The sequence below is a fragment of the Candidatus Didemnitutus sp. genome, from assembly GCA_019634575.1.
In the GTDB taxonomy this organism is placed as follows: Bacteria; Verrucomicrobiota; Verrucomicrobiia; order Opitutales; family Opitutaceae; genus Didemnitutus.
In genome coordinates this window covers 3,446,657-3,504,327 of sequence record JAHCAY010000001.1, presented here as the reverse complement: position 1 = coordinate 3,504,327, position 57,671 = coordinate 3,446,657, and the positions used below count along the sequence as shown (strand labels likewise).

Annotated in this window: 46 protein-coding genes and 1 riboswitch (2 of these 47 running past the window's edge); of the genes, 16 read left to right on the top strand and 30 right to left on the bottom strand. The window is 66.6% G+C overall.

What is annotated here, in order from left to right; genetic code table 11:
• Nucleotides 1–763, top strand: partial view of a thioredoxin family protein gene (locus KF715_14605; protein ID MBX3737924.1) — the 3' portion only. It extends 392 nt beyond the left edge of the window; the window shows 763 of its 1,155 coding nt (coding positions 393–1,155); its start codon lies off the left edge, out of view; its stop codon occupies nt 761–763.
• A gap of 29 nt (nt 764–792) precedes the next feature.
• Here the strand turns inward: KF715_14605 and KF715_14600 are convergent, their stop codons facing one another.
• The 5 genes from KF715_14600 to KF715_14580 form a co-directional block, all read right to left on the bottom strand.
• On the bottom strand, nt 793–1,095 hold the full coding sequence (locus KF715_14600) for a hypothetical protein (protein MBX3737923.1): 303 nt from the start codon (nt 1,093–1,095) through the stop codon (nt 793–795).
• A gap of 213 nt (nt 1,096–1,308) precedes the next feature.
• Nucleotides 1,309–1,896 carry a membrane integrity-associated transporter subunit PqiC gene (locus KF715_14595; GenBank protein ID MBX3737922.1) on the bottom strand — a complete coding sequence of 196 codons (588 nt, stop codon included), beginning with the start codon at nt 1,894–1,896 and terminating at the stop codon, nt 1,309–1,311.
• Nucleotides 1,897–1,951: 55 nt separating this feature from the next.
• Nucleotides 1,952–2,971, bottom strand: coding sequence for an MCE family protein (locus KF715_14590; protein MBX3737921.1), 1,020 nt, complete (start codon nt 2,969–2,971; stop codon nt 1,952–1,954).
• The gene (locus KF715_14585) at nt 2,968–3,780 is read right to left on the bottom strand and encodes an ATP-binding cassette domain-containing protein (GenBank protein MBX3737920.1); all 813 of its coding nucleotides are present in this window, start codon (nt 3,778–3,780) and stop codon (nt 2,968–2,970) included. Before KF715_14585 ends, KF715_14590 begins: the two co-directional genes overlap by 4 nt.
• Before the next feature lies 1 nt (nt 3,781).
• Nucleotides 3,782–4,927 carry an ABC transporter permease gene (locus KF715_14580; protein MBX3737919.1) on the bottom strand — a complete coding sequence of 382 codons (1,146 nt, stop codon included), beginning with the start codon at nt 4,925–4,927 and terminating at the stop codon, nt 3,782–3,784.
• 146 nt (nt 4,928–5,073) lie between these two features.
• Here KF715_14580 and KF715_14575 point away from each other — a divergent pair, with 146 nt between their 5' ends.
• Both KF715_14575 and KF715_14570 read left to right on the top strand, forming a co-directional pair.
• Nucleotides 5,074–5,979, top strand: a complete 906-nt coding sequence (locus KF715_14575) for a nuclear transport factor 2 family protein (protein MBX3737918.1) — start codon at nt 5,074–5,076, stop codon at nt 5,977–5,979.
• Between the two features lie 58 nt (nt 5,980–6,037).
• Nucleotides 6,038–6,685, top strand: coding sequence for an HAD family hydrolase (locus tag KF715_14570; GenBank protein ID MBX3737917.1), 648 nt, complete (start codon nt 6,038–6,040; stop codon nt 6,683–6,685).
• A gap of 212 nt (nt 6,686–6,897) precedes the next feature.
• On the opposite strand, the gene KF715_14565 is transcribed toward KF715_14570, so the two are convergent.
• The 4 genes from KF715_14565 to KF715_14550 form a co-directional block, all read right to left on the bottom strand.
• Complete coding sequence (locus KF715_14565; GenBank protein ID MBX3737916.1) at nt 6,898–7,350, bottom strand: DUF2721 domain-containing protein; 453 nt, start codon at nt 7,348–7,350, stop codon at nt 6,898–6,900.
• Nucleotides 7,351–7,482: 132 nt separating this feature from the next.
• Complete coding sequence (locus tag KF715_14560) at nt 7,483–7,938, bottom strand: DUF2721 domain-containing protein (GenBank protein MBX3737915.1); 456 nt, start codon at nt 7,936–7,938, stop codon at nt 7,483–7,485.
• A gap of 40 nt (nt 7,939–7,978) precedes the next feature.
• The gene (locus tag KF715_14555; GenBank protein MBX3737914.1) at nt 7,979–8,341 is read right to left on the bottom strand and encodes a DUF1304 domain-containing protein; all 363 of its coding nucleotides are present in this window, start codon (nt 8,339–8,341) and stop codon (nt 7,979–7,981) included.
• Nucleotides 8,342–8,438: 97 nt separating this feature from the next.
• Nucleotides 8,439–8,990, bottom strand: coding sequence for a MaoC family dehydratase (locus KF715_14550; GenBank protein MBX3737913.1), 552 nt, complete (start codon nt 8,988–8,990; stop codon nt 8,439–8,441).
• On the opposite strand from KF715_14550, the gene KF715_14545 reads away from it, so the two are divergent.
• Nucleotides 8,989–9,546 (top strand): DUF2059 domain-containing protein, encoded by a 558-nt coding sequence (locus KF715_14545; protein ID MBX3737912.1) that lies wholly within the window; start codon nt 8,989–8,991, stop codon nt 9,544–9,546. The genes KF715_14550 and KF715_14545 overlap by 2 nt on opposite strands.
• A gap of 24 nt (nt 9,547–9,570) precedes the next feature.
• Here the strand turns inward: KF715_14545 and KF715_14540 are convergent, their stop codons facing one another.
• Entirely contained in the window at nt 9,571–10,119 is a 549-nt protein-coding gene (locus KF715_14540; protein ID MBX3737911.1) for a hypothetical protein, read from the bottom strand.
• Nucleotides 10,120–10,319: 200 nt separating this feature from the next.
• Between KF715_14540 and KF715_14535 the strand changes: the two genes are divergently transcribed.
• From KF715_14535 to KF715_14520, 4 genes are all read left to right on the top strand, one after another.
• Nucleotides 10,320–11,081: a hypothetical protein gene (locus KF715_14535; GenBank protein ID MBX3737910.1), complete on the top strand. Its 762-nt coding sequence runs from the start codon at nt 10,320–10,322 to the stop codon at nt 11,079–11,081.
• Nucleotides 11,082–11,140: 59 nt separating this feature from the next.
• A complete protein-coding gene (locus tag KF715_14530; GenBank protein ID MBX3737909.1) occupies nt 11,141–13,489 on the top strand; it encodes an ATP-dependent RecD-like DNA helicase in 2,349 nt (782 codons plus the stop codon).
• 183 nt (nt 13,490–13,672) lie between these two features.
• Nucleotides 13,673–14,164: a cytochrome P460 family protein gene (locus tag KF715_14525; GenBank protein MBX3737908.1), complete on the top strand. Its 492-nt coding sequence runs from the start codon at nt 13,673–13,675 to the stop codon at nt 14,162–14,164.
• Nucleotides 14,165–14,204: 40 nt separating this feature from the next.
• Complete coding sequence (locus tag KF715_14520; GenBank protein ID MBX3737907.1) at nt 14,205–15,143, top strand: ChaN family lipoprotein; 939 nt, start codon at nt 14,205–14,207, stop codon at nt 15,141–15,143.
• A 96-nt stretch (nt 15,144–15,239) separates the two neighbouring features.
• Here the strand turns inward: KF715_14520 and KF715_14515 are convergent, their stop codons facing one another.
• The 10 genes from KF715_14515 to KF715_14470 form a co-directional block, all read right to left on the bottom strand.
• Nucleotides 15,240–16,547, bottom strand: coding sequence for a TlpA family protein disulfide reductase (locus KF715_14515; GenBank protein ID MBX3737906.1), 1,308 nt, complete (start codon nt 16,545–16,547; stop codon nt 15,240–15,242).
• A gap of 288 nt (nt 16,548–16,835) precedes the next feature.
• Nucleotides 16,836–17,933, bottom strand: coding sequence for a TlpA family protein disulfide reductase (locus KF715_14510; protein MBX3737905.1), 1,098 nt, complete (start codon nt 17,931–17,933; stop codon nt 16,836–16,838).
• A gap of 41 nt (nt 17,934–17,974) precedes the next feature.
• Nucleotides 17,975–21,064, bottom strand: a complete 3,090-nt coding sequence (locus KF715_14505; GenBank protein ID MBX3737904.1) for a TonB-dependent receptor — start codon at nt 21,062–21,064, stop codon at nt 17,975–17,977.
• A 97-nt stretch (nt 21,065–21,161) separates the two neighbouring features.
• Complete coding sequence (locus KF715_14500; protein ID MBX3737903.1) at nt 21,162–22,214, bottom strand: FecR domain-containing protein; 1,053 nt, start codon at nt 22,212–22,214, stop codon at nt 21,162–21,164.
• A complete protein-coding gene (locus KF715_14495; protein MBX3737902.1) occupies nt 22,211–22,753 on the bottom strand; it encodes a sigma-70 family RNA polymerase sigma factor in 543 nt (180 codons plus the stop codon). The genes KF715_14500 and KF715_14495 overlap by 4 nt, the downstream gene beginning before the upstream one ends.
• Before the next feature lie 212 nt (nt 22,754–22,965).
• A complete protein-coding gene (locus KF715_14490) occupies nt 22,966–23,280 on the bottom strand; it encodes a response regulator transcription factor (protein MBX3737901.1) in 315 nt (104 codons plus the stop codon).
• 766 nt (nt 23,281–24,046) lie between these two features.
• Complete coding sequence (locus KF715_14485) at nt 24,047–25,012, bottom strand: TlpA family protein disulfide reductase (GenBank protein MBX3737900.1); 966 nt, start codon at nt 25,010–25,012, stop codon at nt 24,047–24,049.
• 59 nt (nt 25,013–25,071) lie between these two features.
• Nucleotides 25,072–28,257, bottom strand: a complete 3,186-nt coding sequence (locus KF715_14480; protein ID MBX3737899.1) for a TonB-dependent receptor — start codon at nt 28,255–28,257, stop codon at nt 25,072–25,074.
• A 93-nt stretch (nt 28,258–28,350) separates the two neighbouring features.
• Nucleotides 28,351–29,385 (bottom strand): FecR domain-containing protein, encoded by a 1,035-nt coding sequence (locus KF715_14475; GenBank protein ID MBX3737898.1) that lies wholly within the window; start codon nt 29,383–29,385, stop codon nt 28,351–28,353.
• Nucleotides 29,382–29,912 carry an RNA polymerase sigma factor gene (locus KF715_14470; protein ID MBX3737897.1) on the bottom strand — a complete coding sequence of 177 codons (531 nt, stop codon included), beginning with the start codon at nt 29,910–29,912 and terminating at the stop codon, nt 29,382–29,384. The genes KF715_14475 and KF715_14470 overlap by 4 nt, the downstream gene beginning before the upstream one ends.
• A gap of 333 nt (nt 29,913–30,245) precedes the next feature.
• Between KF715_14470 and KF715_14465 the strand changes: the two genes are divergently transcribed.
• Complete coding sequence (locus KF715_14465) at nt 30,246–30,539, top strand: hypothetical protein (GenBank protein ID MBX3737896.1); 294 nt, start codon at nt 30,246–30,248, stop codon at nt 30,537–30,539.
• Here the strand turns inward: KF715_14465 and KF715_14460 are convergent.
• The 6 genes from KF715_14460 to KF715_14435 form a co-directional block, all read right to left on the bottom strand.
• On the bottom strand, nt 30,521–31,411 hold the full coding sequence (locus tag KF715_14460) for a hypothetical protein (GenBank protein MBX3737895.1): 891 nt from the start codon (nt 31,409–31,411) through the stop codon (nt 30,521–30,523). The two genes, KF715_14465 and KF715_14460, sit on opposite strands and share 19 nt — an antisense overlap.
• 234 nt (nt 31,412–31,645) lie before the next feature.
• The gene (locus KF715_14455; GenBank protein MBX3737894.1) at nt 31,646–35,173 is read right to left on the bottom strand and encodes a TonB-dependent receptor; all 3,528 of its coding nucleotides are present in this window, start codon (nt 35,171–35,173) and stop codon (nt 31,646–31,648) included.
• A 79-nt stretch (nt 35,174–35,252) separates the two neighbouring features.
• The gene (locus tag KF715_14450; GenBank protein MBX3737893.1) at nt 35,253–36,284 is read right to left on the bottom strand and encodes a FecR domain-containing protein; all 1,032 of its coding nucleotides are present in this window, start codon (nt 36,282–36,284) and stop codon (nt 35,253–35,255) included.
• Nucleotides 36,281–36,820, bottom strand: coding sequence for an RNA polymerase sigma factor (locus KF715_14445; protein ID MBX3737892.1), 540 nt, complete (start codon nt 36,818–36,820; stop codon nt 36,281–36,283). The genes KF715_14450 and KF715_14445 overlap by 4 nt, the downstream gene beginning before the upstream one ends.
• 367 nt (nt 36,821–37,187) lie before the next feature.
• Nucleotides 37,188–38,684: an altronate dehydratase gene (locus tag KF715_14440; GenBank protein ID MBX3737891.1), complete on the bottom strand. Its 1,497-nt coding sequence runs from the start codon at nt 38,682–38,684 to the stop codon at nt 37,188–37,190.
• Between the two features lie 10 nt (nt 38,685–38,694).
• On the bottom strand, nt 38,695–40,227 hold the full coding sequence (locus KF715_14435) for a tagaturonate reductase (GenBank protein ID MBX3737890.1): 1,533 nt from the start codon (nt 40,225–40,227) through the stop codon (nt 38,695–38,697).
• Nucleotides 40,228–40,564: 337 nt separating this feature from the next.
• Here KF715_14435 and KF715_14430 point away from each other — a divergent pair, with 337 nt between their 5' ends.
• Both KF715_14430 and KF715_14425 read left to right on the top strand, forming a co-directional pair.
• On the top strand, nt 40,565–42,985 hold the full coding sequence (locus tag KF715_14430) for a TonB-dependent receptor (GenBank protein MBX3737889.1): 2,421 nt from the start codon (nt 40,565–40,567) through the stop codon (nt 42,983–42,985).
• 258 nt (nt 42,986–43,243) lie between these two features.
• Entirely contained in the window at nt 43,244–44,188 is a 945-nt protein-coding gene (locus tag KF715_14425; GenBank protein ID MBX3737888.1) for an S-adenosyl-l-methionine hydroxide adenosyltransferase family protein, read from the top strand.
• A 146-nt stretch (nt 44,189–44,334) separates the two neighbouring features.
• Here the strand turns inward: KF715_14425 and KF715_14420 are convergent, their stop codons facing one another.
• On the bottom strand, nt 44,335–45,672 hold the full coding sequence (locus tag KF715_14420; protein MBX3737887.1) for an NCS2 family permease: 1,338 nt from the start codon (nt 45,670–45,672) through the stop codon (nt 44,335–44,337).
• Nucleotides 45,673–45,845: 173 nt separating this feature from the next.
• On the opposite strand from KF715_14420, the gene KF715_14415 reads away from it, so the two are divergent.
• On the top strand, nt 45,846–46,775 hold the full coding sequence (locus KF715_14415; protein MBX3737886.1) for a 5'-methylthioadenosine/S-adenosylhomocysteine nucleosidase: 930 nt from the start codon (nt 45,846–45,848) through the stop codon (nt 46,773–46,775).
• Between the two features lie 120 nt (nt 46,776–46,895).
• On the opposite strand, the gene KF715_14410 is transcribed toward KF715_14415, so the two are convergent.
• Both KF715_14410 and KF715_14405 read right to left on the bottom strand, forming a co-directional pair.
• Nucleotides 46,896–47,708, bottom strand: a complete 813-nt coding sequence (locus tag KF715_14410) for a hypothetical protein (protein ID MBX3737885.1) — start codon at nt 47,706–47,708, stop codon at nt 46,896–46,898.
• A 95-nt stretch (nt 47,709–47,803) separates the two neighbouring features.
• The gene (locus KF715_14405) at nt 47,804–49,909 is read right to left on the bottom strand and encodes a S9 family peptidase (protein MBX3737884.1); all 2,106 of its coding nucleotides are present in this window, start codon (nt 49,907–49,909) and stop codon (nt 47,804–47,806) included.
• Between the two features lie 163 nt (nt 49,910–50,072).
• Here KF715_14405 and KF715_14400 point away from each other — a divergent pair, with 163 nt between their 5' ends.
• The gene (locus KF715_14400; protein MBX3737883.1) at nt 50,073–50,405 is read left to right on the top strand and encodes a DUF4286 family protein; all 333 of its coding nucleotides are present in this window, start codon (nt 50,073–50,075) and stop codon (nt 50,403–50,405) included.
• A 70-nt stretch (nt 50,406–50,475) separates the two neighbouring features.
• Here the strand turns inward: KF715_14400 and KF715_14395 are convergent, their stop codons facing one another.
• Nucleotides 50,476–52,605, bottom strand: coding sequence for a TonB-dependent receptor (locus tag KF715_14395; GenBank protein MBX3737882.1), 2,130 nt, complete (start codon nt 52,603–52,605; stop codon nt 50,476–50,478).
• 66 nt (nt 52,606–52,671) lie between these two features.
• Nucleotides 52,672–52,784, bottom strand: a riboswitch (TPP riboswitch).
• Between the two features lie 240 nt (nt 52,785–53,024).
• On the opposite strand from KF715_14395, the gene KF715_14390 reads away from it, so the two are divergent.
• The 3 genes in view from KF715_14390 to KF715_14380 are tightly spaced (at most 12 nt apart) and all read left to right on the top strand, a layout consistent with a single transcriptional unit that may run on beyond the window.
• Nucleotides 53,025–53,528, top strand: a complete 504-nt coding sequence (locus tag KF715_14390; protein ID MBX3737881.1) for a MarR family transcriptional regulator — start codon at nt 53,025–53,027, stop codon at nt 53,526–53,528.
• Between the two features lie 11 nt (nt 53,529–53,539).
• Complete coding sequence (locus tag KF715_14385; protein MBX3737880.1) at nt 53,540–54,640, top strand: efflux RND transporter periplasmic adaptor subunit; 1,101 nt, start codon at nt 53,540–53,542, stop codon at nt 54,638–54,640.
• A gap of 12 nt (nt 54,641–54,652) precedes the next feature.
• Nucleotides 54,653–57,671: the 5' portion of an efflux RND transporter permease subunit gene (locus KF715_14380; GenBank protein MBX3737879.1), read on the top strand. The gene runs 83 nt beyond the window's last position; only the first 3,019 of its 3,102 coding nucleotides appear in the window; its start codon is at nt 54,653–54,655; its stop codon lies beyond the right edge, outside the window.

Here is a 57,671-nt window from a genome sequence, read left to right as displayed (position 1 = left end):
GGAGTTCAACGCCGGCTTGGCGGGCAAAAGCGCCCTCGCCCGCGCGCGTGAGGCAATCGTCAACGCCCCGAACGAGCACGATCGCGTGCAAGCGCGCTATCGGCTCGGCGATGAACTCGCCCGCGCCGGGCAGCCGGCGGCCGCACTTGCCGAGTATCTCTGGTGCTACGACGAGGGCATGGTGTCGGTGCCGTCGTTCGCCGGCGTGCGGCTGAGTTATCTGCTCACGTCGATCGCGAACCTTGGTGAGCAACATCCGGCCGCGCGCGGCGCGTTGCTGGAACGGCGTGACGCCGCACTTGCCCGCGCGCAGCAATCAAATGCCCCGCTGAAGAGTTTAATGGAGCTGGTCGCGCTCAACCGAGTTCTGGGAAGCTCCGCCGAAAGTCTAAAGTTCCACGACTCGTTACCAGCTGGCAACCCGCGGAAGGCGCAATTGGCCTCGTTACTCTTCGAGCCACTCCTCGCGGAACGCCGCTACCGCGACCTCGTTGCCGGCATGTCATTTGCCGAAGCATCCAAACGACTGGAGGGCTACGCCAATTTACCGTCCAACGGCAGCACCGAGATCGCACGCCTGAATCGTCTGCTCGCGCAGAAGACGTTCGGCAACTTCATCGAGGCTTTCGCCGGCGCGGGCGACCTCGAGCATGCGAGAATGCTGCTCGATCGTGCCGTCGCATTCGACGGTTCAGCGGAGGCGAAGCAACTCTATCGCGAACGGCTCTCCCGCGCGGGACATCCCGAGCTCTTGCCTGAGTGAGGAGCGCGAGCATCGCTCGCGCGCTCATTCTACTTCAGCAATCGCTGGCTCGCTGCGCTCTCGTGCACCCAGAAACGGTGCACCGTCAGCGGGCCGAGCCGCAGATCGTAGCCCCACTCCGTGTCGACGATCGTCGGCGCGCCGAACGCGCCGGTTTCCTTGATGCGGCTCCAGGTCTCGTTGGCGAGGCAGCGGGCGTTGTGAAACGCCGCTTCCACGTCGCGATAGGAACCGCAATTCGTCGAGCGCTGCGTCGGCGTGCTATCCGGTCCGGTTTCCAGGGAAAACTGGATCACCGTGAACGTGGAGGGGGTGTCTCCGGACAGGGCCATGCCCGGACAGATAGCCAGCCGCATGCCAGCGGCCAGCACAAAGTGAGGCATGCGCCGCCGCTCACGCTAGAGCAAGCGGCGGAGGGGAGACTCCCTGTGTATCCTCTTCCACGTCGCGGTGGGCAGCGAGCTTGCTCGCGCCGTTTCCCGCTCCGCAGGCCGGTTGGGCACGAGCAAGCTCGCTGCCTACGGGGCGCGGATCGAAGAAAGGTGCTACGGCTTCGGCACGCTCGCGACGACTTCGTCCGCCAGCGCGGCCACCGCCTGGCTGAGACCGCGCGCCAGCTGGCCGTAGTCGTTGCCCCATGCGGTCGCCGGCGCCGTGAACTCGCGGCGCACCACGAGCTCGGGCTTGTCGCCCACGCGCAGCAGCTCGATCACCGCCACGAAGCGCACGCCTTGGGCCGAGCCCTCCGCGTTGAGCACGCGGACGGTGAGGTCGTAGTCGCGCGGCAATTGCGCCGGGAACGGATACGCCAGCACGTTGGCGCGCGCCGCGAGGTGCTCGCGCAGCACGCGCGCGACGCCGGCATCGAGCGGCTCGGCCCAGAACGCATCGGGCGCGTAGCTGACTTCGTTTTCCCCGCTGCGCAGGGCAATCGCCTTGTGCTTCAGGTAGGCCGGCACCTCGACCGGGCGCAGCCCGAGCTTCACCGCCCCGGCCGGCGGCGCTTCGGCGGCGGGATGAGCCTCGAGCACGAAGTAGCGCGCGCTTTCCGGGCGCGCCTCGGGGAGGACGTTGCAGCCGGCGAGGCCGGCGACGCATCCCACGACAAACCAGACGGTGCGGAAATTTTTCATCGGAGATTCGCTCTTGAGGTGGTCGCCGCGTGCGCCGCGCCAGGGCTGGAAGATGTCATGGCTGTTCGCGCTTCTGCGCTCCCGCACGATTGCGGCCGACGAGCAGTGCGTTCGGGTTGCGTTCGAGGAGTTCCGCCAGGCGCTGAATCGCGCCGGCGGCATCGGAAACCTGCTGCAGCGTGCGCGTGACGTCCTCGCCGAGGTAGCCCTGCGACTGGACGAAACGGCGCGTGGTCAGCGCGGCGGCATCGATCTGCTTCAGCGCCGCCTGCGCGTCGGCGAGGGTCTGCTTCAGCTCGCCGCTCACCGGCTGGACCTGCGCATCGAGCTTCGCGATCAGCGCCTGTGTTTCGACGATGGTGCGGTTGAGGTTCACCATGACCGCCTTCGCCTCGGGCGAGCCGGCGAACTTTTCCACGGAGTCCGCCGCGCGGCCCACGCGCTCGGTCAGCGCCTTCACGTCGAGGTCGGCGATCTTCTGGTTCGTCGTGGCGAGGAGCGTTTTCAGCTCCTTGCTCAGGCCGGCGAAGTCGACGCGTTTGATGTCGGCGACGATCTCGACGATACTGCTCTGCACCTCGGCGATGGGCGACTTGATGGCGGGGATGGCGGGATACGGCTCCACCGCGTTGCGCTTCGGCGCGGGATACTCGCGCGGGTCCTCGAAGCTCAACTCGACGAACAGCAGGCCGGTGATGCCCTGGAGGTTCAGCTTCGCGCGCATGCCGCGCTCGATGAGATTCTGGAGCTCGACGGGATTCGTGAGTTCGATGGTGTTGCCGTCGCGGTCGGTGAGGACGTTGCGGTCGATCTCGCAGATCGTCTGGACGAGCGCGAGGCGCGTGGCGGAGTCGTAGCGGACGTTGATCGCGGCGACGCGGCCGATGCGCACGCCGTTGACCTTCACCGCCGCGCCGGGATCGAGGCCGCTGACGGATTCGTCGAAATACACGACGAAGCGCGTGGGCTTGGAGAAGAAGTTCGTCCCGCCGAACGAGACGAACGCCAGCAGGCCGAGCAACACGGCCCCCAGGACGAACATGCCCACGGCGGCGGGACTGAAGCGGGATTTCACGGGGTTGGGACTCCTTTTTGCCCGGCGGGCTCCATGCGTCTATTCAAAAACTCCCTCACGCGCGGATCCTCGCTGCGGTCGCGCAGCTCCCGCGGGTCGCCCTCGGCGATCACGCCCTTCGTCTCGCGGTCGAGCAGGACCACGCGATCGGCGATGCCGTAGATGCTCGCGAGCTCGTGCGACACGACGACGATGGTCGTGCCGAGCGTGTCGCGCAGCTGGAGGATAAGCTCGTCGAGCTTCAGCGACGTGATCGGATCGAGGCCGGCCGACGGCTCGTCGAAGAACACGATCTCCGGGTCGAGCGCCAGCGCACGCGCGAGTCCGGCGCGTTTCTTCATGCCGCCCGAGAGCTCCGACGGATAATAGTCCTCGTAGCCCGCGAGGCCGACCTGGGCGAGTTTCAGTCCGACGATGCCCGCGCGCTCGCGGCGCGAGAGGTCGGTGTAGAGTTCGAGCGGCAGCGCGACGTTTTCGCCGACGGTCATCGAGCTCCACAGCGCACCGCCCTGATAGAGCACACCGAAGGAGCGCAGGAACGCCTTGCGCTCGCCCGGCCCCGCATGCGTGAAGTCGCGCCCGAAGTAGCGCACGCTGCCCTGCGGCGGCTGCTGCAAGCCCACCAGATTGCGCAACAGCGTGCTCTTGCCGCAACCCGAGCCGCCGATGATGAAGAACACCTCGCCCTTCTTCACCGCGAACGAGACGCTCTCGAGGATCACGCGCTCGTCGTAGCGCGCCTGCAGGCCCTCGACCTCGATGGCGAATTTTCCGGTGACGGGCGCGGAGGGTTTGACGGCGTCGCTCATGTCACCAGCCGAGAATGTTGAAGATCACCGCGAACACCGTGTCCAAGACGATGATGAGCAGGATGCCCGTCACGACCGCGCGCGTCGCCGCCGCGCCGACGCCCGCCGCGCTGCGCTCCGCCTGCAGGCCGCGCAAGCACCCGGATAAACCGATGAGGATGCCGAACACGCCCGCCTTGATCAGGCCGACGAACAGGTCCGACAGGTCGACGATCGTCTTCGTCTCCGCCCAATAGAGACTCGCCGGGATGTCGAGGATGCCCGCCGAAATCACGAGTCCGCCAAGGATGCCGAGCACGTTCGAGTAGAGCGCGAGCAACGGCATCATCAGGAACAGCGCCGCCATGCGCGGCATGACGAGGAAATCCACCGGCGACACGCCGAGCGTCTCGAGCGCGTCGATCTCCTCGTTCGCCTTCATGTTGCCCAGCGTCGCCGCGAACGCCGCACCCGTGCGGCCCGCGAGCACGATCGCGGCCATGAGCGGCCCCATTTCGCGGATCACCGCCACGCCCACCATGTCCGCCACATAGATGTCCGCGCCGAACTGCCGCAGCTGCACCGCGCCCTGATACGCGAGGATGATGCCCACGAGGAAGCTGATCAGCCCCACGATCGGCAGCGCCATCGCCCCGCACTGCTGCATCTCGTGGATGCAATCGCGCCAGCGGAACTGCGCCTGTCCGCGGAAAAACCGCGCGATGCTGAACACGCATTCGCCCACCAGCCGCGAGATGTCGCGCAGCTCGCGCACGAGGCCGGTCGCGAAATTTCCCACCGCGGTGAACAGGTCCGGCAGCGCCGCATCCTCGTGCTTCGGCGCCTTCGGCTGGCCCAGCTGCAACACGAGCTGGTCGACGCCGTGCGGCAGGTCGACTGTCTCGAACTGCGCGTGGATCGCCTCCGCGCCGCGTTTCGCCTGCCCGACGAACAGCGGCAGCGCGCTGTCCCAATCCGTCACGCCCCGCCCCTCCACGCGGATTTTCTTCGGCGGCTCCTTCGTGCCCGTCGCCTCCATCGCCTCCTCCGCGAGATCGTGCCAATCCGGCCGGTCCGCCGTGATCTGCCAGCCGCCACCCACGACGACCGTCAACACGCCGTCCGCCAAGTGAGCTTCGGCTCGGGCGGTGGCGGCGGCATCGGGCATCCGCCCACTTTCGCCCGGGCAGCCCGCGGCCACCAGAACTTTTTCTCCGGACCGGTTGATCGGCGCCGCGGCCCGATTCGTCGCGACGGCGTCCGCACTGGGCTTTTCGCGCTCGCCCCACCGAAGAAATCCCCACCCTCGCTCCGATGAAATCGCTGCATGCCCTCGCCTTCGCGTCGCTCACTGCCGCCGTCCTGGCCGCCGAACCGGCGCCGCTGCACGATGCCGTGACCCGCTTCCACACCGCCGCCGCGGAAAACCTCCCGGCCGCCTACCGCGCCGCCTTCGCCGACGACGGCATCCTGATGTTTCTCCACGCCCGCGGCCGCGCGGAGCTCGACGACGCGCTCGCCCACCGCATCTCGCCGACGGCCAAATTCACCGCCACCAGCACCGAAGAAATCGAGGCCGCGTCGCACGACGTCGGTTTCGTCCGCGGCGACTACCGGCTGGAGTTCACCCGCAAATCCACCGGCGAACACATCCGCACCGACGGCCGTTTCGTCGAGCTCTGGCGGAAAAGCGCGGACGGCGAGTGGCAGCTCTTCCTCACCAACTGGGCTGGCGTCCAGCCCGCCGCACCGACGCCGTCCGACGCAGCGACGTTTCCCGCCGTTGCCGCCACCCGCGCCGTCCTGACCGGGTCGCTGCAGCACGCCGAGAACCATTTCCTCGCGGCGGCGAAACAGGGCATCGCGAGCGCGTTCCTCGCCCACATCGCGCCCGACGCCCTGATCATGTTTCTCGACGCCGAGGGTCAGCGCCGGATCGAGGAAGCCGTGGCGACCAAAATCCCGCGCGACGCCAGGACCTTCGGCGAAGCCGAAATTCTCGTCGAATCCGCCGCCCACGACCTCGGCTGGGCGTGGGGCCCGTATCGCTTCGCCGCGACGGTCGACGCCAAGCCCTTCGAATCGCACGGCAAGTTCGTGACGGTCTGGAAGCGCTCGCCCAGCGACGGCGCGTGGCGCATCGCGCTCGACCACGGCACCCAGGATCCGGAACCGGCGCCGCCCGCACCGGCCGCGACCGACGCGACGAAGAAAAGCTAACACTCGCGCAGTTTTCCGGCTGGCGGCCGCGATGCGACGAGCGTTGCCTGAAACGCTCATGCGCCTGCGCACCGTCCTCTTCGACCTCGACGGCACCATCGTCGACCAATTTCACGCGATCCACCGCTGCCACTCCTTCGCCATGCAGCAGCTCGGGCTGCCCGCCCCGACCTTCGACCAGGTCAAACGCGCCATCGGCCGCGGACTCGACGACGCCATCCGCGATCTCGCCGGCGAGGCCAACGTGGCGCGCATCCTGCCCATCTACCTCGAACACTGGCACGCCACGAGCCTGCAGGACGCCGCGATCTTCCCCGGCACGCTCGAACTGCTCTGCGCGCTGCGGGCCCGCGGCGTGAAATGCGCCGCCCTCACGAACAAACGCGGCGACGCGTCGCGCGAAGTCTGCGCGCACCTGAAAATCACGCCCCAGCTCGACGGCATCTTCGGCGCCGGCGACACGCCCTGGCTGAAACCGCAGCGCGAATTCGTCGACCACGCCCTGCACGCCCTCGGCGCGACGACGGCCGAAACGGCGCTGGTCGGCGATTCCATCTACGACGTCGCGACCGCGTTGAACGCCGGGCTCGCCTTCTACGGTGTCACCACCGGCACGCACGACGCGCCCGCGCTGCGCGCCGCCGGCGCGACCGAAATTTTCCCCGACCTCCCGTCCACCGCGCCGGCGGTCCTCGCCCGCTGCTGAGATTTCGTCCTTCGGGCAATTTTGCGTAATACGCAAAATTACCCCGCCGCAAACCCGCAGCCCCACGCCCGCCGCCGCGCTCCCACAACCGCGCGTCCGCCTCGCCCGCGGCCGAGCCACGCGGCCCCGCCCGGCCGTTCATTACGTAATACGTAATGTCGCCGCTCACGCCGCCGCTCACGCGCTCCGCCGGCGCGGTCGCGAGGAATGCCTTACTTGCCTTGCCGCGACCAAGTGACTTCCGATTCCAACGCGTGCAGCGACAGCACCATTTCGCGCGCGAAATAGATCAACGAGCCGAACAGGAGCACGATCGCACCGAAGAAGAACGCGAACACCAGCACCTCGCCGCCGATCTTCAGCACCGCCGTGGCGAAAATCATCATGATGAGCAGGCACGCCGAGAGCATGCTCAACACCGTCCACATCACGGACGAGCGGATCAGCCGGGTGCGGACCGTGAGCACCGTGAGCTGCTCCTCGATGCGCGCGCTCGTCTGCTCGGGATGCTCGCGCAATTCGCGGGCCAGCGCCCGGGTGCGATCCACGATGCGTCCCATGCGATTCGACAGCGTCAGCAGCAACATGCCCGCGCCCGAAATCAGGATCACGGGAGTGACCGAAGCCTGGATGACGGGCAACATGCTCGGAGGAATAGCGTCCATGGCTCGACGCTAGGTCCGCCACCGGGCGGCGCAATGCCCGGCTTCGTCACGAATGCGCGCCCGTTGCCAGAGCCAGCGCATGTCCTGCCGTCGGCGCCCCGGAACACGCGTCGGACCGCGCGCCGCCCCCGCTCACTGCCGCGGCAGTCCCTTCGCCCGGTCGATCTGCAAACGCAGCGCATGCAGCGCGGAGAAGATGTCGCGCAGGAATTCCGCCAGCGACGCGATGAGCAGCACGATGCTCAGCCCGAACAGGAACAGCACCACCTCGCGCACCCGCCACTCGAGCAGCGCGCCGCAGAACAGCGTCACGATCAGGAAGCACGATGACAACATGCTGAATCCCGCCGCCGTCACCGCACGCCGGATCATGATCGAGCGCGCCCACATGATCTCGAGTTGATCCTCCAAGTGCTGGCGGGTCTCGCCGCCAGCCTCGGGAATCGCCTCCGCCAGCTGCCGCGTGCGATCCACGATGCGTCCCATGCGGTTGGTCAGCACGATCATCAACGCACCCATGCCCGACAGCAAAATCACCGGCGTGATCGCGAGCTGGATGATCGGCAGGAGCGACGAGAGCGATTCCATGCCGGCGAGATTGCCCGCCGCCCCGCGCGTCGCAATCCGCTTATCGCGCGCCGAACGTCATCGCCATCGCCAGCGCACCCGGCAGCGCCTGCACGAAGAGAATCTTCCGGCTCGCCGTCGCCGCGCCGAACACGCCCGCCACCACGACGCAGCCGAGGAAGAACACACGCACCGCGAAACCGAGTTCGCCCGCCGCCGCCATGCCCCAGACGAGACCCGCCGCGAGGAAGCCGTTGTAGAGCCCCTGATTCATCGCGAGCTTCCGGCTCGCCGCGGCGAACTCCGGCGTCAGCCCGAACACGCGCCGCCCGTAAGGCGTGTTCCAGAGGAAAATTTCCAACACGAGGAAGTAGACGTGCAGCAGCGCAACGAGCGCCGTGAGGAGCGTGGCGGCGAGGGACATGGCCGCACGGTGCCGCGTGGGCCGCCGTTCGCCAAGCGCCGAAACCGCTCGCGTCCCCACGACGCGCTCGACGCGGGCGCTCCGCCTCGCCCCCCGTCTACTCCGCACGCCGCCGCTGAATCACCAGCTGCGACGTCATGTGCTGCACGGTTTTCCCGTCCTGATTGTAGGTCCGGCTGCGCAACGTCAGCCGCCCATGCGTGGGGCGTCCGGGCATTTCGCTCTTCGCCACCACTTCCTGCGCGACACGCAAGCGGTCGCCGGGCCGCACCGGCCGAGGGAAACGCAACTCCTCGACCACGTGCCCGATCACGCCGCCCGCGACCTGCATCTCGCCCTGCACCATCAGGCGCATGCTCACCGCCGCCGTGTGCCAGCCGCTCGCCACCTGCTCGCCGAAGAGCGAATCCTTCGCCGCCACCGGATCGGTGTGGAACGGCTGCGGATCATACTGCCGCGCGAACGCGACGATCTCCGCGGCGGTCATTTCGTATTCCGCGGTGCCGAATTTCTGTCCGGGTTGCAGGTCTTCCCACGTGAGCATGCGCCGCAGCGTGCGCGTTTCGCGCGGGTTGTCCAACGCCGCGTTGAATTTCGCCGCCGCTGTGCTTTGCTCGCGACTGCGCCGGGCCAGCGCGCTCACCATCATGAAAAAAATCCTGTTCCTCCTCGCGTTCGCCGTCGCAGCCGGCGCTCGCGCCCAAACTCCCGCTCCGGCGCCCGCGCCCGACGCCGCCAAGCTCGCGCTCGCGCGCGAAGTCATCGCCGCCATGCAGGCCGACAAACTCATCGACCGCATGACCGGCCAGATGAAGCAAATGGCCACGCAGATGGCCGGCGCTTCCGCCAACCTGTCACCCGAGAAACGCGCCCGCGCCGAGGCGCTGCAGGGGAAAATCATGGCGTTGAGCGTCGACATGACCAAGTCGCTGCTCACGAAAATGGACACGATCTACGCCGACGTTTTCACCGACGCCGAGCTGAAAGCCATGAAGGCGTTCTACACCTCGCCCGAAGGCGCCAGCGCCCAACTCAAGCAGGCCGAAATCGCCAAGCGCCTGATGCCGGCCGTGCAGGAGATGCAACGCGGCCTGATGCCGAAGATCCAACAGATCATCGCCGACGCGCAGGCCGAGGAAGCGAAAGCCGACGCGGCCGCTGCCGCCGCCGCGGCCGCCGCCAAGCCCGCCGAGCCGGCGAAGTGATTCGCTCCGCCCGCGCCCACCGCGCTACCGCCCGCCGCCTTTCGCGGCGGGCTTTTTCTTTTCCGGATACGGCACCAATCCCATCTGCCGCAACCGCGCCTGCACGCAGGCCTCCGGATCGCGTTTCGCGCGCCGCACCGCCGCGCGCACATCGGCGCGGAGCTCCGGATGCCGCTTCGCCGCGAACCACAGCGCGTTCAGGCTCCACACGCGGACCGTCGCTTTCGGATCATCCAACTGCTCGCGCAAAAAACTCGTCACCTCCGCCGGAGCCAGCTCGATCAACTCCGGTTTCTCCGCCCAGAGCTGGCAGAGAATCAGCCGACCGAGGTGCGAGCGCACGCCGTCCAAACCATCGACGACGATCGTCCACGCTTCCAGCGGCGGCAGCCCGCCGTCGCTCAACCAGCGCCGCAACAGCCAGGCGCCCGTCCACTCGAGCGCGGGCGAGCCGCTCACGATCGCCTCCGCCACAGTCTGCGCGTAACGTGCATGCGTGCAGTTCCGCTCATGCCACTGCCGCAACTGCGGCACGGAAATCCTCGGTTCGGTTTCGAGCTCGTCGAGCAGCATGCTCTTTTTTCAATCAACCGCCCGACCGGAGCGAGCCTGCTTGTGGATCAAATCGCATTGCCTTTTGCAGCATCTCCCATGCGTGACGGCCTCGAACTCAATCTCTTCGATGAAGAAATCTACTCTGGCCTCACGGGGTCCGCGTCTCTTGACGCCCGAAGGAAAATCCCTTCGCTCCCCTCCTTCATTTTCCAACTTTCATGAAAGTCACCATGCTCCCGCGCCTCCTCGCCCTTCTCGTCGCCTTCGCGGTCACCAGCTCGCTCCACGCCAGCTTGGTGACTTTTAGAGACAACAATATGACCGTGCACCGCGGTCATGTTGATACTTCTACCGGACAAAACGTGGACGCCAACGAAACGCTGCAGTTTCGGGGCAGCGATGATACCATGACGTTCACCGACCTCGATGCGCAGGGCAACACCACGGTCGCCGCGCTCAGCGGTCAGGTCACGGTGAAGCTCGCCAACGGCCAGTCGGTCACGATCGATGCGGGCACGGGCGTCGTGATCAGCTCCACCGGCTTCGCCTCCGCGCCCACCAGCCTTTCGTCCTTGGTGAAAAGCAACCCAGCCCTCGCCACCAACCTGGTCGCGGCCGTTACCGATGTCGCCAAGCTCTCCGGCAACACTCCCGCCGCTCTCACCCAGCTGGCCCTCGTGGTCAAGGTCGTCGCCACCGCCGTGCCGGAGCAAGCCACCACCATCGTGCGGAATGCGGTCTCGGGCCTCGGCTCCGCCGGCACCGTCACAGGTGAGACCCTGAATCAGGCTGTCGGCGCCGTTGTCCAAGCCACGGCCCAAGGTTCGGGCGCCACCGTGGCCGCGCTCACCGCTGCGGCCACCACCGTCCCGGGTGTTACCGTGACGCCGACCACCAATACTCAAGTCCTCAACGAAATTCTCGATCCCCTGACGCCCGTCGAGACTCCCGTGATTAACGTGCCGGCCAGCCCGAACTGAGCGCCTAGCCGAACTCTTTCGACCACCACAGGCCGGGCCATCGAGGTCCGGCCTTTCGTTTGACCGCATCCCCCGCGCTCCGCGCTTTTCTTTCCAGTCCACGTCGCCAACCTCTTGCTCTCGTGGCGGCCCCCTCCTCCAACTCCCTTGTCGGCGTTCTCGAGCGCATCATCTTCTTCAACGAGGAGAACCACTACACCATCGCCGAACTGCGCCCCGACACCGCCGAGCGCGCCGAGGATCGCGTCACCATCGTCGGCACGCTCCCCGGCGTGCAGTGCGGCGAGACGCTCCAGCTGACCGGCGAGTGGGTGAAACACGCGCAGCACGGCGCGCAATTCAAGATCGCCGCGCACAAGAGCGAGCTGCCGTCGTCCGTCTACGGCATCCGCAAATACCTCGGCAGCGGCCTCGTCCCCGGCATCGGCAAGGTCTACGCCAACAAGATCGTCGACGCGTTCGGCACCGACACGTTCCGCGTGCTCAGCGAGGAATCCGGCAAGCTCCGCAAAGTCCCCGGCATCGGCAAGGTCCGCGCCACCGCGATCAAGGCCGCGTGGGACGAGCAGAAAACCCTCCGCGAAGTCCACATCTACCTCCAAACCTACGGCGTCACGACTTCGCAGTGCGTGAAGATCGTGAACAAGTTCGGCGCCGCCGCGCAGCAGATCATCCGCGAGGAACCCTACCGCATCGCGCGCGAGATCGACGGCATCGGCTTCAAGACCGCCGACCGCCTCGCCATCAATCTCGGCTTCGCCAACGACGCCGCGCCGCGCCTCGACGCCGGCCTCATCTACGCACTCGAGACATTGCAGGAAGACGGCCACACCGCCTACCCGCGCGAGGAGCTCGTCACCTACACCGCCACGCTGCTCGAGACGTCCGCCGAGCGCGTCGAGGCGCGCATCGACGCCTTGATCGCGCAGAAAGCCATCGTCGCGCACGGCGCCGGCAAAGCGGCCTTCATTCAGCTCCCCGCCAACTCACGCGCGGAACAGAAAATCGCCGACGTCGTGCGTCGCCTCGGCGCGCACGCCAGCGGCCTGCCGCCGATCAAGGTCGACGCCGCCGTCACGTGGGCGCAGGAGAAGGCCGGCTTCGAGTTCCACGGCCTGCAAGCCGCCGCGATCAAAAACGCGCTCACGCACAAGTTCACCATTCTCACCGGCGGACCGGGCACGGGCAAAACCACGATCTTGCGCGCGCTCGTGGACATCCTGAAGGCCAAGAAAGTCCGCGTGACCCTCGCCGCGCCCACCGGCCGCGCCGCGCAGCGCCTCGCCGAGACGACCGGCGGCTTCGCCTCGACGATCCATCGCCTGCTGAAGTTCGAGAACGGCGCGTTCACGGTGAACGAGTCGCATCCGCTCGCGACCGATTTCCTCATCGTCGACGAAGCCTCGATGCTCGACGTGCGCCTCGCTGCCGCGCTGCTGCAAGCCGTGCCGATCCGCGCGCACCTGCTCCTGGTCGGCGACATCGACCAGCTCCCGAGCGTCGGCGCCGGCAACGTGCTGAAGGATCTCATAGCCGTCAGTGCTCAGCTCTCAGCCCTCGGCTCTCAGCTTCCGGTGACTCGTCTCTCCTTCGTCTATCGGCAGGGCAAAGAAAGTGCCATAGTCACCACCGCGCACGCCATCAACGAAGGCCACGCGCATCCGCCGCCCGTGCACACCGAGGTCGAAAAGGCGCAGGCGTGGAGCGACCTGAACTTCATCGCCGCCACCGACGCCGAGGATTGCCTCGCGAAGGTCATCGAGCTCACCACGCGCTTCATCCCGGCGCATTTCAAGTGGTTCAATCCGATCACCGACGTGCAGGTGCTCGCGCCGATGCACAAGGGCACGGCCGGCGTCGCCAACCTCAACACCCGCCTCCAAGCCGCGCTCCGACCCTGGAAGGTGGGCGCCGACGTCCCCGGCGGCGCCGAGGTAGCCCGCGACCTCCGGGCGCGGGAGAACGAGCCCGCCCGCGGCATCCGCACAATCAACGGCACCTTCGAAGTCGGCGACAAACTCATCCAGCTGCGCAACAACTACGACAAGGGCCTCTTCAACGGCGACATCGGCACCATCGTCAGCACCGATCTCACCAAGGGCACGCTCATCGCCGACTTCGACGGCGAGCAGCACGTCTTCGAGCGCGGCGAGATGAACGAGGTCGCGCTCGCCTACGCCATCAGCATCCACAAGTCGCAGGGCAGCGAGTATCCCGTCGTGATCGTGCCGCTGCTCAAGGCGCATTTCATGATGCTCCAGCGCAACCTCGTCTATACGGCGATCACGCGCGGCCGGAAAAAGGTCTTCGTCGTCGGCGAACCCGCCGCCTACTCGATGGCCGTGCGTAACGCCGAGTCGAAGCAGCGGTGCACCCACCTCCGGGAAAAGATCGTCGCCGACCGCTGACCCGCCCGGCCCCGCCGCCGCATTGACCCACGCAGACGCACCCACCGGCGGGAGCGGATCGCCACTCCGCTCCGACCTGCTCCGCGCAGCGACGTGCGATTCGTCGCACGCTTGGTGCCGAGCGGCCCGCAGGTCGTCGCAAATCGCTCGACGCGTCACGCCGGCGCGGAATTCTCGCGCGCCATGACCCCACGCCGCCTCCGTCCCGCGCTCCTCGCGCTCGTGCTCCTTCCCTTCGCCGCGCTCGCTCACGCCGCCGATCCCGCGCCGGCCCACGCCCCGTTCCCCGAGGATTTTCTGCAATGGAAACAGGTGAAGGCACCGGACTTCACGAAGGTCCCCGCCGGCCAGAAGCCCACCCAAGCCGGCTTCGTCTACGCCAATCCCGCCGCCCTCGAAGGCCTGCGCACCGGCAGCTATCCGGAAGGCGCCGTCCTCGTCTTCGACATCTTCAAGGTCGTCACGCAACCCGACGGCTCCCTCGCCTGCGGCGAACGCGCCTCGACCAGCACGATGGTTCGCGACGCCCGCTTCGCCGAGACCGGCGGCTGGCAATTCGAGGACTACGACATCGCCTCGCACGCCGCGCTGGAAATGAACGCGGCCCAGGCCTGCTACGCGTGCCACACGAAGGTCGCTCCGCGTCAGTTCGTCTTCACGCGGCTGAAGTCCTGATCCGGCTCGTCTCGGGCCGCGGGATCGATTGACTCCGGCGATGCGCCTCGCACGCCTCGCCATGCTTACCGCCGTCGCCACCGCTTCCGTCTTCGCCAACCCCGCCGAGTTCTGGCTCGACCTCGTCACCGGCGAGGAGGCCGGCAACGCAGAGGTGTTCGCCGATCTGGCGAAAGCCGACGTCGTCTACGTCGGCGAATCGCACACCATCGACCGTCACCACGCCGTCCAGCTCAGCGTGCTACAGGAACTCCACGCCCGCGGCCGCGCGCTCACGCTGTGCATGGAGCAGCTCGAAGTGCGCGATCAGCCGACGATCGACCGCTTCAACGCCGGCGCGCTCACCTTCGCCCAACTCGCCACCGAACTCGCGTGGGAGAAGAAGTGGAAAAACTACGCCGACTACCGCGCGCTCTGCGAATTCGCGCAGCAAAACTCCATCCCCGTCCGCGCGCTCAACGCCCCGCCGGACGTCATCCGCGCCGTCAGCCGCGGCGGTGGCCTCGCGAAGCTCCCACCCGAGCAGCGTGCCACACTGCCCGCCGACATCGAACTCAACGACGCGCCCTACGAGCGCCTGCTCAATCTCCAGCTTGCCGTGCACATGGCCATGGACCCCGCGAAACTGCGCCCGGTCTTCGAAGCGCAAGTGGCGCGCGACGAGACCATGGCCGCCAACATCGCCGCCGCCCGCGCGCTCATCGGCCCGGACGGCACGCCGCGCGCCGCGGTGGTCGTCGCGGGCACCGGCCACGTGCGCTTCGGCCTCGGCACGCCGGATCGCGTCCGCCGGCGCCTGCCGGGCATCGTCGACCGCATCGTGCTCTCGACCGAGAGCGGCCAGCTCAAACTCACCGCCGCCGACAAAGCCGCGATGCGCGACATCGAAATCTCGCACGCCGACCTCCGCGCCCTCGCCCGCCCGCCCGGCGATTACCTGCGCGTGCTGCCGCTCGCCGCGGCCACGCCCACGCCGTAGCGCTTCGCGCATGATCGCGCGGGGGGGCGATGCTCGAGCAAGCGCTCCACCGCACCGCGCGCTGGTCGCCGAAAGTGTTCGTCCGCGCCGCGCGATCTACTCGCCCTTCTCGGCGGCGAGTTCCTTCGGAACCTCCACCTGGTGGCCGGTCAATTTCGCGAGCAGCTCCCAGATCGTCCGGCCGGTCGCGTATTGGGTCACCATGAATCCTTCCTGATTGATGACCCACACGCGCGGAATCGAATCCACGCCGAAGCGCTGCCCGATTTCGTTTTTGCGGCCCTTGCCGTCGTAATACTGCGGCCACGTCATCCCCAGCTTCTTCGTCGCCTCGATGAACTGCTCGCGCGTGCGATCCGCCGGGTTGCGCTGAGCGCCCTCCTTCGGCGCCTGGTCGAACGAGATCCCGACCATTTCCACGCCGAACGGCTGGAAGGCCGCGTAGGCCGCCTTCGTGTTCGGCAACTCCTGCAAACACGGTCCACACCACGTCGCCCAAAAATCGACGATGACCACCTTGCCGCGCAGCTTCGCGAGATCGAACTCGCGGCCGTCGACCGCCACGAACCTGAGGTCCACGGGCTTTCGGCTCGCCGCGATCGCGGTCAACTTGCCGCGCGCCATCTCCGCCAAGGCCGGGTTGGATGACGCCGCGAGCTGGTTCAAATAGACATCCGCCTGCTGCGGACGCTGCTGCACCAGGACCTCGACATACTGGCTTTCGTTGGCCACGGCGGCGGGGGACTCCGGCTCACGACGAGCGGCCTCGTCGATCGCCTGCCGCCAGCGAGCGAGCGCCGCATCCGTCTGCTCGGGAAACTGCTCGATCAGGAACGTCGCATACTGGTGCTCCAGCATCACGACCATCGCTGAAGTCGGTGCCCGGCGTGCGAAGCGATCCAAGGCCTCCCGCCACGGCGTCGGCACGAATTTTCCCGTGCGCTCCGCCTCCTTGTAGACGGCGACGCGGGCAAGCACGACCTGCATCATCGCAAATTCCTCCACCTGCTCGGCCGGCACTCCGGGCGTGTCCAGAATCTGCCGCTCACAGTCTTTGCGCAGGGCATTCCACGCCAGCTGATCCGCCGCGGCGGTCGGCCCCTCGAAGCGACGTTCGCTGAGCGCAATTTTCTGCATCGCTTCCCAGCGACGGGCATCGTTCGGGGCGTGCGCGATGAACTCGGCCGCAGCCACGGCGATAGCCGAGTTGGTCTGCTGACGCGCGGCCTCGCGTGCCGCCCGCTGTTCCTCCGTCTGCTGCGGCAGGCTCGTCCACGCGAACTGAGTCGCCTCGACGCTTTTGAATTTCGTGTAGGCGGCGTCAGCCGCCGAAGGGTCATCACCCCGCGCCACGCCAGAGAGGAGGACGACGGCGCACGCGATCGCTAGGCTATATTTTTTCATAGAAATCTCGTTCGGAGCGGAACGCGCAGATTGAGCACCCGCGTCGCAAGAATCTAAAAACGCAGTTCGATCCAGTCACAGAGGGCAGAAGAGGGACACAGAGGTCGCAGAGAGTGAGTTCAAAATACCGCACGCGGTCTGATTCGCTCGCGGACGGGAGAGCCAAATCGGTTCGGGGTTTTCGGTCCCAAACTCTGTGTCTCTCCGGTCTGCCTCTGCGTTCTCTGTGTCGTGCTCGGGAATTTGGAAAATTGGTTTCTTCCGCGCCTCCGCGCAGCCGGAATACGGTTAGTTCGCCGATTTGCGGCGGGCCGCCTCTTGGTATTTCGCGAGGTCCGCGTCCACCTGGTCCAAGAGCTGTTTTCCGACTCCATTCGGAAGGTCGTGCAGGTAGTCGCGGAACTTCGCCTGATATTCCACCGCCTGAGCGGCATCGCCGAGACGCCAGGCACCTTGGGCCAACGCCGAGAACACATTGCCTTTGGCGTCAGCCTTAAGGTTTTCGAGCGCGTAGGCGTAGTATTCCGTCGGAAGATCATCGGTCTGCAGCAACACGCTGAGGTAGCCCTGCACGGTGGTGCGCTGCAAAAGATCGGACGGATCCCGCTGTGCCTTCTCCACCGCGGCCTGCGCCTCGGCGAAAGCCTGCTTCGCATCGAATTTCACCAGAGAGCGAAAACGCAACGCGGGCATCTTGGCCGCGAAGGTCGGGTATTCCGCCCAGACGTCCATCGCCTTGCGCCAGTCCTTCGCCTCCATCGCCGCGCTGAACTTCTCCATCACCTTCAGCATGGTTTCCTGGTTGCCCGGATCGCCGGCGAAGTCGGCCGCGGATTTCGCGTAATCGAATTTCCCCGCCAGCAGTTCCTTCACGACGCGGTCGAGCTCGAACGGCATCCCGCTGCTGATCCACGCGATTTTTCCGGCTCCATCGACCACGATCGACGTCGGAATCCCCGCCGCTTTGGTCGGGTTGAACCAATTCTTGAGCAGGTGGTCGTCGGCGGTGTCGCGGCAGATCGGGTAATCGGCGTCCTTGCCCATTTGCGCGATCACCTTGTCCACGGCGCGGTCCGCCTCCGGACCCGGCAGCCGCTCGAAGAGATCGACTCCGATCACGGTCAGCTTGCCCTGGTATTCGTGCGCGAGCTTGGTGAGGTGCGGCATCGCGGCGCGGCAGGGCGAGCACCAGGTGGCCCAGAATTCGATGATGTAGATCTGGCCCGGTTCGAGACGGGTGATCGGACCGTGTTTCACCCAGCGCCCGGCTTTGAACTCAGGCGCGGGCCGGCCGATTTTGAACGCCGCCTCCTCGGCGGAAACAGAAGAGACGACGGCGAGAAGCAGCGCGCTCAACACGAGCGAGCGCAGAGTGAAGAGTTTCATGGGTAAGTCTTACGAGGTTGCGACGGCGAGAGCGGCTTCGCTCAGAATTGCCGCGTGATGTTGATCGCGTAGTGCTGTTGACGTTGCTCGATCGTGCCGAAGCGGAACGTGCCGGCCGCAAGCGGAGGGTCCTGGTCGAAGACGTTGAAGACGGTGAATCGCACGCGCGTGTCCTTGAGCAGCGCGCGAGCCCACCGATGCGGGAGAGCGGAGGAGCGCCCGAAATCGTAGCCGAACTGCAGATCCCAGCGGATGCTGGAGCCGATGACCGTGGTGCTCGTCAGGCTCTCGTTGAACGAACTGTTGTAGGTGGCCAGCGTGCCGACCTCCATCGCGCCGGTGCTCCAGAAGAGCGAGCCGGACAGCTGCCACGGGAGATTGCTCGTGCCGGTTTGCGAGGGCGTGATGGGCCCGTTCGGTCCGCGGACACGCATTTCGTTTTTGTCCGTCCGCGCGACGTCCACGCGTGCGTCGAGGCGGCCCTTCGCGGTCGGCAGGTTGTAGCGCAAACCGGCGTCCCAACCAGCGTGTTTGGACTCGCTCACGTTCATCCAGCTCTGCACCCACTCGACGATCCGTCCGGGTGTGCCGCCGGAGGAAGGCGCGCGAATCATGAACTCGGGGTAGAGCGTCGCGATTTCCGTGAAACTAAAGATGCTGTTCATCTGCACAATCCGACTGGAGTAGTCGGTCTGCCAGCGGGTGCCTTGGACCGACAGGCCCGGGACACCGGGCACATCCACGGTGAGCGAGAAGGTGTTACTCTTGAAAACCTCCGGATCGATATTCGGATTGCCGCTGATGGTGGAAGTGAACGGCAGTGTGATCGGCTCGTTGTTGCGCAACGGATCCGTGAAATCCGCGGGGATGCGCGTCAGATTCGTGCGAGACTGGACGCGCCGCTCGCTGAAGAGCGGCGGCACCCGATACCCTTCGGAGCGAGTCACGCGCAGTGAAAGCCAGGAGATCGGCTGAGCGAGCACGCTGAACGTCGGATTGGTCGTCGAAGCGAAATCGGAATAGCGGTCGTGGCGCGCGGCAATGGACACATCCAGGCGGTTGAGGAGCGGGAGATCCTGCTGGGGCGAAACCACCGGAGCCCTGACTTCGGCCGCAAAACCATACGAACGCCGGCTCGCGGCGGGCACGAGCGCGCTCGTGCTTTCCAATTCGTCGTGCATCGCTTCCGCAGTGAGGGCCATTCGCACGTCGCCCGCCGGCAGCTTCCAGACCTTGCCATCCGCACTGGCGGAGAGGAGGAGGTTCTTCGGTCGCTCTTGCGTGATGGCCTGCGGTCCGGCCACCGCGCTGAACACATCCTGCAGCGCGACGGTGCGACTCGTGCTGTCATACAACAGCGTCGGCGGATTGCTGGCGTTGAGCAGCGACTGGACCCGCGCCTGCTCGAGCACGCCGGTGCCGTTGTCCGGCACGGACTGCGATTTGTCCAAGGTCGCGCTCACGTCGTAGCGCCAGTCGCTCCCCAGCTCTCCGCGGAAGCCGATGGTTCCGCTGAACGCTTTGCGCGTCACCTTGAAGGCGGACAGGTTGTCGAAAAATGTTTTGTGCAGGATGATGGGGACACCGAAGGGATTGCCCGGGTAGTTCGCCGGCAGGGTCAAACCGAAGGCGAAGCCCACGTTAAAACCGGTCGGGCCCGTATCGTTGAAGTAGATGCCTTCGGTGTTGTAGGGATCGCCGTAGCCCTCGTTCTTGCTCTCGACGTAGCGGCCTTGGGCGTAAACGGAGAAGGCCTTGTTGAAGGTATACTCGCCGCCGAAGAGCACCGAATTCTGCTCGAAACGCGGGCTCGCGTAGATGGAAGCCGCGTCGAAGCGCTCGCCCCAAGCGGTCGCGTCGTCCGTGGAAAACGGATCCCATGCCGCGCCGCCGGCCGCCGCATAGGCTTTGGCGTAATCGGTCGCGGCCAGGCCGGTGCCGGAGGAATTCGCCGGAATCGGCGCCATCGGCGTGGCCAAGCCCGGAAGATTCAAGCCGCTCTCCGTTTCGATCCAGCCCGGCACGACGCGGATGGAGTCGCTGCGGTTATCCGCTCCGCCGAACGCGCGGCGATCATTCGTGTTGATCGTCGCCGTGTCTCGCGCGGCCAGAGGCGTGCTCCGTTCATGCGACAACGTCACGCGCGCATTCCAGTTCGCGCGCGCGACGCTCTGGGTCAGCGAATAACTCTGAACCGAGGCGTCCGTCTTGAACGTGTTGTCATAGTTGATCTGAATTTCCGTTCCGTTGTAGTCCTTCCGCGTGATGATGTTGATCACGCCGGCGACCGCATCGGCGCCGTAGATCGCACTCGCGCCGTCCAGCATCACCTCGATCCGGTCCACGGCAGAGAGCGGGATGCCGCCGATGTCGTAACGGTCGTTGATCGTGACCTGGCTGCCTTTGGTCACGCGTCGGCCGTCCACCAGGATCAGCGTGCTCGCGCCCTGAAAGCCGCGCAGGTTCGCGGACACCGCATAGTCGCCCGCCAGCGGGCTGGGTGAGCCGGCGTTGTTGCCCATGCCGTTGCTGGAACTGCTGACCTGCGGAATCGCGCGGAACACATCGCCCAAATTCGCCGCTCCGGTCCGCTGGATCGCCCGGCGATCGAGCGTGAAGACCGGCTGCATCGTCTGCTCGCCGACCAGCGTGCGAATCCGTGAGCCCGTGACCTTGAAAGCGTCCAGCTGGACAGTCCCGTCCTTGACCGTCGTGTTGGCGTTGCCGGCTGCACCGTTCGCCGCCGCCGCGTCAGCGGGACGGCTTAGGGCGTTTTTTGATTCTGCGGCGATTTCCTTCCGCACGGCGAGGGCGCCGGTGGACTTGTCTTGGGCGACGACGAGCGCCGTGCCTTCGAGCATTTGCTCCAGCGCGGCGCGAGGAGTGAACTCACCCTTGATCGCGAGCGTCTTCACGCCGGCGACGTCGGAGGGAGAGAAGAGCAGCTGCTCGCCGGACTGGGCGGCGAACTGCTTCAGCGCCCTCGCGGCATCGTCCGCGGGCACGTTGAAATTTTTCTTCGCCGCCTCGGCCGCGAAGCCGAGTAGAGCGAGACAGAGACTGAGCAAAAGCAGGACAGGCGTCCGCAGGTAACGCGCGGCGCCGACGCGAGGATGCGAGGGTGAGGTCATAGTGTGTGCCCGACGCGCGGAAGGGGCGGCACGCCGGTCACCAAGGGCAGACGGACGAATCTGAAAAACTCTCTAGAAAATTTCCCGTGCCGCCGTGTCATCGCGCGGCGCGGAGCTCGATTCCCTGCCCGGTGCGCTCGCTGGCCACACCGAAATTCTCCTCCAACAGACGCACGAACGGCTCGTAGGCGTCCGCGCGGAATGTGCCGCTGAAGTGTTTCGCGTTCAGGGCAGGATCAGCGATCACGAGCTTCGTGCGGTTGTAGCGATTGAATTCCGCCACGACGTCCGCAAGCGGCAGATCCTCGAACTCCAGCCGGCGCTCCTGCCAGGCGAGTGCACGGTGCATCTCGATGGCGCCGACTTCGCTGATGGCGACGACGGGCGGCGCGTCCTTCTCGGGTTCGGTCAACAGCTTCACGCGCACGCTCTCGCCCTCCACAAGCAGCGGCGGGCCGGATTGGTCGGCGACGGCGGGGAGCAGCGAGGCACCTTTGACGGTGTCGTTTACCTGCACCTTGCCCTCGGTGACGAGCACGTCGACGGCATCCTCGCGCAGGCGGACGTTGAACGCGGTGCCGACGGCGCGCACGGCGACGTGGTTGGCGGCGACGATGAACGGCCGGGCGGGATTCTTCGCGACGTCGAAATGCGCCTCGCCGCGCAACAGCTCGACGCGGCGCTCGTGGTCCGAGTAGTGGACCTTGATCGCGCTGTCGGTGTTGAGCTGCACGACCGAGCCGTCCGGCAAATCGAGCTTCTGAAACGCCCCCACGTCGGTCTCGGCGGTCGGACGCGCCGCGTTGAAGCCCGCCCACCCCGCCCATGCGAGCGCGATGGTCGCGGCGGCGGCGAGCGGCACCCACACGCGCGACGCGCGGCGGCGGGCCGGCGAACGCGAGCGCGGCGCGAGCAACTCGGGCTCGGGCGTGGCGGCGGCCGTCGGCCGCAGCGCGGCGGTGCGGTTGAAGTCTCGCCAGACGGCGTCGAGCTCCGCGAAAGCCTCGGCGTGCTTCGGCGACAGTTGCAGCCAGCGCATGAACTCGGCGGTCTCGCTCTCGGTCATGCCGCGGTCGCGCAGGCTCAGCCAGACGGCGGCGGTCGCTTCGATTTCCTCGGGGTCGTGTGGGTGGGGCAGCTCGGCATTCATGCGGTGCCTCCGTGGGTCACTCCGTGTTGTTTCAGAAAGTCGCGCAGGCGCAGCACGCCGATGGCGATCTGCGCATTCACCGTGTGCTCGGAGATGCCGAGCTGGGACGCGATCTCGCGATGCGAGAGCCCGTAGATTTTGCGCAGCGTCAGCACTTGGCGGCAGCGGGTGGGCAGCGCCGCGATGGCTTGGGCGAGCAGTTGGAGTTCCTGGTCATGGGCAACGGCCTCGGGGATGCCGGGCCTCTCTTCCAAGACGGACAGCGATTCGAGTTCTGCTATTCCGTCGATCGTGGCGATTTTTCGCCGGCGAAAATAGTCGAAGGCGGCATTGCGCGCCGTGGTGAAGAGGAAGGCCTTCGGCGCGCGCACCTCGCCGTGCTCGCGGGCCTGGAGCAGGCGCGCGTAGGTTTCCTGAACGAGGTCTTCGATGTCGGGGTGGCCTGGAAACTTGCCTCGCAGGTAAGAGCGCAACGACGCCTCGTGCGGCTGCACCTCACGGGCAAACCATCGGGCGGTCTCGGGATCGTGCGGGGGCATGGCGACGCCCATGGCATCGGCCCGTCCGCCGCGGGAGTCGAGCGGGTTTGCGGATTTTTGCTGCGCAGGGAAAATCTTCCCGGGAGCCGCTAGTAGTTTTGTGTGGCGCGCGCGTCTTAGCGCGAGGCGGCGCCGCGCGCCGTCGGCTGAGGTTTAGGAGAAGCACGGGGCGGCGCGTCACTCGCCGGACACTTCAACCTAAACTTCCGAACTTAAACGGACGCTTGGCGCTTCATCGCCAGCAGTCGCGCACGGGAGGGCACGCCATGCTTGTGCAGGATCGACGCGACCTGGTTCTTGATCGTGGCCTCGGCGCGATTGAGCTCGCTGGCGATCTCCTTGTTGGAAAGGCCGGTAAGGAGCAGGTCTCTCACGCGCAGTTCGGCGGGCGTCAAATCGGGCACCAGTGTCGCTAGCGGGCGGGAGGCGGAGACGACCGGAGACGTTTCCTGACGGACCGGCAGCAGGCAACTGGCGCCGACGAGCAGGCTGAGGGGCACAAAACGGGACGAGCGGGAAGCTACCATGGCGAAGGCAAGGATTCGCGCAGCGGAAGGCGGCGCTATTACTTAGACGAACGAAGCGGCCAAATCCCCGAAGGAAATCGTCCAGGCCGCAACCTGACCCTTCAGAGGCCGAGCAGGCGCTTCACCTCGGCTTTGAGCAAGGGGCTGCGGGCGTCGGTGGAGACGCCCCGGCCGTCCCGATCGAGCAGGAACATGGCCGGAACGACATTGAGGCCGTAGCGGGCCGATATCTCATTCTTTCAGAATTTCCCGTCTAAATGCTGCGATCACGGCCGACGCTCTTTCTGCCCAAAATCGAGGAACTCTCCGATGGCTACCTTTCCGGTCGCGGGACAGCGATCACATCGAAGCCTCTGCGTGAATGCGTCATAACCTCAGGTGCGCACCTCACCAATTCCCTCGATAGCGTGGTGTGTGTTCCGTGTGAGAGCGAAATCCCGTTCCAAGGGCGCGGATCAGAGGGGTGTTCTCGAGGAATTCGGTCAGCAGGCCACCGATGACGAGGCCACACGGTTCGAGCGTGCGGATATATCCCGGAGTCATCAGCATCTTACCGTCCACGCGCTCCGGGCGTGGGAACCCTGCCTTGGGAGCGGGCGACTTCGGCGTTCGCCGATCTGGCATCGGCAGCTAACGGTGAGCCTTGAGCATCCGCATGCGAAACGCGGAGTCACAACCAGAGCGATGTTCGCAAGCGCGAACACGCCGGCATCATGGCACGACCATCGCAAGTCGGCACACCCAGTGCGGGAATGGGCGTTCAGAATTATTTCCGGAGGGTCGGCACGGATTCCGGAGGCGCGGTCATGTGAACGCCCGCTTTCGCCAGCGCGCCTTCGAGCGGCCGGGAACCTTCGGATTCCGAGAATCCAAGCAAGGCATCCACCACCGTGCCTTCCCCATCGATGATGAATACAGCCGGGATCGCTGGCACATCATAGAGTTTCCTCGCGAGGGCGGTCTCCCCTCGCCCGGAAGGATCGAAGGCCCATGCGATATCCGGATAGTGCGCCTGGTTTTGCTTCATCCAGGAATCGAACTTTTCCTTCTGATCCCAGACGCAGACCCCCAGCACGACGACATTCTGATCCTTGTAGCGCGCCGCCACCTGCTGGTTGAACGGAATCGCGTCCTGACACGGGCCGCACCAAGTGGCCCAGAAATCGAGCACTACGGTCTTTCCCTTGAAATCCGACAGCTTCACGGTGCGACCGTCGGCGGCCAGCACGGTGATTTCCGGCGCCCGTTCGTGCCGGCCGCTCTGCCAGCGATCGCGGAAGAGGCGTTGGCTCGCCTCGCGACGTTCCCGTTCGGCGTGGCTCTTGCGCACGCTTTCGGGGATGTCAGTCGCTTTATCGAACGCAGCGCGCAGGTCGGCCACGGCCGCCTTCCACGCCTGGGCGGCAGGTTCGTCGATCACGGGATGAAGCTTTCCCGCCGCGTCCACCGGACCCCAGTCTTTCACGAATCGCGGGGACTGGGAGAAAACAAACGATTCGACCACGGACCAGCGCCGCGGGTCCTCCGGGTGCTTGGTGTAGAAATTCATCGCAAACTCGCCCACACGCCGCGCCCGCGCTTCGAAGAATTTTTCCCGCTCGAACTCCGGTGCCACGGCCAGGTTCCGGTATCCGCCGGTCATCGGACCGAGGTGGTGCAAAAGCGATTCGAACTGCTTCCAGTCGTCATCCGCCGGATTGGATTCGCTCGGCTCGGCCGCGAGGCATCGCACGGCCAGCAGCGCGAGGAAAAGTGCGCGGCGGCCGGAAAAGAAAGGGAAAGGGAACATGGTCAGAATCGTTTTTGGAGGTGAAGGGTGTAGCGGCGGAGGCGCGGGTCGGTGGTGAATTGATAGCCGCCGACGGTTCCGGTGGTGGCGACGATGGGCGGCTCCTTGTCGAGGGCGTTTTGGAGGCCCACGCTGATCTGGAGGTCGGAAAGCAGCCATCCGCCCCAGCGGTGCCGGCTGGAGCCGAACTGGTAGCGCACCTGCACGTCGTGGTAGAATTGCCGCGGGAATCGCTCGCCGCCCTGGGTGAGCACGGAGGTGTTGCGGGTCGCGACCGATGCGCTGCGCGGATAGATGAACTGCGCGTCGTAATACTGGACGTTCCAGCCGGCGGACCAAGGCCCGCGACTCCAGTCCAGTCCGCCGTTGCCGCGCCATTTGAGCGGACCGTCGGTGAACCCGATCGTGTTGACCAGAGGCTGTGCGGTCGTTGTTTGCGAGGCGGAGCGCCCCATCCAGGTCGCGATCGCGTAGGGGCGGAACTCACCGAGCGTGGTCTTGCGCAGGTAGTCCGCTTGGAAATCGACCGCGGTCACTTCGCGGCGAGTGAAATTATACAAGGAGATATCGAGGGCGGTGATGGCGCCGCCCGTGTATCCGAGCGCCTGTTCCGCGGGAGTGAGCGCATCGCGGACGACGCGCCCAGCCGGCAATTGATCTTCCAGATCGATCGCAGTCTGCCCGCTGAGCGAGCGGATCTCGTCGGTTTTGTTGATCTTGGTGAAATCGACCGACAAACGGAACCCAGGCAGCCAGCGGGGTGTGAAGATCGCGCCGGCGGAGAGGCTGCGAGAGTGCTCCGGCTTCAGGCCGGGATTGCCGCCCGAGGTGGTGTCGACGGCAATGAACGATGTCGAGTTGCCGCGTTTCGGGTCGGTGACCGAGAAACTGCCGAAGCCGACGGGATTGGGAGACATCTGCGAAAGCGACGGGGCAAGGAAACCGGTGCCCCAGCTGGCACGCAGCGTGAGGTCGCGCCACGGCGCGGTCCGCAGGCCGACCAGGTAGGAAGTGTCGCCGACCTTGCGATCCAGGAAGTCGACGGCGGGAAACGGACCGGCGGAACTCGGAACGCTGAGGCTCAGAGCGTTGGCCAGCGTATGATAGCGGGAGGTATCATAGCGGACGCTGGTCTGCAGCTCGAGGCGGCTGGGCTGCGATTTTTCGGCGGCGGCGATGAGCGGCACCCGCGCCTCCGTGTAGAAAGCCCGAGCGGTCGAGGACACGGCCGGGAACCACGAGTAGAGGAACCCGGTTCCGGAGGTCGAAGCCAGGGGGAACACCGAGGACTCCTTGTTCTCGCGCTGACCCTCGACGCTCGCCGAAAGAATGATGTCGCCGGCGGGCAGATGAAAAACCGGACCCGAAGCGCGCAAAGCGCCCGTTTGCGAAACCAGGTCGCCGTTGTTGTCGGCGTCCAAGCCGGGCAGCAGATAGGGCGTGTAGTTCAGCGGGTAGGTTTTCAGGTCCCGAAGCACATCGAGCACGCCGGTGGAAACGGCGGTGAGATACGAGGGCGACGGACCCGACGGGCCGTCCGGATCGCCGAGGACCGGTGCGGTGCGGCGGTTGACGAAGAGCGAACGTCCCCAGGTGTAGTCGAGTGCAGCTTGCCATTCGCCCGGCAGGCGAGCCACCAGACCGCCCGTGATCCGCGTCGTGTTGAGCGTGGAAAATCCCGGTGTCCTCAGGATGACGGCGGGATAGGTGACGTTGACCGCGGTGGTGAAGGGATTGTTGGGCGCGGTGACGGCCAGTGTGCTGGAGTTCGGGCCCAGCAGGGTCGCGCCGTTGCCGCGATTCTGCGTGCGCAGGTAATCACCATATCCCTCCAGCCAAGGCGTGATCTTTTGGCGCAGGCTCAAGCCGAGCGACTTGATGATGGGCGTGGTGATGAGCGCCGCTTGGCGCGCACTCAGGTCCTCCGGGATGTCGAGATTGTAGCGCCCGGCGTTGGCGACGAGCGCGGCGGCGTCGGCGGACGAGACGCCGGCATACCCGATGGGCAACGACGTGAACGTCGAACTCAGGACGGTGCCGCCGTATTCGGGCTTGAGCTGCAAATTCGAGCCACTGAAGCCGCGGACGTTCGTGGTGGCGCCGGCGGGCGGAAAGAACGTGCTGTTAAAAGTGCCGGGATTGTTGGCGTAGGCCAACCGCCGGGCATGCACCGTGAAATCGCGATCCTGCTGCAGCAGATCGTTGGACTCGGCGTAGCTGCCGGTGACGGTCACGACCGTAGCCCCACCCCGCAGATTGAACGTCGCGGTGAGATCCGCCCGGCGCTGCGCGCTGTCGGTATCGAAGGTGTTCACGTAGTTGAGGTCGAGGATCACGCCGGAAAAATCCTTTCGCGTGATGATGTTCACCACTCCGCCGGTGGCGCCGCCGCCATAGATGGCGGAGGCGGTGGACGGCAGGATTTCGATGCGTTCGATCATCGCCAGCGGGATGCCATTCACGTCCGGCTGGAGCATCGCACTGTTGCCCGTGGTGCGGCTCGGCAGGCGCCGGCCATCGACGAGGATGAGCGTCTGATTCGTGCCGAGGCCGCGCAAATTGATGGAGCTGGTGGGGGCGCTCAGATTTTGGGCGCTCGAGCCGAGATCCGTCGCCATCGGCAGTCGCGTGAGGAAAAAATCCTGCAGCGTCGTCGCTTGGGAATTCTGGATTTGGTTGTGATCGAAGACGACGTAGGGTTGCACGTCGTCGCGCGAGCGGGGCTTGTCGAGGTTGATCAGCTTCGAACCGAACACCTCGAAGGTGTCGAGTTGGAGGATATTCTCGCCGTTGGCGTCGGTGGCGAGGCGGGGCTTGCTGTCCGGGCGATCGCTATTTTCCTCGATCGCCCTGACGGCGTTTTTTGCTTCAGCAGGTGTCTCGCGGCGCACGGCGATGGCGCCGGTTTTCGTGTCGGTCGTGGCGAGGAGGCCGGTGCCGTCGAGCAAAGCGTCGAGCGCTTCCCGCACCGTGAGTTCGCCCTTTACCGACGACGTTTTCACTCCACGCACGACGGCGGCGGCGAAGAGCGTCTCGCGGCCGGAGACGGAGGAGAACTGCTTCAACGCCGCGGCAGCGTCGCCCGCGGGGATGTCGTAGTGTTTTCTCGCTTCATCGGCCGCGAGCGCGGCGACGGAGATCAAAGCGCCGAGCAGGACGGCGCGCAGGAGGTGGCCCAAGGTTCGCATGGTGTGTCGGTGATCCGGCCGGCGGGGATGCCGGCTTGGCTAACACGACGAACTGCGCGGTGGGAGCCGTAACATTTTCTTCACCGATGCGCGTCACCGCGCGCGGCGGAGCACCGTGCGGTTCTCTCCGGCCGTCTCGGCGCGGACGCCGAGATCGGTGTCGTTCACCAGCAAACGGACGAAGCCCTCGACATTATCGGGCCGGAACGTGCCGCCGATCCGCAGCGCGCCGAGCTCCGGATCGCCGAGCTCGAGCTGCTGGCGGTTGAGCCGGTTGAACTCCGCAATGGCGTCCGCGAGCGGCGTCTCGTTGAACTGCAATCGCGGCGCCTGCCAGGCGAGCTCGCGCGCGATGTCCTCCGTCGTCACTGTGGCGATCGCCGGGGCGGAAGTTTCCGCCCGGTTCACCGTCGCCATCTGGCCGACGGAGACAAAGACCGGCGCCGGGCCGGTCGCTCCCGCCTGCTCGACCTTCACGCGACCTTCGGTGACGAGCACCTGCACGTCCTGCGCGTCGAGCCGGACGTTGAAGGCCGTGCCGACCGCGCGCACCTCGACACCGGCGGCATCGACCACGAAAGGACGCTGCGCGTCCTTCCACACGGAGAAATGGGCCTCGCCGCCGGTGAGTTTCACGCGGCGTTCCTTCTCGGAATATTGCACGACGAGCCGCGAACCGTCCTTCAACTCGACGCGCGAGCCGTCGGGCAGCGCGAGGCGCTCGTTGACGCGCAGATAGGATTTCGGAGCGGCGGCGACTGCGGCCGCGTCGGGTCGCGACCAAGGTCGCTCCCACAGGAAAAATACGAGCGCGATCGTCGCAGCGGCCGCGAGGCCGGCAGACGCCCAGCGCCACCACGCCCGGCTGCGCGCCGGTGGCGGAGCGAACAAGTCGGGATTCGGCTCGGTGTCATGCGCTGGCGTCCACTCGTAGAGCTGCATCATGCGCTCGAGCGCCGCGGCATGCTGGGCGAGCGCCTCGGCATGGCGCGGATCGGCGCGCAGCCAGTGCATGTAGTCGTCCTGCTCGGCCGCACTCAGGCCGCGATCGCGGCGGGCGAGCCAGTCCGCGGCGGCTTCGAGAATTTTCTCGGGCGTCGGATCGTGCGGTTTCGGGTCGGATTTCATCGCGCGCCTCCGCGGGAGAAGAACGCGGCGCATTGGCGGATGCCGGCGGCCATCTGTTTCTCCACCGTGCTTTCGGACACGCCGAGCTGGTTGGCGATCTGCTTCTGGGTGAGGCCATACGCCGTGCGCAGCGTGAAGATCTGCCGCACGCGCTCGGGAAGCGACTGGATGGCCTTGGTCAAGAGCTCGAGTTCCTGCTGTTTCGTGACGGAGGCGACAACATCCGCCGCATCCGTTAAGACGGTCGGATCGGTGTCGTCCGTAATCGGTTCGAACGCCACCACACGTTGCCGCCGCACGGCATCGAGCGCGAGGTTGCGCGCCGTGGTGAACAGCAGCGCGCGCGCGGATCTGATCGGGCTCACTTCCCTCGCCTGCACCATGCGCGACAGGCTTTCCTGCACGACGTCGTCCACGTCGGGCAGCGTGGGAAACCGCGCCAGCAGCCACGCACGCAACGCCGGACGATGCGGCTGCACCTCCGTGGCGAACCAGCGGCTGACCTCGGGACTGGCGTCGGGCGGCATTTCGGAATGCCCCGCAGTATCGGCTGAGACGCGCGAAAATCCAGCCGCATGGCAGCCGTGAAGCCGCGCAGGAAAATTTCGTTACGGCATCGGGCGTCCCGTTCGTCTTTGGGCCAGCCCGTCCGCCGACGCACCGTGGCCCGAAAGCACTAGAACACGGGTTGGCCGTGACAACCCGTCCACTGCAACCACGCTGGCCGGCATGAACCTTGCCGCGAGCGCGATTATTCGCCGTCTCCCCCGCTCCGGGCGGAGAGGTATCGCGGTCTAGCCAACTGCCAACGATCCTCTTTCGCACCCCGAGCGGTTTTCCGCCCGGGGTTTTCTTTTGTCATGAAAACACCTGTTCACCTGCCCCACCCGACCGTCTCCTGGCAACTGACCGTCCATGCCGGCGGCACCGATCCGCTCGTCTTCGCGCGCGTCCTGCAAAAGGCCGCCGTGCCGGAAATCGCGCTCGAGGCGGCGGCCTACGCGCGCAGCCCGGCGCGTCTGGAACTTACCGTAACCTGCAGCGAGGCGCGGGCCGAGCTCACACGCCGGAAACTCGAGCGCCTGCTCGATGTGCGCGCGGTGATTCTCCATCGCGTGCCATCCGCGAGAGCGCCTTACGGCGCGTGCGCATAGGTCGCCAGGGCTTTCCAAATGAGCGGCGGATGATTCGAGATGATGCCGTCCACGCCGAGTGCGAGCAGGCGGGTGGCAGTCGGGAGGTCGTTCACGGTATAGACCCACACGCGGAGCCCGCGCGCGTGTGCCTCGCGCACGGAGTCGTGCGTGACGAGGTCGCCGCTCCACACCGCGACGCTGGCGCCGGCGGCGGCGAGCCGATCGAGCTGCGCGGGACCGAGCGTTTTCTCGGCCTCGGTGAACGGCTGGCCCTTCGCCGGCGCGACGGGCCCGAGCGCAGCGAGCACTTGCTCGGGCGCGAGCGCATGGAAGTCGCGCAAGTAGTCCCAATCGAAACTTTGCACGACCACCCGGTTGATCCAGCCACGCGTGCGCAACAACTCGACGCAGGTCCGCGCGTCGCCTTCCTTGCGCTCGATGAGCGTGACGGCGTGCGGGGCGATGAGCTCGATCGCCTCGGCGAGCAGCGGCAGGCGCGTGCCGGCGAAGCGCGGATCGAACCATCGGCCGGCATCGAGCGATTGCAGCTCGGCGAGCGTGTGCTCGCTGGCGCGGATTCTCTCGCCGCCCCAGCGCGAGCGCGCGTCGGTGGTGCGGTCGAGTGTGGCGTCGTGCAACACGATGAGGGCGCCGTCCGCCGTGGGATGGTAATCGAGCTCGACCAGGTCGGCGCCGGCGAGCGTCGCGGCGGCGAAACTGGGCAGCGTGTTTTCCGGCGCGGCGCCGGAGTAGCCGCGATGTCCGATCACCAACGGCCGTGGGGCGCGCAGCAATTCCGTCGCCGAGGGCGGCGGCAAATCGCTCGCGGCGCAGGACGCGCCGAACGCGACGATGTTACAGAGCAGCAGGGTGAGGAGGCGGATCGACATGAGACAAGGCGGGCGCGAGGCGACGATGCAGATTGCGGAATGGGTGACCAGCTCCGGCCCGTCCGCGTTTGGAAGCGGCCACTGGCTCCCTCAGCTTCGCACGATGGCGCGACCCTCTACAGCGCGCGATCCGCGGACGGGCCGGGAAGTGGTCTGGTGGCGGGAGGGCCCGATCTTGCTCCGGGTGAGCCGGCCGCGGACCCGCGGCGCGAGGCGCGGGAGAGCGCGGCGAGTTCAGAATGTGAGCGTGGCGGTCAGCGCATAGGAGCGCGGTTGCTGGTAGACGAAGGTGGTGGGGATGCTGACTCGGTCGGGGCGGGAGATGTCGCCGCCGGGAGGGCGCAGAGCCGCGCCAACGTAGACGAGGTCATTGTTGCCGAGGGCGTTTCCGACGCGCAGGTTGAGGTCGAGCAGCATGTCGTGCCGCAGCTTCATCTGGTAGTTGGCCGTGAGCGTGACGGTATAGTAGGCGGCGCGGTAGATGCGGGTGCTGGAGTCGACGCTCGGATCGTCGATCGCGGTGAGCGGGTTCGCGGGATTGACGATGGTGTCGGCGCCGCGGTTGCCGATGGCGGTGCGGCCGATGTATTGGATGCCGCCGCCGACGCGGAGGTTTTTCAGAAAGCCACGGGGGATGCGGTAGTCGGTGTAGACGTTCGCCGTGAATCTCGGGAGATCGCTGCCGGTCACGACCGTGGCGCTGTTGGTGGCCTTGAAGGTCTGGATGTCGTTCCACGCGGTGGCGGCGGCCGCGGCGTCGGGCGAACGGTTGGCGACGGGGATGGAAGTGTCGACGGTAGCGACGTTGCTGGCGTCGATGAGCACACCGGCATCGAGGACGATCTGCTTCAGCGTGGCTTCGTTGGCGGCGAGGTAGGCGAACTCGTCCTTGTGGCCGTTGAGGTTGTAGACCTTGGGGATGCCGGCGTTGGCGGTGAGGCGCCAGTTGCGGGTCAGGTTGGCGGTGATGTCGATCTCGTAGCCCTCGGTCTTGTCATCCTTGAAATCAAAGGCGATGGCGGGGATGGCGGCGAGTCCGCGCGTGTTCATGCCGTTGGGGTTTTGGTCGCCGACTTTGTTGGCGTTGACGATATTGGCGTATTTGCCGGCATTGCTGATTTGGCTCTGGCTGTCGAATTGCTTGCCGACGTAGCGCCCGACGGAGGCGCTGATGCGGCCTCCGAGCAGATTGAAACGCAGGCCGGCATCCCATCCCTCGCTGGTGGTGACGGGCATCGGCTGGCCGGTCAACGTGACGCCGGCACCGGGAGCCTTGAAGGATTCCGCGTAGTTCGCGTAGGCGCTGATCCAGGACAGGGCGTGAAAAACGCCGCCGTAGGTCACGGTGGTGGCGGAGACATCGACCGCCGGTTGAGAGTAGTCGTCGCGGAAGCGGTCGTTGGCGTATTGGGGCAACGGCTTGAAGTTGGCGTCACGCGGGCGCGAGTTGGCGGGGAGGTAGGCGCCGTTACCGGTGATGTTGCCGGCGGAATCCTTGGCCTGATATTGCAGGGTGTAGTAGTCGGCGGGGCCGACGGGGCGGTAATAGATGGTCTGGCCGTCCCAATCGACGGGGTAGTCGGCCATGGAATTGTTCGTGCTGTTGCCGCTGTAGCTCAGCTGCTTCACCCGGTCGCGACGGATGCCGCCGATGAGGTTGAGGCGGCCCTTGAAGAGCTTGGCGGTGAAGGCGGACTGGACGTAGTCGAAGTTCGAGTCGGCGGCGCGCAGGGTGCCGATGCTGCGCAGGTCGACGATCTTGGAGACGTGATAAGTCTGCGTGGTGCCGGCGATGGGGTCGACGTATTGGACGCTATCGGGATAGAGCCCGGGCTGGCGGAGATTGTCCCAGTAGAAGCGATAAGTGAAGATGTCGTCGACGGAGCGGCGGCGGATGTCGGGGTTGCGATCCATGACGGAGGTGTAGGCGTAGAGGTCGTAGTTAACCTTGCGGCGACCGGTGATGACGTTGGCGCGGAAGTCGCCCCACTTGGTGTCGTCGAAGACGAGGGCGAGGGCGGCGCGACCTTCTCCGACCTTAGTCTTGTAGTAAAAGGACGAGGCGAGGGCTTCGCTGTAGACTTTCTTGAAGTTGGGGTTGGGCTGGCCGTTGGGGAGGGTCTGGTTGACGTCGATCGTGGCGTTGCCCATGCGGGAGGCGGCGGTCTCGACGTGCTTGTCGGTGTCGGCGTAATTGAAGGCAGCCTCGAGGAAAAGGTGCTGGCCCTGGTGGTGCTCGAGGAAGACCGCCGCGTCGTGGAAACCGTATTCGAGCGTCGGCATGTCGGGCTGGATGACGGTCTTGGTCGACGGGCGGCGAAAAGAGGAACCGGCCTCCGCCAGACCGAAGAGGAGATCCGGGGAGTAGATGCTGTCGATCATCGAGCCGCCGTTGATGCTAAGGTTGGCCGTGGAGAGCGCGAGCTTGCCTCCGACCGGCACGGCCGCATTGGCCGCGCCGCCTTGGGTGCGCCACGTGTTTGCCCAGTTCATGACCGTGCCCGAATCCATGCCGGGAACATAGAGCAAATAGGGCGAGGTGCTGGAGCCGAGGCGGGCGAGGCCCTTGGCGTCGGAGTTGGTGATGCTGGCGACCGGCGCGGCCACCGTGGTGACGCCGTCCCAGCCGGAAATGGACTCGGACATCGTCTCGCGCCCCAGGAGCGTGCTCTGTTTGTAGTGCTCGTATTCGGCGCGGAGGGTGGTGTTTTTCAGCAAGCGGTAAGTGGCCGCGAGGTGGATGCCCTGCCGGTTGTCGAACTCGAGATCGCGCCAGGTCGGTGAATCCTGAAGGAGCGCGTTAACGCGAATCGCGAAGCGCTCACCCGCACGCCGATTGACGTCGAGGGTGAGACGCGCCCGACCCCACGATCCCGTCTGGAGCGACATCTTGTTGAAATCGGTATCGACGCGGGCGCGCTTGGTCATGCCACTGACGACGCCACCCAGGCTGCCGGTGCCGATGAGGAGCGCGTTCGGACCACGCGCGAAGTCGAAGCGCTCCTGGCTGTAGGTGTCGGAGTTTTGCCCGAGGAGAAAAAAATTGCGCTGCGCTTGAGTGATCCAGAGGCCGCGGGAAACCACACTCGAACCGGCTTCGCCATCATTGTAGCGGTAGGCGCTCAGCGGCGTGATGGGCATATAGGAACCCACGGACCAGGAGAGGGCGGCCTCCTGACTATCGAGGCTGAGCGCATCGAGAAAATCGCGCGTGATCACCGAGTAGGCCAGCGGCGTGTCGCGCAGAGGCAGCGACATGCGCCCGCCGGCGAGGGAATTGGCCGCGACAAAACCATCGTCCTTCTCCGTCACCACGAGGAACGGCGACAGGGTCACCACGCCGCCATCGTCGCGCAGCGCGGCGGCGCCGGTCTCGGTCCGCGGCGCGGGCGTGAAAGCCGGCTTTTCCTTCGGTGGCTCGGACTTCGGATCGCGCCGGATGGTGAACGCGCCGGTCTTCGCGTCCTCCAGCGCCGCCAGCTCGGTGCCGGCGAGCATGCGGTCGAGCGCCTCTCGGGCCGCGAGTTCGCCGTGCACGGCGTTGGTCTTCACTCCGTCGACCAATTGCACCGAGAAGAGGATCTCGCGTTTCGCCTGATGCGCGAACTGCTTGAGCGTTTGCCCCGCCTCGCCGGCGGGCAGATCGAATGCCGTCGGTGCCGCCGCTTGGGCGAAGCAGGTCGCGCTCGACACGAGGGCGAAACAACAGAGGAGCTGCCGCCACAGCGGGGCGACCGCGCGAAGAAGAACAGGGGTGTTCATGGGGACTGAACCAGAGATGCCGGCGCGGAAGATTTCCGCTAAAGCATCGCAAAAATACTCGGCGCCCTCCGCGCCGCGCTCAACGCCGGCGCAGCCGGATCGTCTCGCCGAAACGCTCGGAGCGCGCGTCGAATCCGGTTTCGAGCAGGCGGATGAAGCCCTCGACGTTGTCCGAGCGCAGGGAGGCGCTCACCTCGACCTCGGCCAGCTCGGCATCGGCGACGACGAGGTGCACCGAGGGATTGTGGCGGTTGAACTCGGCCACGACGCTCCGCAGCGGCGTGGCGGTGAAGTCGAGGATGCGTGGCTGCCACGCGAGCAACTGCTCCGCCTCGTCCGTCGTCACCGCCTTCACCTCGACCGAACGCGCGCTGGCGAGCGGAACGATCGTGCGGTGTCCCTGCGCGAGGGCCGGCACCACCGTCGTGCGGCCGCCCTCGCGCGCGGGCGACGCCTGATCGACGCGCACCTTGCCATCGGTGACGAGCACCTCGACCGACTGACGGCCGAGCCGGACATTGAACGCCGTGCCGACCGCGCAAACCTCGATGCCGCGCGCGGAGACGACGAAGGGCCGCGCGGGATTCTTCGCCACCGTGAAATGCGCCTCGCCGCGCTCGAGCTGCACGCGCCGCTCCGCCGCCGTGAATCGCACCGAGACCACCGCGCCGCGATTCAGCTCGACCACCGATCCATCGGGCAGCGTCTGCGATTCGATCATCGCGATCGGCGCGGCCGCCTCCTCCGCGCCGCGTGACGGCGTGGACAGTCGCGGCCACGCCACGAACGCGGCCAGGACCACTGCCGCGGCGAGCCCGAGCCAAGGCAGCACCCGACGGCGAAACTCGTGCGAGCGAACAACCGGCCCCGCCGGCGCGAGCAGGTCGGGGTTCGGCCGCGCGCCGTGCTCCGGCCGCCATTGGCCGAGAAGGTCGAGCCGCGACCAGTTCTGCCGGTGTCGCCGCAGCGCCGCGCCGTGCCGCGGATCGGCCGCGAGCCATTGCAGAAAGCCGTCCTGCTCCGCCGGCGTGAGTCCGCGATCCTCGCACAGGACCCAATGGGCTGCCTGGTCGTCGATCGACGAAGTGGAAAATGCACCCGGGTCGGTCATCGGTGGGAAGGCGGCAGGCCGTGCCGCGTGAAAAATTCGCCGAGCTTGCGCAGCGCGATGGTGCCTTGCGCCTCGACGGTGTGTTCCGAAATACCCATCTCGGCCGCGACCTCGCGCTGCGAGAGACCGTAGATCTTCCGCAGCGTCAGGATCTGACGGCAGCGGGCGGGCAGCGACTGGATGGCCGCGGTCAAGAGTTCGAGTTCCTGGGAGCGCGCCACCTCGGCGGCAACGTCCGCTCCTTCATCCAGGATGCCGTCGAAGGCGTTTTCCGCCAAACCGCCGATGCGCGCGACCTGCCGGTGCCGCATTTGCATGAGCACGATGTTGCGCGCCGTCACGAACAACAGCGCCTTCGGCGAACGCACCTCGCCGTTCGCCCGCGCCCGTAGCACGCGCACGAACGCCTCCTGAATCACGTCGTCCACCTCGGAGGCGATGTGAAACTGCGAACGCAGCCACGCCCGCAGCATCGGCTCGTGGGGCTGGAGCTCGGTCGCAAACCACTGCGCTTCTTCGGGACACTGCGGGGGCACGGCTGACGGGGATCTTGTCCACACGTGACTCCGCCGCTCGCGGCAAGCGAGGCGAAACCGGGAAGCACGGCTCGCGTGAAGGGGAAATTTTGCAGCGCAGAAATTTCTTTAGCGGAAGTCGCCGCATCGCGCATCTAAAGGCAATTCCCGCCCCGCGGCGCCGGAGCGGCAATATTGCGACGAGCGGCCGCGTTGTGCGGGAGGCGTGCGAAGCGGACCGGCTCCCCCGCCCCGAAGAAAGCACAGAGCATCCGTTGCCCGGCCCGGCGTCGAGCGACCTCCGGAAACGAGGCCCGCCGGCCGGATTGCTCCGGCCGGCGGGTAGCCGTTTCACTGCCGCCTCCACGCCAGCGGCCGGCGAACGCGGCTAAAGGGTCACACCGTCCTTGAAGATCGCGATCTCGCGGAAGCCGTTCACTTCGTTCCGCGCGAGCTTGCCGCTCGCGGCGGCGACGACGAGCGCGAGCAGCTCGTCCGCGGCAGCTTCCATCGCGAGGCCGTCGATGATGCGGCCGGCGTCGAAGTCGATCCAGCCGGCCTTGCGCGTCGCGAGGTCGGAGTTCGAGGCGATCTTCAGCGTCGGCACCGGGCCGCCGAGCGGCGTGCCGCGTCCGGTGGTGAAGAGCGCAAGGTGCGCGCCCGAGGCGGCGAGCGCCGTGAGCGAGACGATGTCGTTGCCCGGACCGGTGAGAAAATTCAGGCCCGGCTTCGCGAGGCGGCCGGCATACGGCAGCACGGCGACGACTTCGGACGTGCCGCCTTTTTGGAGGCAGCCGAGCGATTTTTCCTCGAGCGTCGTGATGCCGCCGTCCTTGTTGCCCGGCGACGGGTTCTCGTAGACGACCTGGTTGTAGCGGAGGAAGTATTCCTTGAAGCCGTTGATCATGCCGACGCAGTCGTCGAACACCGCGCGGCTGGCGCAGCGATTGAGGAACAGCGCCTCGGCGCCGAACATCTCGGGCACTTCGGTGAGCACGGTGGTGCCGCCGGCGGCGACGAGCCGATCGGAAAATGCGCCGACGACGGGATTCGCCGTGAGTCCGGAAAAACCGTCGGAGCCGCCGCACTTCAGGCCGACGCGCAGGCGCGCGAGCGGGTGCGGCGTGCGTCGGAACTGCGCGGCGTAGGCGGCGAGTTCGCCTAGAAGCTTCGCGCCCTCGGCCATTTCGTCGGGCGATTCCTGCACCGAGAGAAACCGATAGCGCTCGCTCGCGCCGTCGGCCACGCCGAGCAGCTTGCGGAAGCTCGGCATGGTGTTGTTTTCGCAACCGAGACCGATGACGAGCACCGCGCCGGCGTTCGGGTGCATCGCGAGCCCGGCGAGGATCTGCTGCGTCGACGCGTGATCGGTGCCGAGTTGCGAGCAGCCGTGCGGATGCGAGAACGCGTGCACGCCGTCGATGCCGGCGGGGAGGCCCGCGGCGCGGAGGTTGCGCGCGAGCGCTTGCGCGACCTCGTTGACGCAGCCGACGGTCGGGATGATCCAGAGTTCGTTGCGGACGCCGACATCGCCATTCGGGCGCGCGTAGCCGAGGAACGTGCGGCCCTCGACGCGCGGGAGCGGCGCGGGTGCTTGCGGCGCGTAGGTGTAGTCGAGCACGCCGTCGAGATTGGTGCGGACGTTGTGCGTGTGCACCCAGCCGCCGGCCGGCACGTCGACCGTAGCGGAACCGATGGGCTGGCCGAACTTCCGGACAGGGTCGCCGGCGCGGAGCGCAACGCGCGCGAATTTGTGGCCGCACGGAATGTCCGTCGCGAGCGTTACCGACGCACCGCCCGCTTCGACCGTCGTGCCCGCCGCGAGGCGGCGGAGCGCGATGGCGACGTTGTCGGCCGGATGGATGAGGAGCACGCCGGAGTTCATGGGATCGGGTTCAGGAGCGCGGGGTTTCGAGGACGAGCTTCTTCAACGTTTCGCGCATGCCGAGCGTCGCGATGCGCTCGAGGGAGATCGACACCGCGAAGGCCAGGCCGGGCACCTCGTTGAGATCGCGGCCCCAGAACTGGGTTTGCGCGAGCGCGTTCTTGGTGAGCTGGAAGCGGTCGCCCGTCTCCTCGACGAGGCCCCACTCGCGCGCGAAGAAATCGAGCACTGCCTCGTCGTCGCGGATCGGATACTTCTCGTCGCCGCGGCGGCCGAACATGCGGCCGTCGGGCTCGCGGTGACCGCGGTAGAACCACAGCAATGCCGCGAGCGAGAACGCCAGCAGCGGTGGCACGGCGCGGCGCGCGGCGACGGCATCGAGCAGCGAGGGCAGCACGCGCACCTTCCACTTCGAAACGGAGTTCAGCGAAATGGAAAGCAGTTCGTGGCGCACGAAGGGATTGCGGAAGCGCTCGAGCACGGCCTCGGCGTAGGCGCGACGCTCCTCGGCGGGTTGCGCGAGGCAGGGCACGATCTCGTCGAACACGAGCCGGTAGACGAACGCGGCGGTGAGTTCGTCGTCCATCATCTCCTTCACCGTCGTGGCGCCGGCGGCGTAGGCGGCGAGCACGGAGCCGGTGTGCGCGCCGTTCAGCACCCGAACCTTGCGGCTGCGGTAGGGCGTGAGGTCGTCGGTCCACACGACGTTCAGCCCGGCGCGCGCGAACGGCAGCTCCTGCTCGATCTCGCGCGGGCCTTCGATCACCCAGAGGTGGAAATGCTCCGAGGCGACGATGAGGTTGTCCTGGTAGGAAAATTTCTTCGCGAGGTCGGCGGCCTCGGCCTTCGGGTAACCGGGCACGATGCGGTCGACGAGCGTGTTGAGAAAGACGTTGGACTCGCCGACCCATTTGACGAACTCCGCGGAAAGGCCCCACGCCTGCGCATGCTTCAACACGCATTCGCGGAGCTGCGTGCCGTTCTTCTCGATCAACTCGCAGGGCACGAAAACCAGCCCGCGCTCCGGGTGACCGCGCACGGCGCGGAAGCGGGCGTGGAGCAGCGACGCGATCTTGGCCGGGAACGACTCGGGGCATTTCGTCGGTTCGAGCGGCTCGGCGGAATACGCGATGCCGGCCTCGGTCGTGTTGGAGAGGACGAAGCGCAGGTCGTTGCTCTCGAAGGTGGCGACGAGCTCCGCCCAGCTTGCATAGGGATCGAGCGCGCGGCGGACCGCGGTGACGACGCGCGGCGACTCGACGACCTGGCCGTTCTCGGTGCCGCGCACGAGCACGGTGTAGAGTCCGTCCTGGGCGTTGAGCTGCGCGGCGAGACCCTGGCGGATCGGCTGCACGACGAGCACCTGGCTCTGGAGGAGACCGCGGCTGTTGAGCTCGTCGATCATCCAGTCGGCGAACGCACGCAGGAAGTTGCCCTCGCCGAATTGCACGATGCGCTCGGGGAAAGTCGCGAGCGGGCCGCAGGCGAGGCCGGCCGGCAGCGCGGAAGTCTTGGTGATGAGGGAGCGAGAGAGGGTCGTCATAGTTGCGGCCGCGAGCGCCGCACGCCCACTACGAACAAACCGGCCGCGCGCGACGATGCGCCGCGCTGTCATCGCGCATGGTTTCAACGGCCCGCGCGCGAAACGGCGGCGATGCTAATGACTCGCGTCATGACGAGCGAATCACAAGCGATGCAAAGCGAGCGCCGCACGCCCGCGCTATGTTGGTTTCTTTTGTCGGTGGACGCCGGGCTGCGTCCGCGGTGGGGGTGAAGCACAACCAACCTGAGCGTCGCGCCGGCGAGGCGAATCGGCTTCTAACCTATCTTGACGCACGAGCGGGTGGGCGGTTGGCGCATGGCCTGCTCAGGCAGCGGCGATGCCCACACGTCAGCCCTATCCCCGCACACCGTATCGCTTCGCCATCGCGGCCGCCTCACTCGCTGCCGCGATGTTTCTCCAGGCCCAGGAGGCCCCAGCCGACGCCACCGCCGACAAGGAGGTCGTCAAGCTCGACGAGTTCCAAGTCAACGACGTCCCCATCGCCAAACAGATCCTGCCCACGGCGCGCCCCTTCAACTCCGTCTTCGGCACCGACGACAACATCGTGGATGTGCCGCGCAACGTCACCATCATCTCCCGCCAGCAGCTCAGCGACATCAACATCTCCAGTGTGCTCGACTTCACCAAGCTGACCTCGAGCGCCTACACCACGACCAACTTCGGCGCCCCCGCCAATCCCTCCATCCGCGGCCAGACCGCCGACCTCTTCATCAACGGCGTCCGCGGCCGCATCACCTCCAACGGCAACGGCCTCCCGCTGAACTTCAACTCCGTCGAGTCCGTCAACATCGTCAAAGGCCCTGCCACCGCCGTCCAAGGCACCTCGATGTATGTCGGCGGCTTCGTCGACCTCGTGACCAAGCGCCCCTACTTCGACGGCTTCAAGGGCACCGCCAGCGTCACCATCGGCTCCTATTCGCAAAAGGAGTGGACCATCGACGTCGGCGGCCCGATCTCGTCCAAGGCCGCCTACCGCCTCAGCTACTCCGGCCAGGACAGCAAGGGCTATTGGCACAATTACTATAACAAGAACAACTCGCTCTACGGCGCCCTCACCCTCCGCCCCTCCACCGGCTACGAGATCTTCTTCAGCGGCAGCGTCTCGCTCTACAAATACACCGAAAACTGGGGCCTCAACCGCGTCACCCAAGACCTCATCGACAACGGCCGCTACCTCACCGGCGTGAACAGCAACCCCGCGCCCGACTTCGGCGCGTATCCCTTCGGCTACGCCGACGCCTCCGGCAACCCCATCTCCTTCGGCAACGTCGCCACCGTCGGCGGCACCGCCGCCCCCGTCTCCGACCCGCAGAACTCCCGCTGGGTCACCTCCGGCTACCCCGCCGGCAACCGCGTCGTCTTCGGCCCCACCGTCGAGATCAGCCGCCACGCCCGCCTCCTCCGCCCCGGCGACCACTCCACCGGCCGCGAATACAACTTCCAAGCCATCCAGACCAAGACCGTCAGCCCGACCTTCAAGATCGTGAACAACACCTACTGGAGCTACACCAAGCGCGACACGCTCAGCTCCTACTACTACTCCGAAGTCATCGATCCCTCCTGGTTCGCCGAGAACCGCACCGAGTTCATCGTCACCGAAAAGGATTGGACGCTCAACGCCGGCCTCGACCTCCGCTACCAGCGCACCAAGGCCTACGACGACTACTTCTTCGAGCCCGCCAACGTCTGGGACCTCACCAAGGATCTCAGCTACGTCAACGTCTACAACTCGATGAACTTCCCCAATCCCTTCACCTCGCTCCCGATCCCCGGCTGGCCCGGCCGCTACGCCACCGACGGCATCTCGAACGGCGACACCAACGACTCCAAGGGCAGCACCGCCGGCCTTTTCGCGCAGGGCAACTACAAGCTCACCGACAAACTCAGCCTCATCGCCGGCGGCCGCGCCGACCGCTTCCACGCCTGGGTCCGCGAGCCCCTCCTCGCCTCGCACCCCACCGCATCGATCACCGTCTGGGTGCCCAACTACAACGCCAGCCTCGTCTACAAGCCCACGACCGCCTCCAGCCTCTACGCCACCTACAACTACTCGAAGAACACCTCCGGCGCCGTCGGCAACGGCGGCGGCATCACCGGCTGGAACGCCGCCGGCACCGCCCTCTTCAAGGACAACTTCCTCCAACCGAGCGAGCTCATCGAAGTCGGCACCAAATACGCCCTCTACCAGAACAAGCTCTTCCTGAACTTCGCCCTCTTCGACCAGACCCGCACCTTCAAGAGCACCAGCTCCACCATCATCCAGAAATTCCATTCGAAGGGCTTCGAAGCCGAGCTGAACTACCAGCCCAGCAAACGCCTCTACGCCACCGTCTCCTATTCCTACATCGTCGCCGTCACCTCCGCCGGCTTCCAGTCCGACGGCGGCGTCGGCCAGTTCTACGCCGCGAAAAACGACGACGGTCGCGTCTCCGGCCTGCCCAAGCACCTCTTCAACGCGCTCGCTTCCTACGCCCTCACCCCGCAATGGACCGTGAACGCCAACGCCCTCGTCACCGGCTCGATGATCAACAACTTCGCCGGCACCCTCAAAATCCCGACCCAATACTCGATCGACGCCGGCGTCGCCTACAACACCAAGACCTGGGGCGCCCGCCTCGCCATCAGCAATATCACTGACGAGAAAAACTGGGGACCGCCCAACGCCGTCTACGGCAACGCCTCAATCCTGACCCTGCCCGGCACGCAGCTCCAGCTCACGTTGAAAAAGAACTTCTGAGTCCCGCTCTTTCCCGCGAGGCCGGCCGTCGCACCCACGCCTGCGACGGCCGGCCTTTTTTCACCCACCGCGCAGGCAGCGAGCTTGCTCGCGCCTCGCTCACCGCACCAGCACGCGCTCTTCGGTAGCGGCGGCCTATGACCGCCGACCCCGCTTGCCCTCTTCCATATCCTCCACTCGCGCACCAACCGTTTTTCCTCTGTGGTCTCTGCGCCCTCTGTGTTTCAACCGAGCCAACCCACGCTCCCACTTCCCGCCATGCTCCTCCGCCGCATTCCCTCGCTCGCCCGCCTCGCCTTCGCGCTCTCCCTCGTTCTCGCGCTCCACGCCCTCGCCGCGCCGCTCGGCCCGCTCGTGATCCAGACCGACTTCGGCACCAAGGACGGCGCCGTCGCCGCCATGAAGGGCGTGGCCGTCTCCGTCGATCCCACGCTTCACCTCTTCGACCTCAGCCACGAGAACACGCCCTACGACATCTGGGAAGCCGCCTACCGCCTCAAGCAAACCGCGCCCTACTGGCCCGCCGGCACCGTCTTCGTCTCCGTCATCGATCCCGGCGTCGGCACCGCCCGCGCCTCCGTTGTCCTCCAAACCAAATCCGGCCACTACTTCGTCACCCCCGACAACGGCACCCTCTCCCTCGTCGCCGAGGAACTCGGCATCGCCGCCGTCCGCCGCATCGACGAACACGTCAACCGCCGCGCCGGCTCCGAAAAGAGCTACACCTTCCACGGCCGCGACGTCTATGCCTACGTCGGCGCGCGCCTCGCCTCCGGCGCGATCACCTTCGAGCAAGTCGGCCCGCTCCTCGCCCCCGAAGTCGTCCGCCTCCCCTACACTCCCGCCGCGCGCGACGGCGACGCCCTCGTCGGCACGATCCCGCTCATCGATTTCCACTACGGCAACGTCTGGACCAACATCCCCGACACGCTCTTCGAGGGCCTCACGCCCGCGCCGCGCTTCGGCGACACCTTCACCGTCGTCATCAGCCACGAAGGCCGCGAAGTCTGGCGCGGCGTGCTACCCTACGTCCGCACCTTCGGCGATGTCCCCGAAGGCGCGCCGCTGCTCTACCTGAACAGCCTGCTCAACGTCTCCTTCGCGCTCAACATGGGCAACTTCTCCCAAGCCCACGGCCTCGCCTCCGGCGGCACCTGGACCGTCCGCGTCACCCGCTCACCGGTCACGAAGCCACGGTCTTGAAATGTAGGGGCGCAGTCTTGCTGCGCCCTTCGTCAATCGCGGCATCATCCCCGGGCGCAGCAAGACTGCGCCCCTACGGCTAAGACCGTGTGTCGTCTTCGCCTTTCCTCCAATCAGCGAACTCGCTCGCGCCCCACCTCTGCGCCTCAGCCGCCGAACGGCCAAAGGTGGAAAAATTGCGCGAAGAACACCGCCGCGAGCACGTAGCCGAGCGGCGTCAACTTCTTCGGCTCGCCGAGGCCCACCGCGAGCAGCGCCGCCGCCATCAGTCCCACGCCGATGCCTTCCGCGATGCTGAACGTCAGCGGCACCGCCAAAAGCGTGAGCACCGCCGGCATCGCCACCTTGAAGTCGTGCATGTCGATCTCGGTGATCGATTGCATCATGAACACGCCCACGATCACCAACGCCGGCGCCGTCGCCACCGCCGGCACCATCAGGATCAACGGCGTGAAAAACAGCGCGCCCAACATCAGCCCCGCCGTCGTCAGCGACGTCAGCCCCGTGCGTCCGCCCGCCTCCACGCCCGACGCCGACTCGATGTAGCTCACCACCGTCGAGGTGCCGAAAATCGCGCTGAGCAGCGTCGCCACCGAATCCGCCACCAGCGCGCGTCCTGCGCCGGGCAGCGTGCCGTCCGGTCGGAGCAGCCCCGCGCGCTTCGTCACGCCGATCAGCGTGCCGATGTTGTCGAACATATCCACCAGCAGCAGCGTCAGGATGATCGGCAGCGCCAGCATCAGCGCCTTGCCGTCCGTCAGAAATCCGAAGGTCAGTTTCATGAACACCGGCGACGGCGACGCCGGCAATCCCACGAAATGATCCGGCACCGCCGTCACCATTTTCCCGCCCGCGCCCGGCACGAACAGCCCGATGACCGTCACCGCCGCGATGCTGAGAAAAATCGCCCCCGTCACCCGTCGCGCCACGAGCACCGCCGTCAACAGGATGCCGAAGAGGCACAGCGCCACCGGCCCCGATGCGAAATCGCCGTGCGAGACGAACGTCGCCGGATGCGCCACGATCACCCCGCCGTTTTTCAAGCCGATGAACGCGATGAAGAGTCCGATGCCGCACGTCACCGCGATTTTCAGCGAATGCGGGATCGAGTGGATGATTTTCTCCCGCACGCCGGTGACCGACAGCGCGAGGAACACCACGCCGTTCACGAACACCATGCCCAGCGCCTCCGTCCACGGCACGCCCTTGCCCAGCACGATCGTGAACGTGAAGAACGCGTTGATGCCCATGCCCGGCGCCAGCGCGATCGGGTAGTTCGTCAGCAGCGCCATCAACGCCGTCGCCAGCGCTGCCGTGAGCGCGGTCACCGTGACGAGCGCGGCCTTGTCCATGCCCGTGGCGGACAGGATCGAGGGATTCACCGCGAGGATGTAGGCCATCGCGGCGAAGGTCGTCAGGCCAGCCTGCATCTCGCGGGCGGCAGTCGTGCCGTTCTCGTCGAGGCGGAACAGGCGTTGGAACAGCGTCATTCGGGCCAGCCAACAGCCGTTCCGATGCCAAGCGAAGCGCGAAGTGGCCCATATCCTCACTGCCGGTAGCGGCGAGCGCCAGCGAGCCGACACCGGACTCGCGAAAATTCTCCCGAGCCCGCCTGCGGCCTCCACCCGCTGGCACCGCGCCTGCTCACGCGCCGCGCATGTCCCGCCTTGCGTCTCTGTCGCCGCTCAGTCGCCTCCCTCGACTCGCTCACGCGCTGCTCTTCGCCGTGCTCGGCGCCCTCTCCTTCGCCGCCGACTCGCGCGCCGAGTTGCTCGCCCTCTGCGGCGCCTACCCGCCCGAACTCACCGCGCTGCGCGACGAATTCGGCGCCACCGAGGCCAACGGCTTCACCAAGGAAACCTTCAAAGGCGTCACCTTCTGGCGCGGTCGCGTCGGCCGGCACGACGTCGTGCTCTTCCGCACCGGCACCAGCGTCGTCAATGCCGCCTACCAGCTCCAACTCGCACTCGACCACCTGCCCATCACCGCCGTGCTCTTCGCCGGCGTCGCCGGAGGCACTGATCCGAAGCTCCGCGTCGGCGACATCGTCGTGCCTGAACGCTGGGCCTACCACGACGAATCCGCCTACCTCAACGACGACGGCCACGGCGGCTACGTGAAACCCGACTACCTCACGATCCGCCACGAACACTTCGGCATGATCCACCCCGACGACGTCGCCGCCGTGCGCGACGGCGCGGCCGACTACGAGACGATGCCCGTCTTCCCGATCGATCCCGCACTGCTCGACGCCACGCGCCGCGCCATCGCCAAGCTCCCCAAATTCCACCGCGCCGACCACGACGTCGCGATCCACGTCGGCGGCACCGGCGTCACCGGCTCCGTCTTCCTCGACAACCGCGCCTACCGCGAGTGGCTCCAGAAAGTCTGGTCCGCGCGTTGCACCGACATGGAATCCACGGCGCTCGCGCACGTCGCCTGGTGCAACCGCGTGCCCATCCTCATCGTGCGCGGCCTGAGCGATCTCGCCGGCGGCCAGCACGGCGCGAATCCGATCGACGCCAACGAACTCCCCGTCTCCCGTGTCGCCGCCAAGGTGCTGCGCCAAGTAGTCGACGAACTCTGAGTCTATTCTAAAACGCGCTTCGCCTCAGCGGTAGACAGCGACCTCGGTTGCACCCCAGAGAGCACGATCGCATGCCCGCACGCTGCTTGCGGTGTAAACCCGGCTCAGCCCCGCTCGCCGTCACTCCGCTCCATCCACCCACACGCCGACGTCGTGGACGCGGTGGAAGTCGGGCGACCACTCGGGGATCGGCGCGAGATTCCAGCGCCAAGTGCGGTCCGGCGCCCGCAGCCCAAAGCGGGTGTAGAGCGTCTCGGTCTTCAACACCGTCGCACCGTCGGGCGCGAGATCGAGCCGCGCGGCGTCGACCAGCAGCACGCGCACGGCGCCGCGCCGTTCCGCCAGCCAGTCGAGGTGGCGGCGCGCCGCGACTTTGGCGCAGCGATCGGGCAAGCCCTTGTCCTTCTCCGCGGCGGGCAACGCGTGCGCCGGCACGAGGCCGAGTTGCGAGAGGCAGTTGGCCGAGACGACAAAATCCGGTTCGCCGCCCGGCGGCGGGCCAGGATCGGAATCGGCGAAGAGCTTCGGCGCGTCGTGCGCGGAGATCACGTCGCGCACTTCGGCCAGACGCGCGAGCGCACCGGTCGCATCCCACTGCTCGCAGCGCACGCGGCCGGGAAAGCGTTTCGCGCAGTCCTTCGCCGTCGCGCTCACGACGATATCAGCGAGCGTCACTTGCGCGAAGCGCGCCGCGAGCTCGGCCACCGGCACGTCGAGGCAATCGCCGGCACCGATCACGAGCGCTCGCTCGCGGCGTGGGCAACGCTCGGTCGCCGCGAGGATGGCCTCGCGGCTGGCGCGCAGGTGCGGTGCCCAGGCGGCGCGCACGCGGTCGTGCCGGCTCGAAATGGCGAAATGCTCGCGCGTCAATCCGAGCCGCTGCGCCCAGCGCGGCGAGTCGGTGCGGAAGCGTTTCCAAAGAGCGGCAATCACGGGGCGGTAGCTTTTGTAGGGCGGGGTCTCCTGACCCCGCCGCAGAGGTTCATTCTTGCGCACACAAAGGCGGGGTCGGGAGACCCCGCCCTACATCACTTCAAATACTCCGCCAGCCAGGCGAAGACTTCCTTGTGCCAGAGCTCGCTGTTCTGCGGCTTGAGCACCCAGTGGCCCTCGTCGGGGAACATGATGAGCTTCGACGGCACGCCGCGGCGCTGGAGCGTCGTGAACAGTTCCATGCCTTGGTTGATCGGCACGCGGAAATCGCGCTCGTTGTGGATGATCAGGTTCGGCGTCTTGAAGTTGGCGGCAAACTTGTGCGGGGAGAACTTGTCGGCGTCGGACGTCTCCCACGGGATGCCGTGCTCCCACTCGTCGAACCACACTTCCTCGGTCGTGCCATACATGCTCGAGAGGTCGAACACGCCGCAGTGCGTGATGAGCGTGCGGAAGCGGTCGGTGTGGCCCTGGAACCAGTTCATCATGTAGCCGCCGTAGCTCGCGCCCGCGGCGGCGGCGCGCTTCGCGTCGATGAACGGCTGTTGTTCGAGCCAGTCCATGCACGCCATCAGGTCGGTGTAGACCTTGCCGCCCCAATCCTTGGAGATCTCGTCGGTGAACTTCTGGCCGAAGCCGGTCGAGCCGCGCGGATTCGGCATCGCGAGCACGTAACCCTGCGCAGCCCAGATTTGCGGATTCCAGCGGGTGCTCCATGCATCCATCCACGCGCCCTGCGGGCCGCCGTGCACCCAGAACACGAGCGGGTATTTCTTTGCGGGGTCGAAGCCCGGCGGCTTCAGCAGCCACATCTGCACGGGCGTGCCGCCCGCGCCGGCGACGGTGACGGATTCGAGCGCGTTCAACTGCACGCCGGCGAGCAAGGCGGCGTTGGTCTGCGAGAGGGCGCGCGGGGCGACGGCATCGGCGGCACCGACGAGGTTGAGCGCACCGACTTCGGGCGGGCGCGTCGCGCTGGCTTGCGTGAAGGCGAGCACGCCGCCGTCGGCCGTGATGCTCAAGCTGCCGAACACGCCGCCGCCGCTCGTGACGCGCGCGGGCGCAGCCGCGGAGCCGCTCGCGAGATCGACCGACCAAACCGGCTCGATGCCGGCGTCCTGCGCGGTGAAATAGAGTTTCTTGCCATCGGGCGCCCAGACGAACGCCTCGGCGGAACGGTCCCATTTCTGCGTGAGGCTGCGGGACTGGCCGGTGGCGAGATCGAGCACCTTCAGCTCCCAGCGCTCGGCCTCGAAGCCGCTGCGCTCCTGCGCGCGGTAGGCGAGCGTCTTGCCGTCGGGCGAGAAGCGCGGATACCCCTCCGCGCCCGGCGCAGTCGTGAGACGCTTGCGCTCGAGCGTGGCGAGATCGACGAGCCAGATGTCGTGATTCGTGCTCCACGCCTGCTCGCGCGTCGGCAGCGGCGGCGCGGTGAAAGCGAGCGACTTGCCGTCGGGTGAAAAGGCGAACTCGTCGCCCGCGCTGAACGTGTCGGAAGTCGGCACGCCGTCATTTTCGCCGGGGGTGACGTTGCGCGGTGCGCCGGTCGCGACGCCGTCCTTGACCGGCACGACGAACACGTGCTGGCGCTTGTCCTCGACCCACGAATCCCAGTGGCGATAGAGCAGCTGCGTGGCGATGTGGGCCTTGACCTTGCTGGCCTCGCGCGCGGCGAGTTTCTCCTTGTTCAACTTGTCCGCCTCGGCGAACGGCTTCTCCGAAAATTCCGGAAACACCTCCGAGACGAACGCGATCTGGTCACCCTGCGCCGACCACACGGGCGACGTCGCGCCGGTGGAGAGCGTCGTGATCTGCCGCGCCTCACCACCATCGGTGGGCAGCACGAACACCTGGTAGTCGTCGCCGACGCGATTCGACTCGAAGGCGATCCACTTGCCGTCGGGCGACCAGCGCGGGTGGCGTTCGTTCTTTGGCGTCGAGGTCAGCGCGTGCGGTTGGCCGCCGGTGGTGTCGGCGATCCAGAGATCGGACTGGGTGCGGTTTTCCGCGAAGAGGACGTCGGTGACGACGTAGACGACGTGCCGACCGTCGGGGGAGATCTGCGGGTCGGACACGCGCTTGAGTTTGAACATGTCGTCGAGCGACAGCGGACGCTGGTCGGTCGCGACGGCAGTCAGAGTGACCGCGAAGAACGAAACGCAAAGGGCGGCGCAGCGGCCGCGAAGGAGGCGGGGAAGCATAGGCGAGCCGCGAACGTAGCGAGGAGCGCGCACAAGGAAAGCGCGGGTTTTTCGGCCGCGAAATTCTCGCTTCGTGCGCCAACATTGCATAACGCGTGTTTTGCTCTCAGCTCTCAGCTCTCAGCTCTCAGCTCTCAGCTCTCAGCTCTCAGCTCTCACGCCCATGCCCGCCCTCCTCTACACTGTCCGCGCCACGTGCCAGGACCTCCAACAACGCGGCCGCTTCCTCTCGTGGCTCACACCGAACCACGTCGCCGAGGTCATGGCCGGCGGCGCTACCGCCGTGCGCATCGTGCTGCCCGACCGCGAGAGCGATACCGCGCCCGCGGTCGTGGAGACGCAATACGTGTTCCCCTCGCGCAAGGCCTTCGACGCCTACGTGCGCGACCATGCGCCGCGCCTGCGGGCGGACGGCTTGAAGCATTTCCCGCCGGAGAGCGGCGTCACCTACGCGCGACAGGTCGCGGAGATTGCGACCGAGCTGAGCGCGGAGTGAACAGACCGTCCAAAAGGATTTGTCACCTAATAGGTGACAAATCCTCGAAGACGTTCGACGGCGGCAGGCCTCAGAAGCGGTAGCTCGCCGTGACGCCGATCTGGCGCGGGTCGGCGCGGTCCTCGTAGCGGGTCTCGATGTAGTCGGGGTCCGCGTTGCCGAAGAAATACACGCGCTTGTCGTAGGTTTCGTTGAGGAGGTTCTTGGCCCAGAGCGTGAGCGTCCACTCGCGCCAGGCGTAGCCGAGGCTGGCGTTGACGATGCGGAAGGCGCGGCGCGCCTCGTTCTGGTTGTTCGAGTCGAACTGCTGCGCGCGGCCGACGAGCTCGGCGTTGGCGAAGAAGCCTGCGACGGCGCCGTAGCGCGTGCCGAGAGTGTAACCGTAGTGCGGCGTGTTCGCGAGGTCGCGGCCGCCGCCGGTGTTGCCATTGCGGAGCGTGAAGCGGTTCAGCTCGGAGCGCATGAGCGCGAGTGAGCCGCGCACCGTCCAGTCGCGCGCGAGCGCGTAGGCGCCGGCGGCCTCGAGGCCGGCGACGTGCGCGTCGTCGCCGTTGTCGGTGAAGAAACGGTAGTTGCCGCCGAAGCCGGCTGAGTCGCGCACCTGGGTGTTGCGGCGGGCGAGGTAGAAGGCGGTCAGCTCGCCGGTGGCGCGGTTGTCGAGCCAGTGGCCGCGGAGGCCGGCCTCCCAATTCCAGAGCGTCTCGGTGCCGTAGGTGAGCGGGTCGGTGCCGATGTCGATGCGGGCGTCGACGTTGATGCCGCCGGCCTTGTAGCCGCGGGTGAGCGAGGCGAAGGCGAGCGTGTGCGCGTCGAGGTCGTGCTCGAGCGTGACCTTGCCCCCGAGGAGGGTGTCGGAGAACGAGGGCAGCACGGTGACCGGCGCGCGCCAGTTGCCGGACCATTTCTCGTAGCGGGTCTTCAGGCCGCTGCCGTCCATCGTGATGTGCTCGCCGCGCAGGCCGACGACCAGGCGCGTGGCGGGCGAGAAGTCGTGCTGCACCTGGCCGAAGAGCGCGGTGTTCTTCGAGCGGTAGACGGTCTTCAGGCCGCGGAGGTCCCACGGATCCTCGTCGGTGTAACGCGAGCGCTCGTCGATGTCGGAGTAGAAGGCGCCGGCGGTCCAGCGGTCGATCCAGCTCAGCGCGTGGCCGGGCTCGGAGTCGAGGCGCAGCTCCTGGTTCACGACCCAGCGCGAGCGGTGGAGGTCGGAGAAGCCCATGTAGGAGGCGGCAGTCCAGTCGTCATCGTAGGCGTAGCGCGAGTGCGTGCGGGCGACGCTGGTGACGGTGCTGAGGCGCGCGCCGGCGAGGCCGCGGTAGGTGCCGCGGAGGCTGGCGGCGAGCGAGCGTTGTTCGTCGCGGCCGGGCTGGTCGCTGTAGGTCAGCTTGCCGTTGTTGTTCAGCGCGAACTCGTCGTAGCCGTTGTCGAAGTCGGCGTAGAGCAGCGCGACGTCCCACCGCCAGAGGTCGTTCGGGTTCCACGTGAGGCGGAGGCGCGCGGTGGACTCGTCGCGCGCGTTGGTGTCGGCGTTGAGCGTGACGTTGCGGCGGAAGCCGTCGGCGCGCGTCTGCTGCACGGCGAGGCGGGCCATGAGCTCCTCGGGCTTCGCCGCGAGGAGCGGGCCGCCGACGGCGAAGGCGCCGCTGCGGAGGTCGTCGCCGCCGACCGTGGCCTCGGCGGAGCCGGTCCAGAAAGGCGTCGGAGCGTTGGTGACGAGGCGGACGAGGCCGCCGGCGGCGTTGGCGCCGAACGCGCCGGCCTGCGGGCCGCGCAGCACCTCGACCTGCTGCACGTCGAAGGTGCTGGCGACGGTGCCGAGACCGGTGAAGTCGAAGTCGTCGACGAGGAAGCGCACGGCGGAGTCCGGCGTCTCGCCCTCGAATTGCGAGTTCTCGCCGATGCCGCGGATCTGCAAGTAGCGAGGGCGCGATGTGCCGCCGGTGTAGGTGAGGTTCGGGATCTGGTCCACGAGGTCGCCGAAGTGGCGCACGGCGCCGGCGCGCAACGCGTCGGCGTCGTAAACGGAGACGCTCGCCGGAATGCTCGCGAGCGGCGACTGCCAGAGGTCCGCGGTGACGCGGAGCGGCTCGAGTTTGACCGGCGGCGCATCGGCGGCGGGCGCACCCGCGGTCTGGGCCCGGGCGACGGCGAGCGCCGTCAGCGCGAGGGTGATGGAGGTGATTCGTGTCGGGTATTGCATCGGTTGATGCCCGGACCGAATCGGACTCCCGTTGAAGGGGCGCCGCTCCGGCGCCACTCGGCGCTTTCGCGTGCGCCTGCTGTTTCCTTCGTCGGCATGATCCGTTCAGGTTCCAAGGGTCGAGCGGCCGTTCGCACCGCAATCTCAGCCTTCCGCGGAAGACACCCCTACAGGCGAGGCGCAACGAAACGCCCCACCACCCTGCCGTCAATGACGCAGTTCGTCACCAGAGGACCCGCCTCTCGCCCGCAAGGGCTGCCCCGCACGCTGCGAACGATGTCAATCATGAGAGCGATGCGGCATGAATCGCTCGCCGGCAAGACGGACAGCGGCGGGTTTCCTCAATACTTCTCCGGCATGACGAGGAGAGGCAGGAAGCATTTCTAACCTCCGCTCCCGGAAGCTAGACTGGGCACGCCATGAAACGCACCGAGTCTCTCGCCGCTCACGCTCTCCTCGCCATCGCCCGTCAACGCAGCGGATTCGATGCCGAGCGATGCCGCTTGGTGCTGGAACATCTGGACACCAGCGCCGCGGTGCACACCGCGATTCATCAGGCTCTCGCACCGCATCGGCTCAGCGAACTGCAGTTTGCCGTGCTCGTCGTGTTGTTTTCGCTGGATCCCGATCCCATCGGCTCCGCCGACCTCGCCATGCACACGGCAGTCTCACGGTCCGCGATCACGGAAGCGCTGGATCATCTGGAGAAACGGACGTTCGTCACCCGCACACGAGACACGCACGACCGCCGCATGATCTACGTGCGGCTCGCCGCCGCCGGCCGCAAGGCCGTCGAGCCCGCCACCCTCGGCTTCCTCCAAGCGGTCCAGAGCATCACGCGCCTGATCGACACCAAGGTCCGGCAAGACCTGTTCACCGGCTGCGCTCTGCTGCAAGAGGGCGCGATCACCACTCAATCCTGAAACTTACCACCATGAATAAACGCGTCGTCCTCACCGCCGCCATCGCGCTCGCCATTTTCGCCGCGATCTTCGGCTACAAATTCTATTCCATTCGGCAAACGATGGCCGCGATGGCCGGCATGAAGCCGCCGCCCGTCACCGTCAGCGCCGCCACCGTCCGCGAGGAAACCTGGCCGAATACGATCCAGGCCGTCGCCGCGCTCAAGAGCTACCGCGGCATCGTCGTGAAAACGGAACTCGAAGGCGCCGTCCGCGAAATCGCCGCCACCTCCGGCCGCACCGTCGCCGCCGGCGCACCGCTCGTGCGTCTCGACACCTCCGTCGAGGATGCCCAACTCGCCGGCCTGGAAGCCCAGGCGCATCTCGCCGAGATCAACCTCGGCCGCGCCCGCGAGCTCCGCGCCAACGGCACCAACACGCCCAACGACCTAGACACCGCCGAGACCACGCTCCAACAGGCACGCTCGTCTGTCGCGCAGCTGAAGGCGACGATCGCCAAGAAGAACATCGTCGCGCCGTTCGCCGGCCGGCTCGGCATCGTGCAGGTCTATCCCGGCCAGTTCCTCAGCAAGGGCGACGCCATCGTCGTGCTCGAAAGCACCGACCCAATCTACGTCGACTTCTCGCTGCCGCAGCAGGACATCGCGCGCGTCGCCGCCGGCCAGACCGTGCGCCTGAGCGTCGACGCGTTCCCCGAGCGCACGTTCGAAGGCAAAATCGTCGCGCTCAGCCCGCGCCTCGACGACGCGACACGCAGCATTGATCTTCGTGCTGAATTGCCCAACACCGACGAGGCGCTGCGCGCCGGCATGTTCGCCCGCGTCGAAGTCCTGCTTCCTGCCAGCGAGCACTCCGAAGTCATCCCGTCCGCGGCGATCGTGCACAATCCCTACGGCGAAACCGTCTACGTGATCGCCGAGGGCGCGGTGCAACAGCGCTTCATCAAAACCGGCTCCAGTCGCGGCGACCTCACCCAAGTGCTGAGCGGCCTCAAGGTCGGCGACCAGGTCGTCACCTCCGGCCAGATCAAACTCCGCAACGGCGCTGCCGTGAAAATCGACAACTCCACCGCCCCACAGGCCAATCCTGCGCCGAAACCCGTCGAAAGCTAACCGGACGCCACCATGCGCTTCACCGACCTCTTCATCCGCCGTCCGATTCTCGCGACGGTGGTCAACCTCTTCCTACTGCTCGGCGGTTGGCTCGCCTTCAAGGCGATGGTCGTGCGGCAATACCCGCAGACCAACAACGCCGTCGTGAAGGTCACCACGTCGTATCCCGGCGCCAGCGCCGACCTCATCCGCGGCTACATCACCACGCCGCTCGAGCGCGAGATCGCCTCGGCCGACGGCCTCGACTACGTCGAATCCGTCAGCGGTCCCAACGTCTCCGTCATCACCGCCAAGCTGCGTCTCAACTACGACCCGAACGCCGCGCTCACGCAAATCACCTCCAAGGTGAACCGCGTGCGCAGCGAGCTGCCCGCCGCCGCCGAAGATCCGATCTTCGACGTCGCCGTCGGCGAGACCACCGCGTCGATGTATCTGAGCTTCTCCAGCGAGACGCTCGCCGCCAACCAAATCACCGACTACCTCGTCCGCGTCGTGCAGCCCAAGCTCTCGACGGTCGAGGGCGTGCAGAAGGTCGACATCCTCGGCGGCCGCACCTTCGCCATGCGCATCTGGCTCAAGGACGACCGCATGGCCGCGCTCGGCCTCAGTGCCGCCACCGTCCGCGCCAAGCTCGCCTCGCAGAACTACCTTTCCGCCGTCGGCCAGACCAAGGGCGCGATGATTTCCGTCAACCTCACGGCCAAAACCGACCTGCACACCGCGGAGGAATTCCGCCAGATCGTCATTGCCGAGAAGGACGGCCGCATCGTCCGCCTCGGCGACATCGCCGACGTCGTGCTCGGCGCCGAGGACTACAGCTCCAACCTCACCTTCAACGGCCTGACCGCGACCGGCATGAGCATCAGCGTGCTGCCGACCGCCAACTCCATCGACGTCATCAAGCGCGTGCGCGCCGTCTGGCCCGACCTCGTCAGCCAGTTCCCCACCGGCCTCCAAGCCAACATCCTCTACGACGCCACGGAGTTCATCAACTCATCCATCTCCGAAGTCATCCACACGCTCGTCGAAGCGATGATCATCGTCATCATCGTGATCTACCTCTTCCTCGGTTCGTTCCGCTCCGTCGTCATCCCGATCGTCGCGATCCCGCTCTCGCTCGTCGGCTGCGGCATCCTAATGCTCGCGATGGGCTTCTCGATCAACCTGCTGACCCTGCTCGCCATGGTGCTGGCGATCGGCCTCGTCGTCGACGACGCGATCGTGGTCGTGGAAAACATCCACCGCCACATCGAGGAAGGCCTCACGCCCTTCGACGCCGCGATCAAGGGTGCGCACGAACTCGTCGGCCCCGTCATCGCCATGACGATCACGCTCGCCGCCGTCTATGCGCCGATCGGCCTGCAATCCGGCGTCACCGGCGCGCTTTTCCGCGAGTTCGCCTTCACGCTCGCCGGCTCCGTGCTCGTGTCGGGTTTCGTGGCGCTGACGCTGTCGCCCATGCTCAGCGCCAAGCTGCTGCGGCATAACCCGAACCCGAAAGGCATCGAGCACTTCCTCGACGTCACGTTCACGAAACTCCGCACGCGCTACGAAAACTTCCTCGATCACGTGCTCAACACCCGCGTCGCCGTCGTGTTGGTTGCCGTGCTCATCTTCGCGAGCCTCGTGCCGTTCTTCCTGATGACCAAGAAGGAGCTGGCACCCGCCGAGGACCGCGGCTTCGTGCTCGGCATCATCGGCGGCGCGCCGAACGCCACGCTCGAGCAAACGCAGCTCTACACCGGAAAACTGAATCCGATGGTCACCGACGCGCTGACCGAAGCCCGCGTGCGGTTCATGATTCTCGGCTTCGATCCGACGACCGGCCTCGCCAATCCGTCCGGCGGCATGATGGGTCTCGTGCTCAAGCCCTGGGAGCAGCGCACCCGCAGCGCCGCACAAGTCGCCGCCGCCACCACAGCGCTCGCCGGCAACGTCTCCGGCCTGAAGCTCGCCGCGGTGCTCCCGCCATCACTGCCCGGCGCCGGCAGCGGCCTGCCCGTGCAGTTCGTCATCAGCTCGACCGCCGATCACGCGCAAATCCTCGAGGTCGCCAACGAGCTCATGCAGCGCGCCCTGGCCAGCGGTAAATTCGTCTATGCGGACAACAGCCTCAAATACGACATGCCGCAGGCCGACCTCGTCATCGACAAGGACAAGGCCGCCGTGCTCGGCATCGACATGTCGCAGCTCAGCGCCGACCTCGGCTCGATGCTTGGCGGCGGCTACGTGAACCGCTTCTCGATCCAAGGCCGCGCCTACAAGGTCACGCCGCAAGTCACGCGCGTCTCGCGCCTCACGCCCGAACAGCTCGGCAATTACTACATCTCGACCGGCAAGGGCAAACTGGTGCCGCTCTCCAGCATCGCAAAAATCGAGCAAACCACGCAGCCGCGCGCGCTGGAACGTTTCCAGCAGCTCAACTCCGCCACGCTCGGCCTCGTGCCGCGCCCCGGCGTCTCGCTCGGCGAAGCGCTCGACTGGCTGAACGCCGAAGCGAAGCAGGTTTTCCCCGCCGGTTTCACCGCCGACTACAAGGGCGAACTCCGCCAATACGTCCAGGAAGGCAGCTCGCTCATGACCGCGTTCGCGCTCGCGATCGTCGTCATCTTCCTCGTGCTCGCCGCCCAATACGAAAGCTGGCGCGACCCGTTCATCATCATGATGGCCGTGCCGCTCTCGCTCGCCGGTGCGATGGTGTTCCTCTTCCTCGGTGCCGCGACGATGAACATCTACACGCAGGTCGGCCTCATCACGCTCGTCGGCCTCATCACCAAGCACGGCATTCTCATGGTGGAGTTCGCGAACACCCTGCAGGAACAAGGCCACAGCGTCCGTGAGGCGATCGAACACGCCGCCGGCACGCGTCTGCGCCCGATCCTCATGACCACCGCCGCCATGGTGCTCGGCGTGCTCCCGCTCGTCGTCGCCAAGGGCGCCGGCGCCGAGGCGCGCTTCAGCATGGGCCTCGTCATCGCGACCGGCATGTCGATCGGCACGCTCTTCACGCTCTTCGTGGTGCCGGTGTTCT

Excerpts from the sequence above, each read along its gene's own strand:
- KF715_14600 (MBX3737923.1), bottom strand. The coding sequence starts at position 1,095 with ATGGCCCTGTCCGGAGACACCCCCTCCACGTTCACGGTGATCCAGTTT.
- KF715_14595 (MBX3737922.1), bottom strand. The coding sequence starts at position 1,896 with ATGAAAAATTTCCGCACCGTCTGGTTTGTCGTGGGATGCGTCGCCGGC.
- KF715_14585 (MBX3737920.1), bottom strand. The coding sequence starts at position 3,780 with ATGAGCGACGCCGTCAAACCCTCCGCGCCCGTCACCGGAAAATTCGCC.
- KF715_14580 (MBX3737919.1), bottom strand. The coding sequence starts at position 4,927 with ATGCCCGATGCCGCCGCCACCGCCCGAGCCGAAGCTCACTTGGCGGAC.
- KF715_14575 (MBX3737918.1), top strand. The coding sequence starts at position 5,074 with ATGAAATCGCTGCATGCCCTCGCCTTCGCGTCGCTCACTGCCGCCGTC.
- KF715_14570 (MBX3737917.1), top strand. The coding sequence starts at position 6,038 with ATGCGCCTGCGCACCGTCCTCTTCGACCTCGACGGCACCATCGTCGAC.
- KF715_14565 (MBX3737916.1), bottom strand. The coding sequence starts at position 7,350 with ATGGACGCTATTCCTCCGAGCATGTTGCCCGTCATCCAGGCTTCGGTC.
- KF715_14560 (MBX3737915.1), bottom strand. The coding sequence starts at position 7,938 with ATGGAATCGCTCTCGTCGCTCCTGCCGATCATCCAGCTCGCGATCACG.
- KF715_14555 (MBX3737914.1), bottom strand. The coding sequence starts at position 8,341 with ATGTCCCTCGCCGCCACGCTCCTCACGGCGCTCGTTGCGCTGCTGCAC.
- KF715_14545 (MBX3737912.1), top strand. The coding sequence starts at position 8,989 with ATGAAAAAAATCCTGTTCCTCCTCGCGTTCGCCGTCGCAGCCGGCGCT.
- KF715_14550 (MBX3737913.1), bottom strand. The coding sequence starts at position 8,990 with ATGATGGTGAGCGCGCTGGCCCGGCGCAGTCGCGAGCAAAGCACAGCG.
- KF715_14540 (MBX3737911.1), bottom strand. The coding sequence starts at position 10,119 with ATGCTGCTCGACGAGCTCGAAACCGAACCGAGGATTTCCGTGCCGCAG.
- KF715_14535 (MBX3737910.1), top strand. The coding sequence starts at position 10,320 with ATGAAAGTCACCATGCTCCCGCGCCTCCTCGCCCTTCTCGTCGCCTTC.
- KF715_14525 (MBX3737908.1), top strand. The coding sequence starts at position 13,673 with ATGACCCCACGCCGCCTCCGTCCCGCGCTCCTCGCGCTCGTGCTCCTT.
- KF715_14520 (MBX3737907.1), top strand. The coding sequence starts at position 14,205 with ATGCGCCTCGCACGCCTCGCCATGCTTACCGCCGTCGCCACCGCTTCC.
- KF715_14515 (MBX3737906.1), bottom strand. The coding sequence starts at position 16,547 with ATGAAAAAATATAGCCTAGCGATCGCGTGCGCCGTCGTCCTCCTCTCT.
- KF715_14510 (MBX3737905.1), bottom strand. The coding sequence starts at position 17,933 with ATGAAACTCTTCACTCTGCGCTCGCTCGTGTTGAGCGCGCTGCTTCTC.
- KF715_14505 (MBX3737904.1), bottom strand. The coding sequence starts at position 21,064 with ATGACCTCACCCTCGCATCCTCGCGTCGGCGCCGCGCGTTACCTGCGG.
- KF715_14500 (MBX3737903.1), bottom strand. The coding sequence starts at position 22,214 with ATGAATGCCGAGCTGCCCCACCCACACGACCCCGAGGAAATCGAAGCG.
- KF715_14495 (MBX3737902.1), bottom strand. The coding sequence starts at position 22,753 with ATGCCCCCGCACGATCCCGAGACCGCCCGATGGTTTGCCCGTGAGGTG.
- KF715_14490 (MBX3737901.1), bottom strand. The coding sequence starts at position 23,280 with ATGGTAGCTTCCCGCTCGTCCCGTTTTGTGCCCCTCAGCCTGCTCGTC.
- KF715_14480 (MBX3737899.1), bottom strand. The coding sequence starts at position 28,257 with ATGCGAACCTTGGGCCACCTCCTGCGCGCCGTCCTGCTCGGCGCTTTG.
- KF715_14475 (MBX3737898.1), bottom strand. The coding sequence starts at position 29,385 with ATGAAATCCGACCCGAAACCGCACGATCCGACGCCCGAGAAAATTCTC.
- KF715_14470 (MBX3737897.1), bottom strand. The coding sequence starts at position 29,912 with ATGCCGCCCGACGCCAGTCCCGAGGTCAGCCGCTGGTTCGCCACGGAG.
- KF715_14465 (MBX3737896.1), top strand. The coding sequence starts at position 30,246 with ATGAAAACACCTGTTCACCTGCCCCACCCGACCGTCTCCTGGCAACTG.
- KF715_14460 (MBX3737895.1), bottom strand. The coding sequence starts at position 31,411 with ATGTCGATCCGCCTCCTCACCCTGCTGCTCTGTAACATCGTCGCGTTC.
- KF715_14455 (MBX3737894.1), bottom strand. The coding sequence starts at position 35,173 with ATGAACACCCCTGTTCTTCTTCGCGCGGTCGCCCCGCTGTGGCGGCAG.
- KF715_14450 (MBX3737893.1), bottom strand. The coding sequence starts at position 36,284 with ATGACCGACCCGGGTGCATTTTCCACTTCGTCGATCGACGACCAGGCA.
- KF715_14440 (MBX3737891.1), bottom strand. The coding sequence starts at position 38,684 with ATGAACTCCGGCGTGCTCCTCATCCATCCGGCCGACAACGTCGCCATC.
- KF715_14435 (MBX3737890.1), bottom strand. The coding sequence starts at position 40,227 with ATGACGACCCTCTCTCGCTCCCTCATCACCAAGACTTCCGCGCTGCCG.
- KF715_14430 (MBX3737889.1), top strand. The coding sequence starts at position 40,565 with ATGCCCACACGTCAGCCCTATCCCCGCACACCGTATCGCTTCGCCATC.
- KF715_14425 (MBX3737888.1), top strand. The coding sequence starts at position 43,244 with ATGCTCCTCCGCCGCATTCCCTCGCTCGCCCGCCTCGCCTTCGCGCTC.
- KF715_14415 (MBX3737886.1), top strand. The coding sequence starts at position 45,846 with ATGTCCCGCCTTGCGTCTCTGTCGCCGCTCAGTCGCCTCCCTCGACTC.
- KF715_14405 (MBX3737884.1), bottom strand. The coding sequence starts at position 49,909 with ATGCTTCCCCGCCTCCTTCGCGGCCGCTGCGCCGCCCTTTGCGTTTCG.
- KF715_14400 (MBX3737883.1), top strand. The coding sequence starts at position 50,073 with ATGCCCGCCCTCCTCTACACTGTCCGCGCCACGTGCCAGGACCTCCAA.
- KF715_14395 (MBX3737882.1), bottom strand. The coding sequence starts at position 52,605 with ATGCAATACCCGACACGAATCACCTCCATCACCCTCGCGCTGACGGCG.
- KF715_14390 (MBX3737881.1), top strand. The coding sequence starts at position 53,025 with ATGAAACGCACCGAGTCTCTCGCCGCTCACGCTCTCCTCGCCATCGCC.
- KF715_14385 (MBX3737880.1), top strand. The coding sequence starts at position 53,540 with ATGAATAAACGCGTCGTCCTCACCGCCGCCATCGCGCTCGCCATTTTC.